This window comes from Pseudomonas sp. S37, assembly GCF_016658545.1.
In the GTDB taxonomy this organism is placed as follows: Bacteria; Pseudomonadota; Gammaproteobacteria; order Pseudomonadales; family Pseudomonadaceae; genus Aquipseudomonas.
The window spans coordinates 1-57671 of the sequence record NZ_JACVZC010000005.1 but is presented as its reverse complement, the minus strand read 5'-3'; the positions used below and the strand labels follow the sequence as shown (position 1 = coordinate 57671).

The 57671-nt window shown below is 64.0% G+C and carries 43 protein-coding genes and 2 pseudogenes (1 of these 45 running past the window's edge); 26 read left to right on the top strand and 19 right to left on the bottom strand.

Going from position 1 to position 57671, the window contains the following annotated elements:
• Positions 1-758, top strand: the 3' portion of a protein-coding gene (locus IAE39_RS03460) for an aldehyde dehydrogenase (RefSeq protein ID WP_003253510.1). The gene continues 736 nt to the left of window position 1, outside the view; the window shows 758 of its 1494 coding nt (coding positions 737-1494); the start codon falls outside the window, past its left edge; the stop codon is at positions 756-758.
• A 131-nt stretch (positions 759-889) separates the two neighbouring features.
• On the top strand, positions 890-2029 hold the full coding sequence (locus tag IAE39_RS03455; protein WP_201199431.1) for an MFS transporter: 1140 nt from the start codon (positions 890-892) through the stop codon (positions 2027-2029).
• A gap of 128 nt (positions 2030-2157) precedes the next feature.
• Here IAE39_RS03455 and IAE39_RS03450 read toward each other — a convergent pair whose 3' ends face one another.
• Entirely contained in the window at positions 2158-3708 is a 1551-nt protein-coding gene (locus IAE39_RS03450; RefSeq protein ID WP_201199429.1) for a phospholipase D family protein, read from the bottom strand.
• 60 nt (positions 3709-3768) lie between these two features.
• Positions 3769-5199: an aminotransferase-like domain-containing protein gene (locus IAE39_RS03445; protein ID WP_201199428.1), complete on the bottom strand. Its 1431-nt coding sequence runs from the start codon at positions 5197-5199 to the stop codon at positions 3769-3771.
• Between the two features lie 178 nt (positions 5200-5377).
• On the opposite strand from IAE39_RS03445, the gene IAE39_RS03440 reads away from it, so the two are divergent.
• Positions 5378-5650, top strand: a complete 273-nt coding sequence (locus IAE39_RS03440) for a DUF1127 domain-containing protein (RefSeq protein WP_201199427.1) — start codon at positions 5378-5380, stop codon at positions 5648-5650.
• Here the strand turns inward: IAE39_RS03440 and IAE39_RS03435 are convergent.
• On the bottom strand, positions 5642-6934 hold the full coding sequence (locus IAE39_RS03435) for an NAD(P)/FAD-dependent oxidoreductase (protein WP_201199425.1): 1293 nt from the start codon (positions 6932-6934) through the stop codon (positions 5642-5644). The genes IAE39_RS03440 and IAE39_RS03435 overlap by 9 nt on opposite strands.
• A gap of 259 nt (positions 6935-7193) precedes the next feature.
• Between IAE39_RS03435 and IAE39_RS03430 the strand changes: the two genes are divergently transcribed.
• Positions 7194-7547, top strand: a complete 354-nt coding sequence (locus tag IAE39_RS03430) for a YkgJ family cysteine cluster protein (protein WP_201199423.1) — start codon at positions 7194-7196, stop codon at positions 7545-7547.
• Positions 7548-7549: 2 nt separating this feature from the next.
• Here the strand turns inward: IAE39_RS03430 and dadR are convergent, their stop codons facing one another.
• Positions 7550-8038, bottom strand: a complete 489-nt coding sequence (gene dadR, locus IAE39_RS03425; RefSeq protein ID WP_003258963.1) for a transcriptional regulator DadR — start codon at positions 8036-8038, stop codon at positions 7550-7552.
• A gap of 156 nt (positions 8039-8194) precedes the next feature.
• Here dadR and dadA point away from each other — a divergent pair, with 156 nt between their 5' ends.
• The 5 genes from dadA (at position 8195) to IAE39_RS03400 (ending at position 14115) form a co-directional block, all read left to right on the top strand.
• On the top strand, positions 8195-9499 hold the full coding sequence (gene dadA / locus IAE39_RS03420) for a D-amino acid dehydrogenase (RefSeq protein WP_201199421.1): 1305 nt from the start codon (positions 8195-8197) through the stop codon (positions 9497-9499).
• Positions 9500-9746: 247 nt separating this feature from the next.
• On the top strand, positions 9747-10820 hold the full coding sequence (gene alr, locus IAE39_RS03415; protein ID WP_201199419.1) for an alanine racemase: 1074 nt from the start codon (positions 9747-9749) through the stop codon (positions 10818-10820).
• A 109-nt stretch (positions 10821-10929) separates the two neighbouring features.
• Positions 10930-11478 carry a cupin domain-containing protein gene (locus IAE39_RS03410; protein WP_201199417.1) on the top strand — a complete coding sequence of 183 codons (549 nt, stop codon included), beginning with the start codon at positions 10930-10932 and terminating at the stop codon, positions 11476-11478.
• A 154-nt stretch (positions 11479-11632) separates the two neighbouring features.
• Complete coding sequence (locus IAE39_RS03405) at positions 11633-12037, top strand: c-type cytochrome (RefSeq protein WP_033692624.1); 405 nt, start codon at positions 11633-11635, stop codon at positions 12035-12037.
• Positions 12038-12255: 218 nt separating this feature from the next.
• Complete coding sequence (locus IAE39_RS03400) at positions 12256-14115, top strand: acetyl-CoA hydrolase/transferase family protein (protein WP_201199415.1); 1860 nt, start codon at positions 12256-12258, stop codon at positions 14113-14115.
• 112 nt (positions 14116-14227) lie between these two features.
• Here IAE39_RS03400 and IAE39_RS03395 read toward each other — a convergent pair whose 3' ends face one another.
• Complete coding sequence (locus IAE39_RS03395) at positions 14228-14800, bottom strand: xanthine phosphoribosyltransferase (RefSeq protein ID WP_003253535.1); 573 nt, start codon at positions 14798-14800, stop codon at positions 14228-14230.
• Positions 14801-14865: 65 nt separating this feature from the next.
• Entirely contained in the window at positions 14866-16875 is a 2010-nt protein-coding gene (rep, locus tag IAE39_RS03390; protein WP_201199413.1) for a DNA helicase Rep, read from the bottom strand.
• Positions 16876-17129: 254 nt separating this feature from the next.
• Here rep and IAE39_RS03385 point away from each other — a divergent pair, with 254 nt between their 5' ends.
• On the top strand, positions 17130-18797 hold the full coding sequence (locus IAE39_RS03385) for a putative bifunctional diguanylate cyclase/phosphodiesterase (protein ID WP_201199411.1): 1668 nt from the start codon (positions 17130-17132) through the stop codon (positions 18795-18797).
• An 81-nt stretch (positions 18798-18878) separates the two neighbouring features.
• On the opposite strand, the gene IAE39_RS03380 is transcribed toward IAE39_RS03385, so the two are convergent.
• A complete protein-coding gene (locus IAE39_RS03380; protein ID WP_201199409.1) occupies positions 18879-20267 on the bottom strand; it encodes a NorM family multidrug efflux MATE transporter in 1389 nt (462 codons plus the stop codon).
• A gap of 155 nt (positions 20268-20422) precedes the next feature.
• Between IAE39_RS03380 and IAE39_RS03375 the strand changes: the two genes are divergently transcribed.
• The 3 genes and pseudogenes from IAE39_RS03375 (at position 20423) to IAE39_RS30055 (ending at position 23524) form a co-directional block, all read left to right on the top strand.
• The gene (locus IAE39_RS03375) at positions 20423-21349 is read left to right on the top strand and encodes a LysR substrate-binding domain-containing protein (protein ID WP_201199407.1); all 927 of its coding nucleotides are present in this window, start codon (positions 20423-20425) and stop codon (positions 21347-21349) included.
• Between the two features lie 276 nt (positions 21350-21625).
• Positions 21626-22669 (top strand): annotated as a pseudogene (locus IAE39_RS30060) (Cache 3/Cache 2 fusion domain-containing protein); the annotation flags it as partial.
• The gene (locus tag IAE39_RS30055) at positions 22664-23524 is read left to right on the top strand and encodes a methyl-accepting chemotaxis protein (RefSeq protein ID WP_442968420.1); all 861 of its coding nucleotides are present in this window, start codon (positions 22664-22666) and stop codon (positions 23522-23524) included. The pseudogene IAE39_RS30060 and the gene IAE39_RS30055, both read left to right, overlap by 6 nt.
• 146 nt (positions 23525-23670) lie before the next feature.
• On the opposite strand, the gene hglS is transcribed toward IAE39_RS30055, so the two are convergent.
• Both hglS and IAE39_RS03360 read right to left on the bottom strand, forming a co-directional pair.
• A complete protein-coding gene (gene hglS / locus IAE39_RS03365) occupies positions 23671-25065 on the bottom strand; it encodes a 2-oxoadipate dioxygenase/decarboxylase HglS (protein WP_201199403.1) in 1395 nt (464 codons plus the stop codon).
• Positions 25066-25251: 186 nt separating this feature from the next.
• Positions 25252-26142, bottom strand: a complete 891-nt coding sequence (locus tag IAE39_RS03360) for a LysR family transcriptional regulator (protein WP_201199401.1) — start codon at positions 26140-26142, stop codon at positions 25252-25254.
• 136 nt (positions 26143-26278) lie between these two features.
• On the opposite strand from IAE39_RS03360, the gene amaB reads away from it, so the two are divergent.
• Both amaB and amaA read left to right on the top strand, forming a co-directional pair.
• A complete protein-coding gene (amaB, locus tag IAE39_RS03355) occupies positions 26279-27769 on the top strand; it encodes an L-piperidine-6-carboxylate dehydrogenase (protein ID WP_016712672.1) in 1491 nt (496 codons plus the stop codon).
• 158 nt (positions 27770-27927) lie between these two features.
• Positions 27928-29214 carry an L-pipecolate oxidase gene (gene amaA, locus IAE39_RS03350; RefSeq protein WP_201199399.1) on the top strand — a complete coding sequence of 429 codons (1287 nt, stop codon included), beginning with the start codon at positions 27928-27930 and terminating at the stop codon, positions 29212-29214.
• 88 nt (positions 29215-29302) lie between these two features.
• On the opposite strand, the gene IAE39_RS03345 is transcribed toward amaA, so the two are convergent.
• Positions 29303-30730 (bottom strand): mechanosensitive ion channel family protein, encoded by a 1428-nt coding sequence (locus IAE39_RS03345; RefSeq protein ID WP_201199397.1) that lies wholly within the window; start codon positions 30728-30730, stop codon positions 29303-29305.
• A gap of 301 nt (positions 30731-31031) precedes the next feature.
• Here IAE39_RS03345 and ycaC (IAE39_RS03340) point away from each other — a divergent pair, with 301 nt between their 5' ends.
• From ycaC (IAE39_RS03340) to IAE39_RS03325, 4 genes are all read left to right on the top strand, one after another.
• Positions 31032-31661 carry an isochorismate family cysteine hydrolase YcaC gene (gene ycaC, locus IAE39_RS03340; RefSeq protein WP_201199394.1) on the top strand — a complete coding sequence of 210 codons (630 nt, stop codon included), beginning with the start codon at positions 31032-31034 and terminating at the stop codon, positions 31659-31661.
• Positions 31662-31778: 117 nt separating this feature from the next.
• A complete protein-coding gene (locus tag IAE39_RS03335) occupies positions 31779-32345 on the top strand; it encodes an antibiotic biosynthesis monooxygenase (RefSeq protein ID WP_201199392.1) in 567 nt (188 codons plus the stop codon).
• Between the two features lie 39 nt (positions 32346-32384).
• Complete coding sequence (locus IAE39_RS03330) at positions 32385-33203, top strand: alpha/beta fold hydrolase (RefSeq protein ID WP_201199390.1); 819 nt, start codon at positions 32385-32387, stop codon at positions 33201-33203.
• A 378-nt stretch (positions 33204-33581) separates the two neighbouring features.
• The gene (locus IAE39_RS03325) at positions 33582-35423 is read left to right on the top strand and encodes an amidohydrolase (RefSeq protein WP_201199570.1); all 1842 of its coding nucleotides are present in this window, start codon (positions 33582-33584) and stop codon (positions 35421-35423) included.
• 147 nt (positions 35424-35570) lie between these two features.
• Here the strand turns inward: IAE39_RS03325 and IAE39_RS03320 are convergent, their stop codons facing one another.
• From IAE39_RS03320 to IAE39_RS03310, 3 genes are all read right to left on the bottom strand, one after another.
• Entirely contained in the window at positions 35571-37169 is a 1599-nt protein-coding gene (locus IAE39_RS03320; protein ID WP_201199389.1) for an MFS transporter, read from the bottom strand.
• A 1-nt stretch (position 37170) separates the two neighbouring features.
• Complete coding sequence (locus tag IAE39_RS03315; protein WP_201199387.1) at positions 37171-38433, bottom strand: OprD family porin; 1263 nt, start codon at positions 38431-38433, stop codon at positions 37171-37173.
• Between the two features lie 206 nt (positions 38434-38639).
• Positions 38640-39551, bottom strand: coding sequence for a LysR substrate-binding domain-containing protein (locus IAE39_RS03310; RefSeq protein WP_201199385.1), 912 nt, complete (start codon positions 39549-39551; stop codon positions 38640-38642).
• Positions 39552-39827: 276 nt separating this feature from the next.
• Here IAE39_RS03310 and ycaC (IAE39_RS03305) point away from each other — a divergent pair, with 276 nt between their 5' ends.
• Positions 39828-40457: an isochorismate family cysteine hydrolase YcaC gene (ycaC, locus tag IAE39_RS03305; RefSeq protein ID WP_201199382.1), complete on the top strand. Its 630-nt coding sequence runs from the start codon at positions 39828-39830 to the stop codon at positions 40455-40457.
• Between the two features lie 195 nt (positions 40458-40652).
• Here ycaC (IAE39_RS03305) and IAE39_RS03300 read toward each other — a convergent pair whose 3' ends face one another.
• The 4 genes and pseudogenes from IAE39_RS03300 to IAE39_RS03285 all read right to left on the bottom strand — a co-directional run bounded on the left by IAE39_RS03300 (position 40653) and on the right by IAE39_RS03285 (position 45110).
• The gene (locus IAE39_RS03300) at positions 40653-41231 is read right to left on the bottom strand and encodes a PBECR2 nuclease fold domain-containing protein (RefSeq protein WP_201199380.1); all 579 of its coding nucleotides are present in this window, start codon (positions 41229-41231) and stop codon (positions 40653-40655) included.
• Between the two features lie 172 nt (positions 41232-41403).
• Positions 41404-41696: pseudogene (locus tag IAE39_RS03295) on the bottom strand (hypothetical protein).
• Between the two features lie 410 nt (positions 41697-42106).
• Positions 42107-43894 carry a monovalent cation:proton antiporter-2 (CPA2) family protein gene (locus IAE39_RS03290; RefSeq protein WP_201199378.1) on the bottom strand — a complete coding sequence of 596 codons (1788 nt, stop codon included), beginning with the start codon at positions 43892-43894 and terminating at the stop codon, positions 42107-42109.
• A gap of 244 nt (positions 43895-44138) precedes the next feature.
• A complete protein-coding gene (locus tag IAE39_RS03285) occupies positions 44139-45110 on the bottom strand; it encodes a GlxA family transcriptional regulator (RefSeq protein ID WP_201199368.1) in 972 nt (323 codons plus the stop codon).
• Positions 45111-45247: 137 nt separating this feature from the next.
• On the opposite strand from IAE39_RS03285, the gene IAE39_RS03280 reads away from it, so the two are divergent.
• Positions 45248-45610, top strand: coding sequence for a helix-turn-helix domain-containing protein (locus IAE39_RS03280; protein ID WP_201199366.1), 363 nt, complete (start codon positions 45248-45250; stop codon positions 45608-45610).
• Positions 45611-45683: 73 nt separating this feature from the next.
• The gene (ycaC, locus tag IAE39_RS03275) at positions 45684-46310 is read left to right on the top strand and encodes an isochorismate family cysteine hydrolase YcaC (RefSeq protein ID WP_060498171.1); all 627 of its coding nucleotides are present in this window, start codon (positions 45684-45686) and stop codon (positions 46308-46310) included.
• A gap of 116 nt (positions 46311-46426) precedes the next feature.
• On the opposite strand, the gene IAE39_RS03270 is transcribed toward ycaC (IAE39_RS03275), so the two are convergent.
• The gene (locus IAE39_RS03270; protein ID WP_201199363.1) at positions 46427-51475 is read right to left on the bottom strand and encodes a trifunctional serine/threonine-protein kinase/ATP-binding protein/sensor histidine kinase; all 5049 of its coding nucleotides are present in this window, start codon (positions 51473-51475) and stop codon (positions 46427-46429) included.
• A 240-nt stretch (positions 51476-51715) separates the two neighbouring features.
• Between IAE39_RS03270 and IAE39_RS03265 the strand changes: the two genes are divergently transcribed.
• The 3 genes from IAE39_RS03265 (at position 51716) to IAE39_RS03255 (ending at position 53708) form a co-directional block, all read left to right on the top strand.
• Positions 51716-52708, top strand: a complete 993-nt coding sequence (locus IAE39_RS03265) for a response regulator (RefSeq protein ID WP_201199362.1) — start codon at positions 51716-51718, stop codon at positions 52706-52708.
• Positions 52705-53073, top strand: coding sequence for a response regulator transcription factor (locus tag IAE39_RS03260; protein ID WP_201199361.1), 369 nt, complete (start codon positions 52705-52707; stop codon positions 53071-53073). Before IAE39_RS03265 ends, IAE39_RS03260 begins: the two co-directional genes overlap by 4 nt.
• A gap of 206 nt (positions 53074-53279) precedes the next feature.
• Complete coding sequence (locus IAE39_RS03255) at positions 53280-53708, top strand: DoxX family protein (protein WP_201199360.1); 429 nt, start codon at positions 53280-53282, stop codon at positions 53706-53708.
• Positions 53709-53823: 115 nt separating this feature from the next.
• Here IAE39_RS03255 and IAE39_RS03250 read toward each other — a convergent pair whose 3' ends face one another.
• Positions 53824-55314 (bottom strand): YifB family Mg chelatase-like AAA ATPase, encoded by a 1491-nt coding sequence (locus IAE39_RS03250; protein WP_201199359.1) that lies wholly within the window; start codon positions 55312-55314, stop codon positions 53824-53826.
• Positions 55315-55570: 256 nt separating this feature from the next.
• Here IAE39_RS03250 and IAE39_RS03245 point away from each other — a divergent pair, with 256 nt between their 5' ends.
• Entirely contained in the window at positions 55571-57550 is a 1980-nt protein-coding gene (locus tag IAE39_RS03245; RefSeq protein WP_201199358.1) for a DUF4034 domain-containing protein, read from the top strand.
• Positions 57551-57671: the final 121 nt, after the last annotated feature.

Sequence of the window (57671 nt, the reverse complement as noted above, 5' to 3'; positions counted from 1 at the left end):
CCAAGATCGCCAAGCAGCTGATGGTTTACGCGGGCGAATCGAACATGAAGCGCATCTGGCTGGAAGCCGGTGGCAAGAGCCCGAACATCGTCTTCGCCGACGCCCCGGACCTGCAAGCTGCTGCTGAAGCCGCTGCCAGCGCCATCGCCTTCAACCAGGGCGAAGTGTGCACAGCCGGTTCGCGCCTGCTGGTCGAGCGTTCGATCAAGGACAAGTTCCTGCCAATGGTGGTCGAGGCCCTGAAAGGCTGGAAGCCCGGTAACCCGCTGGACCCACAGACTACGGTCGGTGCCCTGGTCGACACCCAGCAGATGAACACCGTGTTGTCGTACATCGAAGCTGGCCACAAGGACGGCGCCAAGCTGTTGGCCGGTGGCAAGCGCACCCTGGAAGAGACTGGCGGCACCTATGTCGAGCCGACCATCTTCGACGGCGTGACCAATGCCATGCGCATTGCCCAGGAAGAAATCTTCGGCCCAGTGCTGTCGGTGATCGCCTTCGACACCGCTGAAGAGGCCGTGGCCATTGCCAACGACACGCCTTATGGCCTGGCGGCGGGTATCTGGACTTCGGACATTTCCAAGGCCCACAAAACCGCCCGTGCCGTGCGCGCTGGCAGCGTCTGGGTCAACCAGTACGACGGCGGCGACATGACTGCGCCGTTCGGTGGCTTCAAGCAGTCGGGCAACGGCCGTGACAAGTCGCTGCATGCACTGGAGAAGTACACCGAGCTGAAGGCGACCTGGATCAAGCTGTAATCTGGTAGGGCCTTTTCGCGGGTAAACCCGCTCCCACAGGTACTGCACCGCTCTCAAGGGTGGTGTTTTACCTGTGGGAGCGGGTTTACCCGCGAATGGGCCATGGAAAATTCTTGGCCCGGGAGGCTGCAATGCGTTGGGGTACCTACTTCGCCGTACTGGCGTCAGTGCTCAGTGTCGGCCTGGCGCTCGGCGTGAGCATGCCGCTGGTGTCCCTGCGCCTGGAAGCCTGGGGCTACGGCAGCTTTGCCATCGGCGTGATGGCGGCGATGCCGGCGCTGGGGGTGCTGGCCGGTGCCAGCCTGGCCAGCCGCCTGGCCGGTTGGGTGGGCGTGCCCTCGGCCATGCGCATCTGCCTGTGGGGCGGGGCGCTGTCGATCGGCCTGGTCGCACTGCTGCCCAGCTACCCGTTGTGGCTGCTGCTGCGGCTGATGATCGGCATGTCCCTGACCGTGGTGTTCATCCTCGGCGAAAGCTGGATCAACCAACTGGTGGTCGAACAATGGCGCGGCCGCCTGGTGGCACTGTATGGCAGCAGCTACGCCCTCAGCCAACTGGCCGGGCCACTGGTGCTGGGCTTTCTCGGTTCTGATGACGACTTCGGCTTCTGGGCGGCGACCGGCCTGCTGCTGCTCGCGCCGCTGGTGCTGATGGGGCGTGGCGGGGCACCGAGCACCGAAGCCTGCAGTGTCACCTTCCGCGACTTGTTCGCCTTCTGCCGACGCCTGCCGGTGATCGCCTGGGCCATTGCCCTGTTTGCCTCGTTCGAGGCGATGATCCTTACCCTGCTGCCGGTGTATTGCCTGCAGCAAGGCTTTACCACGGAAATCGCCCTGTTCATGGTCAGTACCGTGGTGGTCGGTGATGCCGTGCTGCAGTTGCCCATTGGTGCGCTGGCCGACCATATGTCGCGCAAGGCACTGTTCACCGGTTGTGCGGTGACCCTGCTGGTGTCCAGCCTGGCGATTCCGCTGTTGCTGCATACGCCGGTGATCTGGCCGTTGTGGGTACTGTTCGGGGCCAGTGCCGGGGGCTTGTTCACCTTGTCGCTGGTGTTGATCGGCGAGCGCTACCGCGATGATGAGCTGGTGCGGGCCAATGCCCATGTGGCGCAGCTGTGGGGCATTGGCTGCCTGCTGGGGCCATTGTTGGCCGGGGCAGGCAGCCAGTGGATCAGCGGGCATGCGCTGCTGTTGCTGATGGCGGCCGGGGCTGCGGGGCTGGTGGTGTTGACCCAGCGGCGTGGGGCCTTTGAGGCTGTGTCTGCCTGAACGATTTTGGGGCCGCTTTGCGGCCCTTTCGCGACACAAGGCCGCTCCCACATTGATCGGTGTACGCCGCACCCTTGTGGGAGCGGCCTTGCGTCGCGATGGGCTGCAAAGCAGCCCCAAAATCGCCGCTACAACATTTTCTCCAGGCCAACCGCCTTGCTGATCCAGGCATTGAACCGCCGCCAAACCCCGCCTGGCTCTGCAGTCAGCACATGCCGCTGCCCATTGTCCTCGGTCGCCCACACCAGCTTGTCGCCCACCAGCTTCACCTGGTAGCTCAACGCCGGCGCCATACCCTGCTGGGTCAGCTCGCGGGTGTATTCAGCCAGCTCCGGGCTGTCCACCAGCACCCCGACCTCGGTGTTCCACAGCACCGAACGCGGGTCGAAGTTGAACGAACCGATAAAGGTCTTGCGCCGGTCGAACACGATCGCCTTGGTGTGCAGGCTGGAGTCCGAACTGCCCCGGAAACTCAGGCGCCCCGCGCTGGGGTCGCCGGGCTGGCGGCGCAGCTCGTACAGCTGCACCCCATGCTCAATCAAGGCCCGGCGGTAGGGCGCATAGCCGCCGTGCACTGCCGGTACATCGGTGGCTTCCAGCGAGTTGGTGAGCAGCTTTACCGAAACGCCAGCGTCGGCGCGGCCGGTCAGGTACAGCAACCCCGGTTCACCTGGCACGAAGTACGCCGATGTCAGCATCAGCTCGCTGTGCACGTTGGCCAGGTCTGGCGCCAGTTGCTGGCTCAGCAGCAATTGCGGGTCCGGCTCGTCATCTGCCAGTACCTTGCTGGGTGCATCCCACAGCGCCTGGGCGTGGGCCCAGATCAGCTCGTTGCGCCACACGTCCAGGCGCGGCTGCGACTGGTAGGCCATCAAGCGGTCGTACAGGGCCTTGCGCTGGGTCCTCGCTTCAGCCAGCGACACCTCCAGGCGGTGGCGGCTGGCACGCAGATCGTCGGCGTCCGGGTCACGCCAGAGGAAGTCGGTGATGGGCCGGCTCAGGGCGCTGTTCCAGTACTGGTCGAAGCTGTGCCCCAACTGCTCGGCAATCGGACCAACGCCTAGCAGGTCGATGTCGGTGAAGTTGAGGTTGGGCTCGGCATCGAAGTACTCGTCACCCAGGTTGCGCCCGCCGACGATGGCCATGCTGTTGTCCACCAGGAACAGCTTGTTGTGCATGCGCCGGTGCTGGCGTGACAGGTTGAACAGCCGGCCGACCGCACGCGTCACGCCAGTGCTGCGGCCCAGGTGCAGCGGGTTGAACACGCGAATCTGAATGTTCGGGTGGGCGTCGAGCGTGCCCATGATGGTGTCCAGGCCATCGCTGGTGGTGTCATCGAGCAGGATGCGCACGCGCACGCCGCGGTCGGCAGCGCGCAGCAGCTCATGCACCAGGGCGCGGGTGCTGAGGCCGTCGTGGACGATGTAGTACTGCAGGTCGATGCTGGCCTGGGCGTTGCGGACCAGCTCGGCACGGGCGCGAAAGGCCTCGTTGCTGTTGGGCAACAGGCGAAAACCCGAACGGCCGCCGTACGGCGCAGCCTGGCGCAGCACCGAGCGGCCGAACGCCGAGTCGTTGGCGGGCAGCGCCTGGCTGGTTTCGCGGGGCGTGCTGACACTGGCACAGCCGGCAAGGCCGAGCAGCACCAGCAGCAGAGGCAAGGCTCGCTGGAGTCTCAAGGGTGGATCGTCCTGTGCAGCAGGGCTTTAGGGTGTTGGACCGTGTCGGGCGGCGCAAAGTTACGCGTCGGCGGTTTCTTCATCCAGTAGACGAAGGGCGGTTTCACCTACCTTGCGCACGGCGCCCTCGATCTGCGGCGTGGGCCGCGCTGCGAAGTTCATGCGCAAGCAGTGGCGGAACTTGCCCGAGGCCGAGAAGATGCTGCCTACCGCAACCTGCACGCCCTGCTCCAGTAAAGCGCGGTTCAGCCGCAGCGTATCGAAATGTTCGGGTAATTCCACCCACAGCATGAAGCCGCCCTGCGGCCGGCTGACCCGGGTACCTGCCGGGAAATAGCGGGTTACCCAGTCGCTCATCAGGTCGCGGCCCCGCTGGTACTGGCTGCGCATGCGCCGCACGTGGGGCTGGTAGTGCCCGCCGGCGATGAAGTCGGCAATGGCCAGTTGCGGCTGGCTGGCGCTGCTGCCGGTGCTGATGTACTTCATGTGCAGCACCCGCTCCAGGTAGCGCCCGGGTGCCACCCAGCCGACCCGCAGGCCAGGGGCGAGGGTCTTGGAGAACGAACTGCAGAGCAGCACGCGGCCATCGTCGTCGAATGATTTGAGGGTACGTGGGCGTGGGTAGGTGTAGGCCAGGTCGCCGTACACATCGTCTTCCAGAATGGCAACGTCATAGCGCTGGGCCAGGCTCAGCAGGGCCTTCTTGCGTGCTTCTGGCATGATGTAGCCCAGTGGGTTGTTGCAGCTGGGGGTGATCTGGATGAGCTTGATCGGCCACTGCTCCAGGGCCAGCTCCAGCGCCTCCAGGCTGATGCCTGTGACCGGGTCGGTGGGAATCTCCAACGCTTTCATGCCCAGGCCCTTCAGGGTTTGCATGGCACCGTGGAAGCTGGGCGAGTCGACCGCGACGATGTCACCTGGTTCGCACACTGCGCGGATGCTGCACGACAGTGCTTCATGGCAGCCGGTGGTGATGACCAGGTCGGCCGGGCCAAGGCGGCAGCCGGAGTCGAGTACCAGTCGGGCTACCTGTTCGCGCAGGGCCAGGTTGCCGTGGATGTTGTCGTAGTAAAGGCCGGGCATGTCCTGGCGCCGGCTCAACTGGGCGAGGCTGCGCAGCAGCGGCTTTAGGGTCGGGCTGTCGATGTCGGGCATGCCGCGGCCGAGCTGGACCACGTCTTTGCGCGGCGTGCTGCGTATCAGTTCCAGTACCTGTTCCCACTGCGAGATATCCACCGGGCGCTGGGCCGGGCGGCTGACGGCGGGCAGGGCAGGCAGTTGGCGGTGGTCGCTGACGAAATAGCCGGACTTGGGCCGCGGCGAGACCATACCGTTGTCTTCCAGCATGCGATAGGCCTGCTGCACGGTGCTCAAGCTGACCCCGTGCTCCACACTCAGGGCGCGCACTGAGGGCAGGCGCTGGCCGGGGTGATAAAGGCCCTGCTCGATGCGGGCACCGATCAGTTCGGCGAGGTTCAGGTAGAGGGTCATGGCATACTCCTGCGCTGCGTTGGCATGGCGACCGGTACAGTTTCCCTGAAAATACAGCATTCAGTCGGCCGGCGGCCAATTCTGTATGGGAATAATAAGGCTTTTTTGAGGCTGTATTGTCAGTACTGCCGACGCGCATGCTTTCTCCACGGTAACAACTGGATGGGAGATAGCAGCGATGAGTGGCATAAGCGATGTGCGCTTGCAACTGATGGCCAAAGAACTGGAAGCCGGGCAGCAGACCAAGGTTTTCAGTGCACCGGCGGGGCTGGGGCGCTGGGGGTTGATGATGCACCGCTGGCATACCCGCAGGGCGCTGCTGGAGTTGACCGATGACCAGTTGCGCGATGTCGGGCTGACCAGGGAGCAGGCCCGGATCGAGGGCAGTAAACCTTTCTGGCGTGACGGGCCTGCCCCGCTCCCACAACAGCGGTGTGTGCTTTCAGGCTAATTCTTTAAGCCTGTGCCACAACATGCCCAACGCCAGTAGTGGCGAGCGCAGGTGCTGGCCACCGGGGAAGGTGATGTGCGGCACCTTGGCGAACAGGTCGAAACGCCCGCTCTCCTGGCCGCTGATGGCCTCGCCCAGCAGGCGTGCGGCCAGGTGGGTGGCGTTAAGCCCGTGGCCGGAATAGGCCTGGGCGTAATACACGTTCGGCTGGCTGGCCAGGCGGCCGACCTGTGGCAGGCGGTTGGCGCCGATGCCGATCATGCCGCCCCACTGATAATCGATACGCACGTCGGCCAGCTCCGGAAATACCTTGAGCATTTTCGGCCGCATGTAGGCAGCGATGTCCTTCGGGTCGCGGCCGGAATAGTGACAGGCACCGCCGAACAGCAGCCGGTTGTCGGCGGACAGCCGGTAGTAATCCAGTGCCACACGCTGGTCGCACACGGCCATGTTCTGCGGCAGCAACCTGCGGGCGCGTTCCCCACCCAGCGGCTCGGTGGCGATGATGTAGCTGCCGGCTGGCAACACCTTGCCGCCCAGTTCGCGGTTGAGGTTGTTGTGGTAGGCGTTGCAGCACAGCACCAAGGTCTTGGCGCGTACCCGCCCTTGGGCGGTGTGCACTTGTACCTCTGAGCCGTAGTCGATACGGGTCACTTCGGACTGCTCGAACAGTTTTACGCCCAGGCGGGCAGCTACGGCGGCTTCGCCCAGGGCCAGGTTGAGCGGGTGCAGGTGCCCCGAGCCCATGTCGACCAGCCCGCCCACATAGCAGCCGGCACCGACCACGCTGTGGATATCGTCCTTGCCGACCAGGCGCAGCTCATGTGCGTAACCCAGGCTGCGCAGTTCTTCGGCGTCCTCGGCGAAGCCCAGCAGCTCGGCGGGTTTGTTGGCCAGGTCGCAGTAGCCCCAGGTCAGGTCGCAGACGATGGCATGCTTTTCCACCCGCTCGCGGACGATCTGCACGGCCTCCAGGCCCATCAGCTTCATGCTGCGCACACCGTCCTCACCAATCACCGGCAGGAACTGCTCCAGGCCATGGCCGACACCGCGGATCAGCTGCCCGCCATTACGCCCACTGGCGCCCCAGCCGAGCTTGCGCGCTTCCAGCAGAATGACCGAGAAGCCGCGTTCGGCCAGTTCGATGGCGGTGTTCAGGCCCGAGTAGCCACCACCGATGATGCATACATCGGCGCTGTGTTCGCCTTGCAGGAAGGAGTGGTCAGGGTGTGGCGCGCTGCTGGCGGCGTAGTAGGAGGCGGCGTGCTGCGCGCTGTGGATCATGGGCTCGGTCCTGAGGCTGATGGGTTAGGGGAGGAGGATAAGCCGGGGCTCTGGGGTGGGCAACCGCTTGGCCTGGTTGACACGGCCCCCTGTAGGAGCGGCCTTGCGTCGCGATTGGGCCGCAGGGCGGCCCCGGCAATACTTGCGGCGAAGCTGGAATCCTGGGGGCGCTACGCACCCCTTTCGCGACACAAGGCCGCTCCTACAAAGAGCGTGTGGGCCTATAATCCGGGCTGGTTTTCAATAGTTGTACCTAGCCATGTCCTGCAACCGCCACAAGATCCACTTCCTGCGCGAACTCATCCCTTCCTTCGAGTGCGAACCCGGCTGCCACGACTGCTGCGGCCCGGTCACCACCTCGGCGGAAGAAATGGCCCGCCTGCCACGCAAGTCACAGGCCGAGCAGGACGCCGCGCTGCAGCGCCTGGACTGCGTGCACCTGGGCCCCAGCGGTTGCACGGTGTACGAAGAGCGGCCGATGATTTGCCGCCTGTTCGGCACCACCCCGCGCATGGCTTGCCCGCGCGGCCGTGGCCCTGAGCCGATGATCGACCCCGGCGCCGAGCAGCTGGTGCACCAGTTCATCGCCACCACCCGGCAGGTACTGGTTTAACGTCAGTCCGGGATCGGCAGGCACAGGCTCTCTTTCACTTCCTCCATCACGATGTAGCTCTTCGACTCACGCACGTGCGGCAGTTTCAGCAAGATGTCGCCAAGCAGCTTGCGGTACGAGGCCATTTCCGAAATGCGCGCTTTCACCAGGTAGTCGAAGTCACCAGAAACCAGGTGGCACTCCAATACGTGCGGCAGCTTCAGCACCGCGCGGCGGAACTCCTCGAAAGTGTCGCCCGACTTGTAGTCCAGGCTGATTTCCACGAACACCAACAGGCTGCCCTTGAGGTGCTGCGGGTTCAGGCGGGCGTTGTAGCCCATGATGATGCCCTCGCGCTCCAGGCGGCGAACCCGCTCGGTGCAAGGGGTGGTGGACAGCCCAACTTTCTCGCCCAGTTCGGTGAAGGAAATACGCCCGTCATTCTGCAGGATACGCAGGATGTTACGGTCGATCTTGTCCAGTTCACGCTTGCTCTGGTGCTGGGTTCTCATAGGGGATGCCCCTCCGTGAAAGGCGATTTTGCCGAGAATTCTCGCCAATAATAGGCTTTTATATAGTGAATTGCACTGGTCTCGAATTCCTATACTGCGCCCATTCATGCCATTTCAATAAAAGTCTGCGGCGTGCCGCGTGTGAGGGATATAACGATGCGAGTTCTGGTACTTGGTAGCGGCGTAATCGGAACCGCCAGTGCCTACTACCTGGCCCGGCAAGGTTTCGAAGTCACGGTGGTCGACCGCCAGCCGGCGGTGGCCATGGAAACCAGTTTTGCCAACGCCGGCCAGATCTCGCCCGGCTATGCCTCGCCCTGGGCCGCCCCAGGTGTGCCGTTGAAGGCCGTGAAGTGGCTGCTGGAGCGCCACGCCCCACTCGCCATCAAGCTCACCGGCGATGTCGACCAGTACCTGTGGATGGCCCAGATGCTGCGCAACTGCACCGCCAGCCGTTACGCGGTGAACAAGGAACGCATGGTGCGCCTGTCCGAGTACAGCCGTGACTGCCTTGACGAGCTGCGCGCCGAAACCGGCATCAACTACGAAAACCGCAGCCTGGGCACTACCCAGCTGTTCCGCACCCAGGCTCAGGTTGATGCAGCGGCCAAGGACATTGCCGTACTCGAACAGTCCGGCGTGCCGTATGAGCTGCTCGACCGCGACGGCATTGCCCGCGTCGAACCGGCCCTGGCTGGCGTGAAGGACATCCTGGCCGGCGCCCTGCGCCTGCCCAACGACCAGACCGGCGACTGCCAACTGTTCACCACCAAGCTGGCCGACATGGCGCTGAAGCTGGGTGTGGAATTCCGCTTCGGCCAGGATATCCAGCGCCTGGACTTTGCGGGTGACCGCATCAATGGCGTGTGGATCGACGGCAAGCTGGAAACCGCCGACCGCTACGTGCTGGCACTGGGCAGCTACTCGCCGCAGATGCTCAAGCCGCTGGGCATCAAGGCCCCGGTGTATCCGTTGAAAGGCTACTCGCTGACCGTGCCGATCACCAACGGCGACATGGCCCCGACCTCGACCATTCTGGATGAAACCTACAAGGTTGCGATCACCCGTTTCGACAACCGCATCCGCGTGGGCGGCATGGCTGAAATCGCCGGTTTTGACCTGTCGCTGAACCCGCGTCGGCGCGAAACGCTGGAGATGATCGTCAACGACCTTTATCCTCAGGGCGGTGACCTGAGCCAGGCCAGCTTCTGGACCGGCCTGCGCCCGGCGACCCCGGACGGTACGCCGATCGTGGGTGCCACGGCGTTCCGCAACCTGTTCCTGAACACCGGTCACGGTACCCTGGGCTGGACCATGGCGTGCGGCTCCGGTCGCCTGCTGGCCGACCTGATTGCGCGCAAGAAGCCGCAGATCAGCGCCGAAGGCCTGGACATTTCCCGTTATGGCAACAGCCCGGAAGTGGCCAAGCACGGGCAGACTGCGCCGGCTCACCAGCAGTAAGTTCGCCTGTTCCGGCCTCTTCGCGGCTAAAGCCGCTCCCACAGGGACCGCACAATACTTGGCATTGTGCGGTCCCTGTGGGAGCGGGTTCACCCGCGAAGAAGCCAACACCGATCTCAACCTGTGAACCAGCGTAACCACAGGGAGTGCATGTTCCCGGACATTGTGCGGTCCCTTGTGGGAGCGGCTTCAGCCGCGAAGAACCCAACACTGTTTTCAACCTGTGAACCACCATAAGGCAGCCGCCATGCGTCCCGCCCGCGCCCTGATCGACCTCCAGGCCCTGCGCCACAACTACCGTCTGGCCCGTGAACTGACCGGTGTCAAAGCCCTCGCCGTGATCAAGGCCGATGCCTACGGCCATGGCGCCGTGCGCTGCGCCCTGGCCCTGGAGGCAGAAGCCGATGGCTTTGCCGTGGCCTGCATCGAAGAGGCGCTGGAACTGCGCGCCGCGGGTATCAAGGCACCGGTGCTGCTGCTGGAGGGCTTCTTCGAAGCCAGCGAGTTGGCGCTGATCGCCGAGCATGACTTGTGGTGCGTGGTGCACTCGCTGTGGCAGCTGGAAGCCATCGAGAAAACCCAGGTACACAAGCCGCTCACCGTATGGCTGAAGCTCGACAGCGGCATGCACCGCGTCGGCCTGCACCCCAAGGATTACCACGACGCCTACCAGCGCCTGCTGGCCACCGGCAAGGTTTCACGCATCGTACTGATGAGCCACTTCGCCCGCGCCGATGAGCTGGGCGCCGACGCCACCGCGCAGCAGATCGCCGTGTTCGAAGCCGCCCGCCAGGGCCTGGCCGCCGAGTGCAGCCTGCGCAACTCGCCTGGCGTACTGGGCTGGCCACAGGCACCCAGCGACTGGGTACGCCCGGGCCTGATGCTGTACGGCGCCACACCATTCGAAGTGGCCCAGGCCGAGGCCGAGCGCCTGCAACCGGTAATGACGTTGCAATCGCGCGTCATCAGCGTGCGCGAGCTGCCTGCCGGCGAGCCGGTGGGCTACGGCGCCAAGTTCGTCAGCCCACGGCCAACCCGTGTTGGCGTGGTTGCCATGGGCTATGCCGATGGTTACCCGCGCCAGGCGCCCAACGGTACCCCGGTGCTGGTGGCCGGCCAGCGCGCCCAGCTGATTGGCCGGGTATCGATGGACATGCTCAGCATCGACCTCACCGACGTGCCGCAAGCCACCGTCGGCAGCCCGGTCGAGCTGTGGGGCAAGCAGGTGCTGGCCAGTGAAGTGGCTGCGCATGCGGGCACCATTCCGTACCAGATCTTCTGCAACCTGAAGCGGGTACCACGGGACTACGTCGGCGAATGACACGCTGAAGCGGACAGGTTGAGGGGCGGTGTGTTGTAAATACTGAACGGCATTGCCATGATATCGTTCACATTCACCCCCCTTTCCACCGTTTCAGGAGGCTCCAGCTTTGGACGTCGGCGAACGACTGCAAGCCATCCGCAAGCTCAAGGGCCTGTCCCAGCGCGAACTCGCCAAGCGGGCCGGGGTGACCAACAGCACCATCTCGATGATCGAGAAAAACAGCGTAAGCCCTTCGATCAGCTCCTTGCGCAAGGTGCTGAGCGGCATTCCCATGTCCATGGTCGAGTTCTTTTCGGTCGAGCTGGAGGCCGAAAGCCCGGCGCAAATCGTCTACAAGGCCCACGAGCTGATCGACATTTCGGATGGCGCGGTGACCATGAAACTGGTCGGCAAGTCGCACCCCAACCGTGCCATCGCCTTCCTCACCGAGGTGTACCCGCCAGGCGCCGATACCGGTGCCGAAATGCTCACCCACGACGGCGAAGAAACCGGCATCCTGCTCGAAGGCCGCCTGGAGCTGGTGGTCGGCAACGAGATCTTCATCCTCGAAGTGGGCGACAGCTACTACTTCGAAAGCACCCGTCCGCACCGTTTTCGCAACCCGTTCGACCAGCCTGCGCGGCTGATCAGCGCGGCGACGCCATCAAACTTTTGATCCAGCGCAGTGCATTGATTCGGCAATACCCCTTTCCCGTGTAGGGTCGTTTCACGGCCTCTGGGTTCCCGCTATACTTTTCAACGCTCGCCGTTCCGTGGCCGCGAGCGTGATTAGCCACCATGAGGGTGTTCGCGTGAACCAAATCAAGAAGATGCTGGCCGTACCAGCAGCCGTATTCGCCCTCTGGGCAATGAGCGCAACCGCTGCGACCAATGACGACATCGCCAAACGCCTGGAACCGGTTGGCCAGGTGTGCGTCCAGGGCCAGGAATGCAAAGGCATGGAAGTGGCTGTTGCAGCAGGGGGCGGGGGTGCGAAAACACCGGACGAGATCATCGCCAAGCACTGCAATGCCTGCCATGGCACCGGGCTGCTTGGTGCGCCTAAAGTGGGCGACACCGCCGCGTGGAAAGAACGCGCCGACCACCAGGGCGGCCTGGATGGCATCCTGGCCAAGGCCATTACCGGCATCAACGCCATGCCGCCGAAAGGCACCTGCGCGGACTGCTCGGATGACGACCTGAAAGGGGCAATCAAGAAAATGTCCGGGCTTTGAGCCGCAGCTGAATTGCATGAGGCCCGCCATTATTGGCGGGCTTTGTTTTTGTGGTGGCTGTGCCGGCCTCTTCGCGGCTAAAGCCGCTCCTACAACGACCCAGGCACCACACGGATAATTGTAGGAGCGGGTTTACCCGCGAAGAGGCCCGCCCAGGCAACCAACCCGCTTGAACCCATGTCCAACCCCTGAACCCATGGATGTCTCAGGAGGCCCCGATGCACCTCTGCTCCATCGACCAGGCTGTCGAGCAAGTCCTGGCGCGCCTGCCAGCCCATATCCACATGGGCCTGCCGCTGGGCCTGGGCAAGCCCAACGCCTTCGTCAATGCGCTTTACGCCCGCATCCGCGAGCTGCCCGAACGGCAGCTGACCATTTACACGGCACTATCCCTCGGCCGCCCGCCACTGGGTGATGGCTTGCAGCGGCGCTTTCTCGAACCCTTTGTCGAACGTGTCTTCGCCGACTACGAAGAGCTCACCTACCTTGCCGAATTGCGCAACGACACGCTGCCACCCAACATCCGCGTCGAGCAGTTCTTCATGCAGCCGGGCAGCCTGTTGCACAGTGAGTCGGCCCAGCAGGATTACGTCAGCAGCAACTACAGCCACGCCGCACGTGACATCAACGCCAAGGGCCTGAACCTGATTGCCCAGCTCGTAGCGGCCACCCCCGAGAAACCGGTGCACTTGAGCCTGGCCTGCAACCCCGATATCACCCTCGACCTGTTGCCGATGATCGCCAAGCGCCGCGCCGCCGGCGAAACCATCCTCATGCTCGGCCAGGTGCATGCCGAGCTGCCCTACATGCCAGGCGATGCCGAGCTGCCCATCGATGCTTTCGACCTGCTGCTCGATGAAGCCGAGCAACGCCGGCTGTTCTCCACGCCGAACATGCCGGTCGGCCTCCAGGACCACTGCATCGGCCTGCACGCCAGCAGCCTGGTGCGTGACGGCGGTACGCTACAGATCGGTATTGGTGCCATGGGCGATGCGGTCGCCGCGGCATTGCTGGCGCGCCAGGGCGACAACGCCGGCTACCGTGCGGTGCTCGATGCACTCGATGTCGGCCCCTGGCAGGCGCTGATCGAGCGGGAAGGGGGGCTGGATACTTTCGCTCAAGGCCTCTACGGCTGCAGCGAGATGTTCGTCAACGGCCTGCTGGTGCTGGCCGAGGCAGGCCTGTTGCGACGCCCGGCGGATGAGCAGGGCGCGTTGTTGCACGGTGGCTTCTTCCTTGGCCCGCAGGCGTTCTACCAGCGCTTGCGCGAGATGCCGCTGGAGCAGCGTGCACAATTCGTCATGACCCGTATCAGCTTCATCAACGAACTCTACGGGCAAGAGGAACTCAAGCGACGCCAGCGTCGCGATGCACGCTTCATCAACACGGCGTTCGGCATGACCCTGCTGGGTGCCGGCGTTGCCGACCAGCTGGAAGATGGCCGGGTGCTCAGTGGCGTGGGTGGGCAATACAACTTCGTTGCTCAGGGCCATGCGCTGGAGGGCGGGCGCTCGATCCTGCTGTTGCGCAGTTGGCGCGAGGCGGGCGGGGAGGTGACGTCGAACATTTTCTGGACGTATGGCCACTGCACCATCCCCCGGCACCTGCGCGATATCGTGGTGACCGAGTACGGCATTGCCGACCTGCGCGGGCAGACTGACAGCGAGGTGATTGCGCGGTTGCTGGCAGTGTGTGATTCGCGGTTCCAGCAGGGGCTGATCGAACAGGCCAAGAGCGCCGGCAAGCTGGCCAGGGATTTTCAGCTGGACGCACGCTTTGCCGATAACACGCCGCAGCGGCTGGAGGCGGTCAGGGCGGGGCATGCGCGGTTGTTCCCGGAGTATCCGCTGGGTACGGACTTTACGGCCGAAGAGCGGGACTTGCTGCGGGCGCTGAACTGGTTGAAGAGCAAGTTCAAGCTGAGCGAGGTGCTGGAGTTGGGCAAGGCCGCACTGGATGCGCCGGGGCCGGAGGGGTATGAGCGGCATCTGGAGCGGATGCAGCTGGATCGTCCGCAGGGGCTGAAGGAAGAGCTGTACCAGCGGTTGTTGCTGGCGGGGTTGGCAGCAACCCAATAAACCCCAGGGCGCATTGGCCCGATGTAGGAGCGGGTTTACCCGCGAATGCGGTGGTACATTCGATATCGCATTCGCGGGTAAACCCGCTCCTACAAGGGACCGCGGAGCGGCCTTATTCGATGAAGGAAACCACACCACCTTCCAGCGATTTCACCCGGGCCAGCGATTCAACGCGGTAGCCCTGGCTGTCCAGCTCGGCACGGCCGCCCTGGAACGACTTCTCGATAACAATGCCCAGGCCCGCCACGGTGGCGCCGGCTTGCTTGATGATCGAGATCAGCGCCTGCGAGGCCTTGCCGTTGGCCAGGAAGTCGTCGATCACCAGCACGCGGTCGCTGCTGTTGAGGTGGCGCGGCGAGATGGCCACGGTGTTCTCGGTCTGCTTGGTGAAGGAATACACCGAGGCAGTCAGCAGGTTCTCGGTCAGGGTCAGCGACTGGTGCTTGCGGGCGAAAATCACCGGCACGCCCAGCTTCAGGCCCGTCATCACCGCCGGGGCAATGCCCGAGGCTTCGATGGTGACGATCTTGGTCACGCCGGCATCGGCGAACAGGCGGGCGAACTCGTCACCGATCAGCTGCATCAGCGCCGGGTCGATCTGGTGGTTGAGAAACGCGTCGACTTTGAGAACCTGGTCGGAAAGCACGATGCCTTCTTCGCGAATCTTCTGATGCAGTGCTTCCACTGTAGTTTCCTCGATGTAACAAAGGTTGCCGCTAGCTAGCGGCAAAGTTTAAGAGTAATGGTTGATCAGCGTTTGAGCATTGCCCGGATATCGGCCAGGGCGTTGTTGCCGCGTGCGGCCTTCACCTCGACCGGCGCATCGTCCAGGCCCTCCCAGGCCAGGTCGTCCGGTGGCAGTTCGTCGAGGAACCGGCTGGGCGTGCAGTCGATGATTTCACCGTACTGCTTGCGCTTGGCAGCGAAGGTGAAGGCCAGGGTCTGGCGCGCGCGGGTGATGCCCACGTAGGCCAGGCGGCGTTCTTCTTCGATGGTGTCGGCCTCGATGCTGGAGCGGTGCGGGAGGATTTCCTCTTCCATGCCCATGATGAACACGTAAGGGAATTCCAGGCCCTTGGAGGCGTGCAGGGTCATCATCTGCACACCTTCGGCGTTCTCTTCTTCTTCCTGCTGGCGCTCGAGCATGTCGCGCAGCACCAGCTTGCCGATGGCGTCCTCGATGGTCATTTCACCCTCTTCATCCTTCTCGAGGGTGTTCTTCAGCGCTTCGACCAGGAACCAGACGTTGCTGATGCGGAACTCGGCAGCCTTGTCGCTGGCGGTCTGCTGGCGGATCCAGTTCTCGTAGTCGATGTCGCGAATCATCTCTTGCAGCGCGGCAATCGGGTCTTCCAGGGCAACCTTGTGGCGCACCCCGTCCAGCCAGTGCTTGAAGCGCTGCAAACGCTCGGTGTAGCGCGCGTCCAGGTGCTCGCCCAGGCCCAGCTCCTCGCTGGCGGCGTACATCGAAATGCCGCGCTCGGTGGAGTAGTTGCCGAGCTTTTCCAGGGTGGTGGAGCCGATTTCGCGGCGCGGCACGTTGATTACCCGCAGGTAGGCGTTGTCATCGTCCGGGTTTACCAGCAAGCGCAGGTAGGCCATCAGGTCCTTGACCTCCTGGCGGCCGAAGAAGCTGTTGCCGCCCGACAGGCGATACGGCACCTGGTGGTGCTGCAGCTTCAGTTCGATCAGCTTGGCCTGGTAGTTGCCGCGGTAGAGGATGGCGAAGTCGCTGTACGGCCGGTTGGTGCGCAGGTGCAAGGTGAGGATTTCCATGGCCACGCGTTCGGCCTCGGCTTCCTCGTTCTTGCAGCGGATCACGCGGATCTCGTCGCCCACGCCCATCTCGCTCCACAGCTGCTTTTCGAACGCATGCGGGTTGTTGGCGATCAGTACGTTGGCGCAGCGCAGGATGCGGCTGGTGGAGCGGTAGTTCTGCTCCAGCATGACGATCTTCAGGGAGGGGTAGTCCTCCTTGAGCAGCATCAGGTTCTCGGGGCGGGCACCGCGCCAGGCGTAGATCGACTGGTCGTCGTCGCCCACCACGGTGAACTGGTTGCGCATGCCGATCAGCATCTTCACCAGCAGGTACTGGCTGGCGTTGGTGTCCTGGTATTCGTCCACCAGCAGGTAGCGCACGCGGTTCTGCCAGCGCTCCAGCACCTCGGGGTGCTCCTGGAACAGCTTGACCGGCTGCAGGATGAGGTCGTCGAAGTCCACCGCGTTGAACGCCTTGAGCGTGCGCTGGTAGTGGGTGTAGACGATGGCGGCGGTCTGCTCGCGCGGGTTGCGCGCCTTTTCCAGGGCTTCGGGCGGCAGGATCAGGTCGTTTTTCCAGGCACCGATCATGTTCTTGATCTCGTCGATGCCGTCGTCGCCGGAGTATTCCTTCTGCATGATGTCCGACAGCAACGCCTTGATGTCGGACTCGTCGAAGATCGAGAAGCCCGGCTTGTAGCCCAGGCGCTCGTGCTCCTTGCGGATGATGTTCAGGCCCAGGTTGTGGAACGTGCACACCGTCAGGCCGCGGCCTTCCCCCGGGCGCAGCAAGGTGCCGACCCGCTCCTTCATCTCGCGTGCGGCCTTGTTGGTAAAGGTCATCGCCACGATGTACTGGGCACGGATGCCGCAGTTCTGGATCAGGTGGGCAATCTTGCGCGTGATCACGCTGGTCTTGCCCGAGCCTGCACCGGCGAGCACCAAAAGAGGGCCGCCGACGTAGTCACGGGCTTCCTGCTGCCGGGGATTGAGTCGGGACATGCTAGAAACCGGGGGTCGCCAGAAAATAGCCGCGCATTCTAACAGGCATGGGGCGGTTGTGGCGCGACCGTCTGACGTCTGAGTCAAATATGCAATGGGTATTTGCCGGCTGGCGCAGTTTCGCGCAGGATGCACGACAAAATACGTCGGGACGCTACACGCTGAAAAACATGTATAAAAGTGAAAATCATTTTCATTAAATACAGTAGCATACCCGTCAGATCCCGTTGCACCGTGAAGCCTAAGGAGCCCGCTTGTCCACGCCTGTCGAACCTTTGCGTTTGCTGCTGTTGGCCGATGAGCCGCAATGGGCCGCCTTGCTGCACACATGCCTGCCTGCCCTGGGGGGCAGCGCCGTGCTGCTGACTGCGCCAAACTGGGAGGCGGTCGACAGCCTGTTCAGCCATGACCGCCAGGCGGTCATCCTGGCAACACCGGCACTGCAGCCGGCACCCGGGCGTTGTGAGCTGCCAACCATCCTGCTGCTGGACGACGAGCCCGAGTTGGCACCCAGCGGCGTCAGCGACTGGCTGGTACGCGAACAGCTCAATGCCGATACCCTGCGCCGCTCGCTGCGCCATGTGCGCGAACGCGGCGTGCTGGTGGCTACCTTGCAGCGCCTGGCCGAGCAAGACCCACTGACCGGTATCGCCAACCGCCAGGGCTTTCAGGCCCTGCTCACCGCACGCTTGGCCGAAAACGAAGGCCGTGGCGTTGCCCTTGGCCACCTCGACCTGGACAACTTCCGCCACGTCAACGACGCCCTTGGCCACCAGAGCGGCGACCGCCTGATCCTGCAGGTGGTGGCACGCCTGAAGCACCAGCTGGAAGCGGGCGACCAGCTGGCGCGCCTGGGCAGCGACGAGTTCGCCCTGTTGATCGACACCCGCCGCGATGCCAACCGCGCCGAGTGGATTGCCGAGCGCATTGTCGAGGCGCTGGCCGAACCCTACTGGATCGATGGCGAAAGCCTGCTGCTGGGTTGCAGCCTGGGCTTGGCCCATGCCCGTGCCCACAGCGGCGCCGACCCGCTGATGTGGCACGCGCACATCGCCATGCGCCAGGCCAAGGGCAGCCAGGGCTGCACCTTCCATGTGTTCAACGAGCGCATCAACCGCAACGCCCGTAGCCTCGCCGACCTTGAAAGCGAACTGCGCCGCGCCCTGCGCCGTGACGAGCTGGAACTGCACTACCAGCCTCGGCTGAACCTGGCCGACGGGCGCATCGTCGGCCTGGAGGCGCTGGTGCGCTGGCGGCATGCCGAACGTGGCCTGCTGCCGCCCAGCGAGTTCGTGCCGCTGGCCGAGCAGAGCGGCCTGATCGTACCGTTGGGCTACTGGGTGATTTCCCGTGCCCTGCGCGACATGCAGGCGCTGTGCGAACGCGGCCTGGAGCCGCTGCACATGGCGGTCAACCTGAGCTTCCGCCAGTTCCAGGACAGCCAGTTGCTGGCCACCTTGAGCCGGCTGATCCTTGAACACGGCGTGGATGCCCGCTGGCTGGAGTTCGAACTGACCGAAACGGCCGTGATGCGCCGCAACGAGCTGGTGCGCCAGACCATGGATGCGCTGGGCCGCCTTGGCGTGCGTTTCTCGCTGGATGACTTCGGTACCGGTTTTTCTTCGTTCGTGCACCTCAACAGCCTGCCCATCACCTTGCTCAAGGTAGACCGCAGCTTTGTTGCCGAAATGGAAATGCGCGAAGAGAACCGCAAGCTGGTGCACGCCATGATCAACCTGGCGCACAACCTCAACCTCGAGGTGGTGGCCGAAGGGGTCGAGAGTGAAGAGCAGTTGGAACTGCTACGCGGGTTTGGTTGCGACCAGGTGCAAGGGTTCCTGGTCAGCAAGCCGTTGCCGGTAGGGGAATTGATCGAATTTCTGCTGCGGGTGCCCGGCCGTCAGCTGGATGCTGTCCTCTAGGGCCCTTTCGCGGGTGAACCCGCTCCCACAGGGTTGCGCGGTCCCTGTGGGAGCGGGTTCACCCGCGAAGAGGCCCTGACGTCAGGCCGAAGCAGCAGCCCCTGCACGGCCCCCGGCCTTCCTCATCAACCGCTTCATCCGCCATTCAAAACCAAAGGTCAGCGCCACCGCCGCACACGCCAGCCCCAGCGCCAACCCCCACCAGATCCCGACCGCGCCACCACCCAGGTTGAACGCGAACAGCCAGGCACTCGGCGCCCCCACCAGCCAGTAGCAGCACAGCCCGATCAGGAAGGTGGTCTTGGCATCCTTCAGCCCGCGAATAGAACCCATGGCAATGGTCTGCATGCCATCGAACAGCTCGAACCAGGCCGCCACCATCAGCAATTGCACCGCCAGTTGGTAGATGGCTGCAAAGCCTGGGTCATTACGGTCGATGAACAGGCTCACCAAGGCTTCCGGCAACAGCAGGAACAGCGCCGCAAAGGCAAACATGATCGTCGCCCCAAAGCCGATACCCACCCGCCCTGCGCTGCGCGCGGCCAGCAGGTTGCCAGCGCCGTAATACAGCCCCACGCGCATGGTCACCGCATACGACAGGCCCGTCGGCACCATGAACGCCGTGGACACGATCTGCAGGGCAATCTGGTGCGCCGCCAGCTCGGTGCTGCCGAGCACGCCCATGCACAGCGCGGCAAAGGCGAACAGGCCGACTTCGACCATGTAGGTGCCGCCAATCGGCAGGCCCAGCCGCCACAGTTCGCGCAGGGCCGGCAGCGACGGGCGCGACAGGCCCTTGCGCAGCGGGTAGGCGACATAGGCCGGGTGCCAGCGGATGTACAGCGCCAGCGCAATGGCCATGCCCATCGATACCACCGCCGTAACCAGGCCGATGCCCATCAGGCCCAGCTTGGGCAAGCCGAACATACCCTCGATCAGCGCCACGTTGAACAGGTAGTTGAGCACGGTGCCGACCAGGCTGATGACCATCACCGGGGTCGAGCGGCCCAGCGCGCTGGTGAAGCCGCGCAGGGCCATGAAGGTCAGGTAGCCGGGCAGGGCCAGCGGCAGCAGGGTCAGGAACTGCGCCGCCGAGGCCACGTTCTCGGGCTTTTGCCCGAACAGCAGCAGTACCGGCTCAAGGTTCCACAGCACCAGCGCGGCGAACAGCGCCAGGCCCCAGGCCAGCCACAGGCCGCTCTGTGCCAGGCGCGTGGCGCCTTCGATATCGTTGGCGCCCTTGCGTATTGCCACCAGGGTACCGACTGCGGCAATCACGCCCAGGCAGAAGATCGACACGAACGAATAGCTCGCCGCACCCAGGCCGCCACCGGCCAGTGCCTGCGGGCTGATGCGGGCCATCATCAGGGTGTCGGTCAGCACCATCAGCATGTGCGCCAACTGCGAGGCGATCAGCGGCCCGGCCAGGCGCAGCAAAGCCTTGAGTTCTGTGGTGGGCGCGACATGCATGGGCAGTCCTTCTTCCTGGGGTGATGAACGAAGGGCGATTCTGAGGCTTCGGTCAGCTTTGCACAAAAGGATAAAAGCGATAGTTGGCATGAGTTGAACTCATGCCAATATGCTCCTTGGTAATTCGCCTCTCACGCCCATATTGCAGGTGCCTCATGCCACGCCAGCTACCCCCGCTGTATGCCCTGCGCGCATTCGAAGCGGCTGCGCGACTCAGCTCGTTCACCCGTGCCGGCGAAGAGCTGTCGATCACCCAAAGCGCGGTCAGCCGGCATATCCGCACCCTTGAAGAACATTTCGCCTGCCGCCTGTTCGTGCGCAGCGGGCGCAACCTGCAACTGACTGAAGCGGGGCGGGTACTGCTGCCGGGCGTGCGTGAAGGCTTTGCGGCGTTCGAGCGGGCCTGTGAAACTTTGTGTGGCGAAGATGACATCCTGCGCATGAAGGCCCCGTCGACCCTGACCATGCGCTGGTTGCTGGCGTGCCTGAGCCGCTTTCGCCACTTGCAGCCGGGCAACGAGGTGCAACTGACCAGCGCCTGGATGGACGTCGACCATGTGGACTTCAACCAGGAACCGTTCGATTGTGCGGTGTTGCTCAGCGACGGGGTGTTCCCGGCAGACTGGGAGGTGCGCAAGCTCTTCCCGGAGTTGCTGATCCCGGTCGGCGCGCCAGACCTGCTCGACGAAGAGCCCTGGGATGTTTGCCGGTTGGCCGGCATCGAGCTGCTGCACCCCACCGTGGATAAACGCGACTGGCGCGAATGGCTGGAGCGCATGGGCCTCAGCGACAAGGTGTCGCTCAAGGGCGGGCAGGTGTTCGACACCCTGGAGCTGGGCATGATCGCGGCGGCGCGTGGCTACGGGATTTCCATGGGTGATTTGCTGATGGTGGCTGAGGATGTGGCGCAGAAGCGCCTTAGCCTGCCCTGGCCGACAGCGGTGCCCAGCGGCATGGATTATTACCTGGTGTGGCCGCGCACCCGGCGCGGAGGGGAGCGGTTGCGGCGCCTGAGCGTGTTTCTTGAACAGGAAGTGGCTGCCATGGACCTTCCGGATGTGGAAATCCTGCCGACCCTTTGATCACCAGTTCCGGCCCTTTCGCGGGTAAACCCGCTCCCACAAGTATGGCGCAGGATTCAGGTTTTGCGCGGTACTTGTGGGAGCGGGTTCACCCGCGAAAGGGCCGGAACAGGCGATAGAAAACGTTTGCGAATACCCCGGCCCGACACTCAAGTATTCGCCAGCGACGCCGATCCACTGGCACCAGCGTCCCGAAAGAGGACGCGCTTCCCGTCGATAAAAAGCGGGCGGTCAGCGTGATCAGGACGATCCCGGCCTCTTGCCTGGAGCTTCCCCATGTCTCAACCGCGTGCCCGCATCGCCTCGCAGCTCGGTGTCGCCCTCGCCATCGTGCTGGCGCTGGTGATTACTGGCAGTACCCTGTTTGCCCTGCGTTCGCTGGACGATGCCAACCTCGCCACACGCCAGGCCCACCTGGCCAGTGAAGCGCGGCTGCTGGCCGACCAGCTCGACACCTTCCACGGCTCGCTCAAGGACAACACCCAGCGCCTGAGCGGCCTGTTCGAGCGCCGCTTCGCCTCGGGCCTGTCGCTGCATGCCGGTGAAACCGTGCAGGTCGCCGGCCAGGCCACGCCGGCCTTGTACCTGGGCGAACACTTGCTCAACAACGATTTCCAGCTGGTTGACGAATTCCAGCAGATGACCGCCGGCATCGCCACGTTGTTCGTGCGCAGCGGCGACGACTTCGTGCGCATCAGCACCAACCTGAAGAAGCAGGACGGCAGCCGTGCCATCGGTACCCAGCTCGATCGCCAGCACCCGGCTTATCTCAAGCTGCTGGCCGGGCAGATGTACGTTGGCCGCGCCGTTTTGTTCGAGCGCAACTACATGACCCGTTACGTGCCAGTGAGTGACAGCAATGGCCGGGTGATCGCCGTGTTGTTCGTTGGCTTCGACTACACCGACGCGCAGAACGCCCAGTTTGCCAACCTCAAGCGCTTTCGCATCGGCCAGACCGGGTCGTTGGCCCTGCAAGATGAAAAGGGCCAATGGCTGGTGCCGCCGGCCAATGCCGAGCAGCCGCTGTACAGCGTTACAGCGCCCTTTACCGAAGGCCCGTGGACGGTGGTGGCGAGCATGCCGACGGCGGAAATCCGCGAGGTGACCTGGAGCGTCGGCCTGCGCCTGGCCATCGGCAGCTTGCTGGCCATGGTCCTGGCCGTGGCTGCCACACTGTGGCTGTTGAGGCGCAAGTTGCGCCCGCTGGACGCGCTGGTGCGCCAGGCCGAAGCGCTCGGTGCCGGTGACCTGAACGCGCGGCTGAGCGTGACCAGCCATGATGAAATCGGCCAGTTGGCCCGCAGCTTCAACACAATGGGCGAGGCACTGTCGACCATGGTCGAGCACATCCGCAGTGCCTCCGAACAGGTCAGCACCCGCGCCCGCTCGCTGTCCGGGCTGTCTACGGGGGCGTGCGAGGGCATGGACCAGCAATCCGGCGAAATCACCAGCATGGCCGGAGCGGTGGAAGAGTTCAGCGCCACCTCGATGAACATTGCCGACAACATGGCGGGCACCGAGCGCATGGCCCGTGACAATGCCCAGCAGACCCGTATAGGCCGCAGCGCCATGGATGAAGCATCGCGCTCACTGAAGCAGATTGCCGATGCCCTCGGCGGCACTGCCACGGTGATGGACAGCCTGGGCGCTCGCTCGCAAGAAATCGGCGGCATCATCAGCGTGATCACAGCGATCGCTGAGCAGACCAACCTGCTGGCATTGAATGCGGCCATCGAGGCTGCTCGCGCCGGTGAGCAAGGGCGCGGCTTTGCAGTGGTGGCGGATGAGGTGCGTGGGTTGGCTGCGCGAACCCGCCAGGCCACGGATGAAATTTCCGGGATGATCACCAGCATTCAGCAGCAGACCGGCCACGCCATCACCACCCTGGAGCAGGGTAACCAACTGATGCAGGAGGGCCTGGCGCGTAATGACAAGGTGGCAGAAGCGTTGGCGCGTATCGACGAGCAGAGCCGTGCGGCGGGTGAGCAGTTTGCGGTGATCAGTACGGCGACTCAGGAGCAGAGCAGCATGGCAACGGTGCTGAGCCGCAACCTGCAGAGCATTGCCCAGGCCAACGGCGAGCAGCGCGAGGTGGCCAATGAACTGGCCTTCACCGCGCGGGAGCTGGAAGGGCTGGCGGCGCAGCTACGGCAGGAAGTGGACCGGTTCCGCTGATACTAAAGCCTGCGCGGTACCTGTGGGAGCGGGTTTACCCGCGAAGCAGGCGATGCGGTGGATGGCACCGGCTTTGCCGGTGTTCGCGGCTAAAGCCGCCCACAGGTACGCGATAGGGCGCAAAGCGCCCCCGGCGATATCCAGCCTTACATCGAGCCCAGGTTCAACGCCTGCGCACATGCCTGCAACGAGCGGCGCTCGCTTTGCGCATACAGCGCCAGCTCATCCTGCACCTGCAGCCCCAACGCCGCCTCAAAGGCATCGCGGTTGGCATTGCTGCCGTACTCCGCCTGCGCATCGTCACCCAGGTTGGACTGGAAGATCCCCGCCGCACTCACCGGCAGGAAGTCCTCGTACACCAGCGCCTCGAAGTGCACATGGCCTGCCTCGATCAAGCCTTCCAGGGTAGTCGGGCGGCCGTCCTGATCCCGCGCAGCCAGGCCTTTCTCGGTAGCGAAGTAGCGGAAATACGCCAAGCCCTGCTCACGCATCTGCGCGAGGTCGTCCGGGAATTCGGCAAAGCTGTCCTTCAGCAGCGCCATGTAGCGCTCGGCGTTGGCCTCGGCCGGCGCACCGCCCAAGGCAGCACGGGTGGCGTCGAGCAGTTTGTCGTACAGCTGGCGGCCTTTGGGCGTCAGCGCCGCACCCCGCTGTTCAATCTCGCCAAAGCGCGCAGTGTGGCTGCCTTCGCTGCCTTGCTGGTCGCTGAACGCGACTTTTTCCTGCAAGGCCTTGAAGCTGGTCTGACGCAGCAGTATCGGGTGGCGGCGGGTGGGTGGGCCTTCGACCACGGCTTTCGGCGGGATGCCCTTGGCCGGCATGCCGACCTGGATCGCATCGATGTCCAGGGTACGCGGCGTCAGATGGTTGATGTGCGGACCCTTGAAGGCCACCACATCGGCAATCAGGCGGTGCTGGTCGTGCAACTGCTGGTACTGCTCGGCCGTGACGGTAGCGTCATGGTGCCAGCGGAAGGTGTGCAGCGCCTCCTGCACGAACGCTTCGGCATCTGCGGCGTTCAGGCCGCCATCGCGCTCGCACTGGGCGATCAGTTCGAGGGCGCGGGCGGTGAAGATCTGGCGCTTGGCCAGAATGCCTTGGGCCAGCTCGCGCAGTTGCAGGTTGTCGATCAGTTCCAGGCGCAGCAGCGAGGTGAACACCCGGAACGGGCTGATGTGCAGCGATTGCTCGTGCACCGCGCGGAAAGCGGTGGAGTGCACCGGCACCCCGGCAGAGCTGAGGTCGTAGTAGCCGACCGGCTGCATGCCCATCACTGCGAACAGGCGGGCGATGGTGGCCAGTTCCTCGGCAGTGCCGACGCGGATCGCACCGTGGCGCTCGTGGTCCAGGCGCTCGATTTCGCCGGTCCAGCGCAGGGCCTCGGCAACCTTGGGTTGCTGGGCCATGACCTGCTGGTTGATTTCGCTCACCAGCTCCAGCAGCGTGCCGTACAGCGGCACTTCCTGTTTGTACATGAGCGACATGGCGGCAGAGAACTGCGCGCGGATGCTGTCTGGGCTGACGAAATCATGGGCGGGCATCGCTAGCTTCCTGGTTAGGTTCGGACGCTTACATGAAAGCTGGGAATGCACTTGGCTCACAAGCGAAAAAAAGTGAGTGTGTCATTCCTTTTTTGATCGACCTGTAGGGCCCTTTCGCGGGTGAACCCGCTCCCACAGTGGCCGCGCAACGCCTTTGTGGGAGCGGGTTCACCCGCGAAGAGGCCCTCAAACCTGCAACTGCTCGCGAATCCATTCCACCAACGCCCTCACCTTGGGCACCTCCGCCGCATGTTCGGCATACGCCAGGTAATGCGCCCCGGTACTGCGCATCGCATGGTTCCACGGCACCACCAGGCTACCCTCGGCCAGTTCCTTCGCTGCCAGGTAACGCGGCACCAATGCCACCCCGCACCCGGCCTGCGCCGCGCTCAACGCCATATAGAACGTATCGAAGCGCGGCCCGTGGTAGGCGCTGACGCTCTGCAGGTCCTGCTCCAGGAACCACTCATGCCAGGCCTCCGGCCGCGACGTACTCTGCAGCAGCACCAGCTCGGCCAGCTCCTCGGCCCCGCCCAGCTCACGCCCGCCCAGCAGCTCCGGCGCGCACACCGGTACCACCTCTTCGCGGAACAGCTCCACGCAGGTAGCCCCCGGCCAGGTGCCCTGGCCATAGAAGAACACCACGTCGGCCGAACCCTGCAGCAGGGCGAACGGTTCCATCTCGTTGCGGATATCCAGGTGGATATTGCTGTGCCGTTTGCCAAAGCCCTTGAGGTGCGGGATCAACCAGCGCACACCAAAACTCGGTTGAGTGGCTACTTTCAATATCTCGGTCTGCTCGCCGTAGGTGAGTACGTAGCGGCTGGACATGTCCACCTGGGTAAGGATCTTGTTCACCTCGGCCAGGTACAGGCTGCCGGCCGGGGTTAGCTGCAGGCGCCGGCGAATGCGCAGGAACAGGTGGTGGCGCAGCATGTCTTCCAGCTGCGCTACCTGTTTGCTGACCGCGCTCTGGGTCAGGTGCAGTTCTTCGGCGGCACGGGTAAAGCTCAAATGGCGGGCTGCAGCTTCAAAGCACTGCAGGGCGGTCATGGAAGGCACCAGGCGTTTGGACATAGCGGTCTCTGCGGCTCGAATCATTACCTGACGGAATGATATGCGGAATAAAGGTCGTTTGTTGTACCTATGTGATCGGATTAATACTGATCCACATCATTTTTCCACCCCATCACCCGATGTAGGAGATGCACAAATGGTTGCTGGATTGCTCGAGCGCCTTGGCGTTGCCGCCGAGGCTTACACCCAGGGCGACTACCCTGTTCACACGCCGATCGACGGCAGCCAGATCGCCTCGGTGAAACTGCTCGGCAAAGCCGAGACCATCGCCCGCATCGATCAGGCCCAGAGCGCCTTCGAAGCCTGGCGCACTGTGCCAGCCCCACGCCGTGGCGAGCTGGTGCGCCTGTTCGGCGAAGTGCTGCGTGAGCACAAGGCCGACCTCGGCGAGCTGGTTTCGATCGAAGCCGGCAAGATCACCCAAGAAGGCCTGGGCGAAGTGCAGGAAATGATCGACATCTGCGACTTCGCCGTTGGCCTGTCGCGTCAGCTGTACGGCCTGACCATTGCCTCCGAACGCCCTGGCCACCACATGCGTGAAACCTGGCACCCGCTGGGTGTGGTCGGCGTGATCAGCGCCTTCAACTTCCCGGTTGCCGTGTGGGCCTGGAACACCGCCCTGGCCCTGGTGGCCGGTAACTCGGTGGTGTGGAAGCCGTCCGAGAAAACCCCGCTGACCGCCCTGGCTTGCCAGGCGCTGTTCGAAAAAGCCCTGAAAGCCTTCGGCGACGCCCCGGCTGGCCTGGCACAACTGGTCATCGGCGGCCGTGAAGCCGGCGAAGCCATGGTCGACGACCCGCGCGTACCACTGGTCAGCGCCACCGGCAGCACCCGCATGGGTCGCGAAGTCGGCCCACGTGTGGCTGCCCGCTTCGGCCGCAGCATCCTGGAACTTGGCGGCAACAACGCCATGATCCTGGCACCGAGCGCAGACCTGGACCTGGCCGTGCGCGGCATCCTGTTCTCCGCTGTCGGCACCGCCGGCCAGCGTTGCACCACCCTGCGCCGCCTGATCGTGCACCGTTCGATCAAGGACGAAGTGGTTGCCCGCGTCAAAGCTGCCTACGGCAAAGTGCGCATCGGCGACCCGCGCAAGGACAACCTGGTTGGCCCGCTGATCGACAAGCTGTCGTTCGACGCCATGCAGGGTGCGCTGGCCAAGGCCCGCGACGAAGGTGGCCAGGTGTTTGGTGGCGAGCGTCAGCTGGCCGACCAGTACCCGAACGCCTACTACGTGTCGCCAGCCATTGCCGAAATGCCGGCGCAAAGCGACGTGGTGCGCCACGAAACCTTCGCCCCGATCCTGTACGTGCTGGCCTACGACGACTTCGAAGAGGCCCTGCGCCTGAACAACGAAGTGCCACAAGGCCTGTCGTCGTGCATCTTCACCACCGACATCCGTGAAGCCGAGCGCTTCCAGAGCGCCTCGGGTAGCGACTGCGGCATCGCCAACGTCAACATCGGCACCAGCGGCGCCGAGATTGGTGGTGCGTTTGGTGGCGAGAAAGAAACGGGCGGTGGCCGTGAGTCCGGTTCGGATGCCTGGAAAGGCTACATGCGTCGCCAGACCAACACCGTGAACTACTCGCGTGAGCTGCCGCTGGCGCAGGGTATCGTGTTTGACTGATAAGTAGGTGCTGCATGGCCGGGGGCGTGGCCCCCGGTTCGCGGGTGAACCCGCTCCTACAGGGATCTCCATCGCCTGCGCGGTCCTTGTAGGAGCGGGTTCACCCGCGAATGGGCTGCAACGCAGCCCCAACAAGAACAAATAGCTGGAGCCGGGCCATGTCCGAACTGCGTCAAGAATGCTTGTGGGAATTCGTCAGCAAACCGAGCGTGGCCGCCCAGGCCCTGGCCGGTGAGCACAAGGCCGATGTCTGCGTGATCGGTGGCGGCATTACTGGCCTGTCGGCGGCCATCCACCTGCTCGAACAGGGCAAGTCGGTGATCCTGCTGGAGGCCTGGAAGATCGGCCACGGTGGCTCCGGGCGCAACGTCGGCCTGGTCAACGCCGGCACCTGGATCCGCCCCGACGATGTCGAGGCCACCCTCGGCCAGAAGCAGGGCAGCCGCCTGAACAAGGTACTCGGCGAAGCCCCGGGCGAAGTGTTCGCCATGATCGAGCGCCTGGGCATCGACTGCCAGGCTCAGCACAAAGGTACGCTGCACATGGCGCACAACGCCACCGGCATCGCCGACCTCGAGGCCCGCCACGAACAATGGCGCCGCCGCGGTGCCGACGTGGAGCTGCTGACCGGCGCGCAGTGCCAGGAATACTGCGGTACCAACAAGATTTCCGCCGCGCTGCTCGACCGCCGCGCCGGCACCATCAACCCGATGGGCTACACCCAGGGCCTGGCAGCTGCCGTGGTACGCCTGGGTGGCAAGCTGTTCCAGCAGTCTTCGGTCGAAGGCCTGGAACGTGATGGCGACGCCTGGCGTGTGAAAACAGCACGGGGCTCGGTGCGCGCCGACAAGGTGGTGATTTCCACGGGTGCCTACACCGAAGGCGACTGGAGCAACCTGCAGAAGCAGTTCTTCCGTGGTTACTACTACCAGGTGGCGTCCAAGCCGCTGCAGGGCGCTGCGGCGGACAAGGTGTTGCCACATGGCCAAGGTTCGTGGGACACCCGCACCGTGCTCAGCAGCATCCGCCGCGACGACCAGGGCCGCCTGCTGCTTGGCAGCTTGGGCCGGGTCGACAACAAGCCCGCCTGGTTCGTGCGCAGCTGGGCCGACCGCATCCAGAGCCATTACTACCCGGAGCTGGGCAAGGTCGAGTGGGAAATGCACTGGACCGGCTGCATCGACTTCACCCCTGACCACCTGATGCGCCTGTTCGAGCCGGCACCGGGGCTGGTGGCGGTGACCGGGTATAACGGGCGGGGCAATACCACCGGTACCGTGATTGGCCGGGCGTTTGCCGAGTTCCTGCTGAAGGGCGAGGCTGATAGCCTGCCGATACCGTTCTCGCCGATGAACGGCGTGAGTGCGCCTTCGTTGCGTACCGCGTTCTACGAGTCCGGGTTCTCGCTTTACCACGCGGGGCAGTGCTTGCGGGTTGTGTTGTAGCAACTGGCCTCTTCGCGGGTGAACCCGCTCCTACAACGATCGCGGTCCTTGTAGGAGCGGGTTTACCCGCGAAAGGGCCGGCACAGGCTTACTTGTGCAACCAGCTAAGGAAGCCACCCTTCTTGATCAGGGTCGGTTTCTGCAGCAACAACGACTCCCGGCTCTGGCGCCGGAACCGCTGCAACTTGCTCAGCGCCGTCTGCACATCGCCACGCTGCACCAGGCAACTTTTCACCTGCTCCTTGTCGATCCGGTACAGCACGCAACTGGTCAGCGTGCGGAACTCGGCAAACGAATCGTCTTCATCAATGATCCCCTCGATCCCCAGCACCTCACCCGGCCCCATGCGCCCGGCTTCCAGCAGCTTGTCGCCATCACGCACCGACGCCGACACCACACCGCTGCCAATCACCAGCAGATGGTCGGAATGCTCGCCCACCTCCAGAATCACCTGATCCGCCAGGTACTCCACGGTGGTCATGCGCTGGCTGAGCGCATCGCGCTCCTCGGCGCTCAACGAGCGGAACACCCGCACTTCGTCCAGCACCTCGCGCTGGCGGCTGCGTGGCGGCATGGCCAGGTCGATGTTCCACATTACCCCGCTGGCCTCCAGGTGCCGGTGCGCCAGGTCGAACAACTGGTTGCGCGCGGCAGTCTTGCCGCCCATGTCGGCAATGAAGCCGCTGGCCTCGTACTCCACCGAATCCAGCGTCGAGGCCTTCACCGAAACCTTGGGCCCAGGTGAGGCAAGGATCGCGCTGGTGCCCTGCAAGGCCTTTTCCAGCGCATCGAACACCCGCTTGGGGCGCACCTTGGCCGGTACCACCACGCTGATCGACACCCCGTGTACATCGGCCGGGCGGCTGTGGTTGAGCAGCCGCGCCTTGGCCGCCACCGAGTTGGGGATCACCGCCAGGCTACCCGTACCCGTGAGCAGGCGGGTGGCGCGCCAGTCGATTTCCAGCACCTTGCCTTCGGTGCCGTCGATCGAGATCGAATCGCCAATCTGGTACGGCCGCGTGGTGTTCAGGATGATGCCGCTGAACACGTCGGCCAGCGTGCTCTGCAACGCCAGGCCGATGACGATGGCCATCACCCCGGAGGTGGCCAGCAAGCCCTTCACCGGCAGTTGCAGCACATAGCCTGCGGCAGCGACCACGGCGACCAGGAATATCAGCGCGCCCAGCACATCTTGCAGCAGGCGCCCGCCATGGCTGCCCCGGGCCACCAGCAACAGGCCGAACACCACGGTGACCGTGCGCGCGCCGAACAGCCACCAACCGATGGCCAGCACCGTGGCCATCAGGTTGCGCGAAACATCGTCGGGCCAGGGTGGCGGTTGCAGCGGGCTCATGCCGGCGGCCACCAGTACCGAGCTGAACAACAGGAAAAGCACCAGCCGGGTACCGATGCGCCAGGCCCGGTGCTGGAGGGGGATCAACTGCCAGATTACGAGGTCGAGCAGGATCAGGGTGGTACCGAGCAACAACGGGGACGACTGGATGAACGCCAGCATGATGGTCTCGGGTGTGAGGGGAGGGCTGTGGGTAGTAATAGAGCAGGTTGCCGTTGCAGGCAATGGGGCCTGTACTGGCCCTTTCGCGGGCTCGCCCGCTCCCACAGCGTTACGCGGTCGTTGTAGGAGCGGCTTTAGCCGCGAAAGGGCCGGTACAGCCCACATAAAACCATCGTTCCTAAAACAGAACGCTAAAGCCAAAAACCACTATCTACCGCTCCAAAGGTGATGGTTTTAATCTTCTCCCATCAACGCGAAACACCCAAATTACTGAAAATCAAAACCCTTAGGAGCTACCCCCATGACCAATTTCAAATACAACCGCCTGAACAAAGACGACGCCGCCGTACTGCTGGTCGACCACCAGGCTGGCCTGCTGTCGCTGGTCCGCGACATCGAGCCTGACGCCTTCAAGAACAACGTGCTGGCCCTGGCCGACCTGGCCAAGTTCTTCAACCTGCCAACCATCCTCACCACCAGCTTCGAACAAGGCCCCAACGGCCCGCTGGTACCCGAGCTGAAGGAACTGTTCCCGGACGCCCCCTACATCGCCCGCCCAGGCCAGATCAACGCCTGGGACAACGAAGACTTCGTCAAGGCCGTAAAGGCCACCGGCAAGAAGCAACTGATCATCGCCGGCGTGGTCACCGAAGTGTGCGTAGCCTTCCCGGCGCTGGCCGCCCTAGAAGAAGAGTTCGACGTGTTCGTGGTCACCGATGCCTCCGGCACCTTCAACGCCATGACCCGCGACGCCGCCCATGACCGTATGAGCCGTGCCGGCGCACAGCTGATGACCTGGTTCGGCGTGGCCTGTGAGCTGCACCGCGACTGGCGCAACGACATCGAAGGCCTGGCCGCGCTGTGCTCCAACCACATCCCGGACTACCGCAACCTGATGACCAGCTACAACGCCTTCAACGCCAACAAGTAAGCCCAACCGCCGCGGGCACCGCCAGTCGGTGCTCGCCCAGGGCAGCACACCTATCCAATCCTCCGCCCGTTCGCCGTTGCACAGTGGATGCGGGCAAGCTCATCCCAAGGAACGCCGATGAACACCGCACTCCAAGACAACCGCAACGTGGTGACCCTGGTCATCCAGCACAAGGTTCGCGCCGCGTCGCTGGCCGCGTACGAAGCATGGCTCAAGCGCACGGTCAGCACCGCGCGCCGCCAGCCGGGGCATCTGGACGTCAACGTCATTCGCCCCGACGACGGCGGGCTGCACTTCACCACCGTGGTGCGCTTCGCCGATGCCAGCCTGCTGCAGGCCTGGGTCAACTCGGCCGAACGCCAGGCGCTGGTCAATGAAGTACTGCCGCTACTGGAAGGCGGTGACCACACCCAGGTGCACGACGACCCGGAGTTCTGGTTCACCCCGCCAAGCACCAACGCCGCGCAACCGCCACGCTGGAAGCAGGCGCTGCTGACCTACCTGGTGATCTGCCCGATGACCATGGTCATTCCGCAACTGCTGGCGCCGCTGTTCGCACGCTTCCCGCAGCTGGGCGGCCCGATCACCGGCAACCTGATCGTCAACCTGTTCGTCATCCTGCCCGTGGTGTTCTACATCATGCCTTGGGTAACCCGCCGCTGCGCCAACTGGCTACGCGGTTGAGCCACGCCTTCACCTGGACACTTTCAAGGAGATACCGTTATGAGCACGTTCGTTACCCGCGATGGCACTTCGATCTATTTCAAGGACTGGGGCAGCGGCAAGCCCGTGCTGTTCAGCCACGGCTGGCCGCTGGATGCCGACATGTGGGACTCGCAGATGGAGTTCCTGGCCAGCCGCGGCTACCGCACCATCGCCTTCGACCGCCGTGGCTTCGGCCGGTCGAGCCAGCCGTGGAGCGGCTACGACTACGACACCTTCGCCGATGACATCGCCCAGCTGATCGAGCACCTCGACCTGCGCGACGTGACCCTGGTGGGCTTCTCGATGGGCGGCGGCGATGTCAGCCGCTACATCGCCCGCCACGGCAGCGAGCGGGTCGCCAGGCTGGTGCTGCTGGGCGCAGTGACGCCGGTGTTCGGCAAGCGTGACGACAACCCTGAGGGTGTCGACCCGTCGGTGTTCGAAGGTATCCGCGAAGGCTTGCGTGCCGACCGTGCGCAGTTCATCGCCGATTTCGCCGCGCCGTTCTATGGCATCAACCATGGGCAGCAGGTGTCCCAGGGCGTGCAGACGCAGACCTTGAACATTGCGCTGATGGCGTCGATCAAGGGCACCCTGGATTGTGTGACGGCGTTCTCCGAAACCGACTTCCGTCCGGACATGGCCAGGATCGTTGTGCCGACGTTGGTGATTCATGGCGATGACGACCAGATCGTGCCCTTCGAGACCACCGGCAAACAGGCGGCGGAGCTGATTCGTGGGGCTGAGCTGAAGGTGTATGCCGGGGCGCCGCATGGGTTTGCAGTGACCCATGCGCAGCAGCTGAATCAGGACTTGCTGGCGTTCCTTCAGCAGTAACTGTGCTGGCCTCTTCGCGGGTAAACCCGCTCCCACAGGGATACCACGATCTTCCAGGCCTGTGGTGTCCCTGTGGGAGCGGGTTCACCCGCGAAGAGGCCAGCCCAGGCAACACAAAACCCGATCAGGGCTAACCTTCTTCAACCCACCGCACATCCATCCAAGCCCTGACCCCATGTCAACCGGCATGCTCCGCAGTCGCGCCTGCCGCCGCCGCACCCAGAGACGGAGAACCCTATGTCCCAGGACCGCAACGACAAGACCCGTCGCCAGTTCCTCGCCACCAGCACCGTCCTCGGTGCCGCCGGCGCGCTCTGGTCCGCATTGCCTTTCACCGGCCAGGCCGGTTCCGCTCACGCATCCACCCAAGGAGGTTCCATGACCGCCGATCTGATTCTGTTCAACGGCAAGCTGCACACCGTTGACCGCGAAAAGCCCACCGCGACCGCCGTCGCCATCAAGGACGGCCGCTTCCTCGCCGTGGGCAGCGACGCCGAGGCCATGGCCCTCAAGGGCGCCACCACGCAAATCATCGACCTCAAACAGCGCACGGTTATCCCGGGCCTGAACGACTCGCACCTGCACCTGATCCGTGGTGGCCTGAACTACAACCTGGAGCTGCGCTGGGAAGGCGTGCCGTCGGTGGCCGATGCCCTGCGCATGCTCAAGGACCAGGCCGCACGCACGCCAACCCCACAGTGGGTGCGCGTAGTGGGTGGCTGGAACGAATTCCAGTTCGCCGAAAAACGCATGCCCACCCTGGAAGAAATCAACCAGGCCGCACCGGATACCCCGGTATTCCTGCTGCACCTCTACGACCGCGCGCTGCTCAACCGCGCTGCGCTCAAGGCCGTGGGCTACGACAAGAGCACGCCGAACCCGCCAGGTGGCGAGATCCAGCGTGACAAGTTCGGCAACCCGACCGGCATGCTGATCGCCCGCCCCAATGCGATGATCCTCTACGCCACCCTGGCCAAGGGGCCGAAGCTGCCGCTGGAATACCAGGTCAACTCCACCCGCCAGTTCATGCGCGAGCTGAACCGCCTGGGCCTGACCAGCGCCATCGACGCCGGCGGCGGCTACCAGAACTTCCCCGATGACTACTCGGTGATCCAGGAGCTGGCCGACAACAACCAGCTGACCGTGCGCATTGCCTACAACCTGTTCACCCAGAAGCCCAAGGAAGAGCTGGACGACTTCAAGAAGTGGACGTCCAGCGTCAAACTGCACAGCGGCACCGACTTCCTGCGGCATAACGGCGCCGGCGAAATGCTGGTGTTCTCCGCCGCCGACTTCGAGGACTTCCTCGAGCCGCGCCCGGACCTGCCGCAGACCATGGAAGAAGAACTCGAGCCGGTGGTCCGTCACCTGGTCGAACAACGCTGGCCGTTCCGCCTGCACGCCACGTACAACGAATCGATCACGCGTATGCTCGACGTGTTCGAGAAGGTCAATCGCGACATCCCGTTCAATGGCCTGCCGTGGTTCTTCGACCACGCCGAAACCATCACCCCGGAAAACATCGAGCGCGTGCGCGCCTTGGGCGGCGGTATCGCCATTCAGGACCGCATGGCCTTCCAGGGTGAATACTTCGTCGACCGCTACGGCGCCAAGGCCGCCGAGCAGACCCCGCCGATCAAGCGCATGCTCGACATGGGCGTGCCGGTAGGTGCCGGTACCGACGCCACCCGCGTGTCCAGCTACAACCCGTGGACCTCGCTGTACTGGCTGGTCAGCGGCAAGACCGTTGGCGGCATGGAGCTGTACAAGGAAGGCCTGGACCGCGAGACCGCGCTGCAGCTGTTCACCCAGGGCAGCGCCTGGTTCTCCAGCGAGCAGGGCAAGAAGGGCCAGATCAAGGTCGGCCAGCTGGCAGACCTGGCTGCGTTGTCGCTGGACTTCTTCAGTGTTGATGAAGAGGCGATCAAGGGCATCGAGTCGGTGCTGACCATTGTCGATGGCAAGGTTGTGTACGGTGCCGGCGAGTTCGATCGCCTCGGCCCACCGCAGGTGCCAGTGCTGCCGGAGTGGTCGCCTGTGGCCAAAGTGCCTGGGCACTGGCGCGTGGGCACACCGTCGCTGGCAGCAGCCGTGCACCAGTGCTCGGGGCCGTGCGGGGTGCATGCGCACAGCCATGACAAAGCGCGCAAATCGAGTGTGCCGGTCAATGACTTCCAGGGCTTCTGGGGGGCACTGGGTTGCTCGTGCTTTGCTTTCTAAGCTGAGCTGATGTGAAGAAGGGGCCATTTTTTGGCCCCTTTTTTTGTTCTTTCAGTGCTGGCCCTTTCGCGGGTAAACCCGCTCCTACATCGGAACACGATACATGTAGGAGCGGGTTTACCCGCGAAAGGGCCGGAGAGGCCAACATCAATGGTGAGCCTTATGCTCCCCACCCGCCAACAAATGCCGAATCCGCACCTCGACGCCCTCGGTCTGCAGCATCCTGACTCGCGCCTCGATCTTCAGCTCCCCGCGGGTCACCCGATGGTGATGCCGCAAATGCTCCAGCCACGACTCTTCAAAGAAGAACTCCAGCCACACCGCCGGGTCTGCACTGTCGCGCATCAGCCCCCACGACAACGCACCATTGCGCTTGCGCATGGCCTCCAGCTCCCGTGCCGCCAGCTGGAATGCCTCGGCCCTGGCCGGGTCGACGTGGTACTCCACGGTCACCATCACCGGCCCGCTTTCCTTGTCCATGTCATCGCTCAGCACCGGCACCGGCCAGTGCAGTGACGGCGTCAGCTCTTCAGCCTCGGTTTCCGGCAGCGTCACCTTGCAGGTCAGCAAGGTGCCTAATGCCAGCCCACCTGCGGCAAACAACAGGCTGACGGTAATCGATACATGGCTTGCAACCGTACCCCACAGCAAGCCGCCACAGGCCATGGCGCCGAAGAAGATCAGGATGTATACCGACAGCGCCCGCGCCCTTACCCAGGCCGGTACCGAGGTCTGCGCTGCCACCTGCAAATTGGACAGCACGGCAATCCACGCCGCACCGCTGAGCAACATCGCTGGCAACAGCACATAGAAGTTGCGTACCAGTGCCAGGGCCAGCAGGAACAGGGCATACAGCAGGCTCGCTAGCATCACCAACCGATCGCGGCTGATGTGTTCACGCAGGCGCGGCAGCAAGGTAGCCCCGGCCACCGCGCCGATACCGATCGCCGCCAGCAGCAAGCCGAAATCGGCGGCAGTGCCATGCATTTCGCCCCGCACAATCAACGGCAGCAACGACGTACCGGCGCTGGCGCAGAAGAAGAACGCCAAGGCCCGCAACAGCACAGCCTGCAAGGGTTTGGCACTGCGCGCAAAGCGCAGGCCGGTGCGCATGGCCGCGACAAAGCGTTCTGCCGGCAACAGTGGCTCCTTCACCTCGCGTTTCCATAGGAGCAACACCAGGATCACCCCGGCAAATGACACGGCGTTCAACGCAAAGGTCAGCCACGGGCCGACCAGGCTCACCACCACGCCGGCCAAAGCCGGGCCGATAGCGCGCGACACGTTGATACCGACGCTGGAAATGGCCACCGCGTTGGCCAGGTCTTGCTTGCCCACCAGCTCCGGCGTCAATGCACTCCAGGCCGGCATCATCAGTGCGGTGCCAATGCCCAGCGCCAGGGTCAGCACCAGCAGCAGGGTCACGTTCATCAACCCGAGCAGGGTCAGCGCCGCCAGCACCACGGCCACCGTCGACATCCACAGCTGCACCAGCAACAGGTAGCGGCGCTTGTCGACGATGTCCGCTGCCGCGCCTGCCGGCAGGGCCAGGAAGAACATCGGCAGCGAACCGGCCACCTGGATCAGCGCCACATGCAGCGGGCTGGCCGACAGCGTGGTCATCAGCCAGCCGGCGCCCACCTCGTGCATCCAGGTGCCGATATTCGAGGCGATGGTGGCGATCCACAGCATGCGGAACGTGGTGTTGCGCAACGGGCTCCAGGCGCCTGAAGGGGATGTGCTCATGTCAGAAGCTGCCTTTGAGTGGGTATTCGATGATCAGGTAGATGCGGTCGATGTCATCGCCGGCCTGGGCCTGGTTGGCACGGTGGCTGACGTGGGAGAACGACAGGCTCAGGTCTTTGGCGGCACCGGACTGCACCACGTACTTCAGGTCGATGTCGCGCTCCCAGTGCTTGCCGCCGTTGCCGTACTGGTTCACATAAGCGCCGCCTGCCGGGGCATGGCTGCCATCGATGCCGCGGCCACTGACGTAACGGCCCATCAGGCTAAGGCCGGGTACGCCGAGGGTGGCGAAGTTGAGGTCGTAGCGCAGTTGCCACGAGCGCTCGCCTGGGCCGTTGAAGTCGGCGTACTTGATCGAGTTGGCCAGGTAGATGGAATCGCCACCGACGAAGTCGAACGGGGTGTCGCCCTCCACCTTCTGGTAGGCCAGGCTCAGCGCCTGGGCGCCGAAGCTGTATTTTCCCAGCAGGCTGTAGGCGAGGGTGTCGATTGCCCCGGCGCTGGCGTTGCCAGTGTCGCGGGTGCTGTACAGGTTGCCGTCCAGGCGCCAGTTGCCTTCGGCCAGGTTCAGGTTGAGGTAGGCCTGGCGCCAGGTGTCCTGCAGTTGCCCGGCATACAGCGCACCGCCTAACGGGCCAGCGGGCGCGAACGTGGCGCCGGCCAGGCTGATGGCGCGGTTGTGGGTGGTGGCGCCGTAGCCGCTGAAGTCGTCGTGGGTCGAGCTGTTGTCCTGGTTGTTGAAGGCGGTGAAGCGCCCGGCCTGCAGGCGCCAGTCGGGCAGGTCGGTGTTTTCGACAAGCCAGCCGGTGGCGTATTCCGGGTGCAGGCGTTTGTCGCCGGTGTCGAACACCGGGGTTTCCACCATCATCTCGCCGTAGTGCAGTTGGGTGTTGCCCAGGCGCAGCTTTAGCGCGGCGCCGGCGCTGGAGTAGTCGGACTCGGCGCGGCCATCGCTGTCGCGTGGCAGCAGGCCGGTGCCGGCATGGCCGCGGCCGCCGTCGAGCTTGAGGCCGAGAAAGCCATGGGCGTCGATGCCGACCCCGACAGTGCCCTCGGTGAAGCCCGAGCGGACCTCGCCGATGAAACCCTGGGCCCATTCCTGGCGGTAGTTCTGGGCGCTTCCGGAGGGCGAGCGGAAGTCGCTGTGCAGGAAGTAGTTGCGGCTGAGCAGCGACCAGCCGGGTTCGTCGGCCTGGCTGAGGGCCGGGCACAGGGCAAGGGTGGCGAGCAGGGCGCGGCCTGGTCCGTGAGTGGCGCGGATCATGGGGGGCTCCGGGGGATGATCCGGGAGTGTGGGTGAAGGATAGGCCAGGGGTCTTGTAAGGGTGTGCTGGATGAAATTTGCATTTCCTGGACCGGCCCTTTCGCGGCTAAAGCCGCTCCCACAGGCACTACACAGTATTCTGCCCTGTGGTGAACACTGTGGGAGCGGGTTCACCCGCGAAAGGGCCGGTACAGGCGGCAACCAAATCAAGCCATATCGCTGATCGCAAACTCCTCAGCCAGATGATCGATCAATGCCCGCACCGAAGGCAGCAACCCACGCCGCGACGGGAAAATCGCATGCACGATGCCACACCGCGGGTGCCAGTCCGGGATCAGCTCCACCAGCCGCCCCGCGGCCAGGTCCTCGCGTACCGCCACCCGCGGCAAATGCGCAATCCCCACCCCGGCCACCACGAAATGGCGCAAGGCAAACAGGTCGTCGGTGACCATGCGCGGGGTATGCGGGATGACAATGCTGCGACTGGTGTCCTCGCCCTGAAACAGCTCCCACTGGTACTCCCGCTGGGCACTTCCCCAGTGCACGCTCGGCAGGGTGCCGAGCAACTGCGGGTCAAAACCCTTGGGCAGTTGCTCCAGGTACTGCGGCTGGCCAACCAGGCACTGGGTGCTGTTGCTCAGCACCTTCATCACCATGTCGGTGTTTTCCAACGGTGGAAAGCGCACCCGCAGGGCGATGTCGAAGCCCTCGTGCAGCAGGTCGACGCGGCGGTTGGTACTTTCGATGAACAGCTCCACCTGCGGGTACTTGAGCATGTAGCGGGTCAGCATCGGCCCGACCCAGGAGTTGAGCAGGGTGGTCGGGCAACTGATGCGCACCAGCCCGCGCGGTTCGCTGCGGTTGCGTTCGATGATCTCCGCCGCGCCTTCGGCCTCCACGCGCATGGCCAGGCAGCGGTTGTAGTAGGCCTGGCCAATCTCGGTGAGTGAGCAGTGGCGGCTGGTGCGGTGCAACAGGCGCACGCCCAGGCGGTCCTCCAGGTCGGCGATGCGCCGACTGAGCTTCGACTTGGGCATGTCCAGCGCCCGCCCGGCCGGGGCGAAGCCGCCGTGTTCGACTACCTGGGTGAAGTAGTAGAGGGAGTTGAGGTCTTCCAATGATCGGTCTCCGGGTATTCGGTTGCCTGTGCCGGCCTCTTCGCGGGTAAACCCGCTCCCACAGGATCACCACAGGTCCTGAGACTTGTGCACCTGTGGGAGCGGCTTTAGCCGCGAAGAGGCCGGCACAACCCTACAAATCCATCGTTCACAAAACGGAACGCTAAAGCCAGATTCTGCTAACTACCGCCGCAAAGGTGATGATTTTAATCTGTGCCCATCAACGCGAAACACCCCGAATTGCTGAAAAATTCATAACCCTTAGGAGCACAGACCATGAGCAAATTCACCTACAACCGCCTGAACAAAGACGACGCCGCCGTACTGCTGGTCGACCACCAGGCTGGCCTGCTGTCGCTGGTGCGTGACATCGAGCCGGACAAGTTCAAGAACAACGTGCTGGCCCTGGCTGACCTGGCCAAGTTCTTCAACCTGCCGACCATCCTCACCACCAGCTTCGAACAAGGCCCCAACGGTCCGCTGGTACCCGAGCTGAAGGAACTGTTCCCGGACGCGCCGTACATCGCCCGCCCAGGCCAGATCAATGCCTGGGACAACGAAGACTTCGTCAAGGCGGTGAAGGCAACTGGCAAGAAGCAGCTGATCATTGCGGGTGTGGTGACTGAGGTTTGTGTGGCGTTTCCGGCGCTGTCGGCTTTGGAAGAAGAATTTGAAGTGTTCGTGGTGACCGATGCTTCTGGCACTTTCAATGAAATGACCCGTGATGCAGCGCATGACCGCATGAGCCAGGCAGGGGCGCAGATGATGACCTGGTTTGGTGTGGCCTGTGAGCTGCACCGCGACTGGCGCAATGATGTGGAAGGGCTGGCGGCGCTGTGCTCCAACCATATTCCGGATTATCGGAACTTGATGACCAGCTATAACGCGTTGACTGCGGGGAAGTAACAGCCAGTAACCTGATGGCTGGACTCCACTGAGCGCCATCGTTGACTTGATGCAAGAGTGTTGTTAGCGTTTCAGTTGAGCGCGAAACCAACTGCCATTCAGCGGCAACAGTTGGCGTAGGAACCCCGTCGATGGCTGAATCATCAGCGTTGGGTGAGACCTCCACACCCCGGCTTGAGGGTGTGTATATGAATATCAAGCATGTTTACAGGGCCACTGGTGACAGTGGCCCTTTTCTTTGCTCGGCAGGCATGTGTATCGCTTGTAGAGCAGCTTCCCGTGGCGATGCTTGTTCAGAGCCTTCGCATCGCACTGCATGAAATTCCACAGCATTTTGCCTTTGTCGAGTGTTACGACCACCAGCATCTGCCGCTTGGTCTCGTAGACGCCTATGAAGGCAAGCCTGTTGGTGTCATTGGTGTATGCCACCTGCCACACTTCAAATGGTCCGATCAGTGTATCCAGAGCGACTTTTACATAGCGTTCCCGGGCGTCCTGTCGCTTTTCGACGATGTGATGGATGCAGCGACGCTGAATCAGGATGTCGCCCATTGGGCTTTTGACGATTACCCGGCTGGCATCTTCTCTGCTCAAGCCCAAGTGCTGTGCAGCAAGTTCAATTGCGGCGTCATGCGAGTCGGCAGCTGCTAGTTCTTCGATAGCCTGGGCGCGCAGTTCACGCGCAAGCGTTTTGAGGTCGGGCAGTTTTTCGTCCACCCAATTGTTCTGGCCCTTGCTCTCGGCGACTTTCGCGGTTGGGTGGTTGGGGCTCAATGAGATACCTGGCTGCGATGGGTGTCGCTGATGCGGTGGTGGCCAAGTGAGCCTAGAGAGAAGGGTTTTGTTGAACAATCAGACGCGGGGTGACGCGTTTTGTAGGGCGTTTCCTATATTGAGGCTGAGCAGGCCAGTCACCGCAGCCTGCTCATGGCGGATGTAATGCGCTTCAACTTACAGGCTGCGACTCAATCCCCTCCAACAATGCTTCAACCAACCCTTCTGCCATTTCAACTGCATTCAGGTTGCTCCAGAACAGGCTCTTGCCGGTTTCGTCCAGATGTTCCAGGGCTTTGTAGCCACAGTCGTATGCTCCGCGCAGGTACTGGGCGACATGCACCAAGGCGTCATGGGCGGAAACGCCCGGGTTTACTGTGAACAAGGGGGGTGGCCGGCATCGCAGCGGTTGAAGGCGCGTTGGGCTGTGTCGGGGAGGGGTGGATTGGGGACAATCTTTTTCATGGCAATTCCTTCTCTCGGGCTGAACTGCAACCACCCGTTTCCACGCAGAAGGCGGCAGTTGTACGCGGGGTGGAAAACCGGTGAGAAGGCAAGCCGGTTGGCCAAACGGCCACACGCGCACAACTGCCATTACGGCAGCCCTTCATCACATCCGGGTTTCCACACCCGATCGCTGAACCGACAGCGACCTGGTCAGCCTAGAGAGCAGGCTTCCCCCGGACAATCAGACGGGCGTCGACACGGTGCGTAGGATAAATCCTCGGGATTGGCGTGAGCGTAGGAAATGGTTCGCGGGGAAGTAGGACCTGGCTGAGAATCGGTCGATTTTTTGATGGGTTCTTCTGTGTTCGCGTAATGGCGGCGCTCGATCTCATAGGCGCTGCAACCCTCAAGCCATGCACTCAAAGGCCTCAATCCGCATCCGAATCAAACAACCGCTCCAGCTCCACCCGCGCCTCCTTGGCTGTTTGCATCACCTTGGCCCGGTCATCGCGCACCTGCCCCTGGGCCACCAGCACCTCTTCGTCATGCTGGGTAAATCGTGCAATCCGGTCCGCCGCCTGCGCATCACTCAAACCCAACCCCACCAGCGCGCGGCGGGTCATTTCCAGGCTGGAATAGAACGTCTCGCGAATCGGCTCTGCCCCCACATCCGCCAACTTGTGCACATGCTGGCGGTTACGCGCACGGGCCAGCACTTTCAGGTGCGGGTACAGGCGCTTCACCCGTTCTGCGGTATGAATGGCGGCTTCCGGGTCGTCGATGGTGATGATGAAGTACTCTGCCTCGCCCACCTTGGCCGCATGCAGCACTTCCGGGCGCAGCGGGTCGCCGTAGAACACCGGCACCTGTTCGAACATCCGTGTCATCTCGATGGTGTCCACCGAGGTTTCCAGGGCAATGAACGGGATCTTCTGTGCCCGCAGGATGCGCGCGACGATCTGGCCCATGCGGCCCATGCCGACGATCACCACCCGTGGCGTATCGGTCTGGATCTGCTTGTATTGCTCCGGCACTTCACGCACCGCTTGCGGGCGCTTGAGGGCGTGGGCGCAGCCAATCATCAGCAGCGGGGTAATGGCCATCGACAGAGTGATGGTCATCAGCAGCAGGTCGTAGGTCTGGGTGTCGAACAGGCCTTGGTCCTTGCCCAGCTTGAACACCACGAAGGCGAACTCGCCACCGGCCGCCAGCACCATGCCCAGGCGTAGCGCGCTGGCGCCGCTCAGGCCACCGGCCAGGCGGCCGACGCCGACCAGCAGCACCAGCTTCACCGCCACCAGCAGCAGGGTCAGGCCCAGCACTACCAGCGGCATTTCCAGCAGCAGGCGCAGGTTGGCGCCCATGCCGACGCTGATGAAGAACAGCCCCAGCAGCAAGCCTTTGAACGGTTCGATCTGCGATTCCAGCTCGTGGCGGTACTCCGAGTCGGCCAGCAGCAGGCCGGCGAGGAAGGCGCCCAGGGCCATGGAGATGCCGGCTTCTTCCATCAGCCAGGCGGTGCCGATCACCACCAGCAGCGCGGTGGCGGTAGACACTTCTGGCAGGCCGGTACGGGCCACGGTGCGGAACACCGGGCGCAGCAGGTAGCGGCCGCCAATGATCACCACGGCGATGCTGGCAAATACCTTCAGGCCGTGTTGCAGGCTGTCACCGTGGCTGGTGTCCGGGCCACTGGCGGCCAGCAGCGGGACCAAAGCAATCAGCGGGATCGCGGCGATGTCCTGGAACAGCAGGATGGCAAACGCCAGGCGCCCGTGCGGGGCATTCAGCTGCTTGCTCTCGGCCAGGCTTTGCAGGCCAAGGGCGGTGGACGATAGCGCCAGGCCCAGGCCGAGCACGATTGCGGCCGGTAGTGTCTGGCTGAAGCCGAACAGGGCAATGGCGCCGATCAGTGCACCGGTCAGCAGCACCTGGGCAGTGCCGACACCGAACACCGATTTACGCATCAGCCACAGGCGTTTGGGGGATAATTCCAGGCCGATGATGAACAGCAGCAGGACTACGCCCAGCTCGGAGATGTGCGCCACGCTCTCGGTGTCGCGTATCAGGCCCAGCGCTTGCGGGCCAATGACCACGCCGGCCAGCAGGTAACCGAGCACGGCCCCCAGTTGCAGGCGCTTGGCCAAAGGGACGGCGAGGACGGCGGCGAGCAGGAAGATCACCGCGGTTTGCAGAAGGCTGCCTTCGTGTGGCATTGGCTCGTACTCCATGAGCTGCCGGGGCAGCGTTTGAACAGTTTGGCGGACAATTCTGGGGGGCGGGGTGGCGTTAGACAATCCGCCATTGGGGAGAAAGATTGTCCTGAAAAATGAGACAGCCTGTGCAGGCCTCTTCGCGGGTAAACCCGCTCCTACAGGTACAGCGGAGCTTGCCAGACCTGTGCAATCCCTGTGGGAGCGGGTTTACCCGCGAAGAGGCCTGCACAGGAAAAACACTGGCTCAGGCCCCACCAAACTGCGCCCGATATTGCGCCGGCGTCATGCCAATCCGCTCGCAGAACACCTTGCGCATATGCCGGTCACTGCCAAACCCGCACTGCGCCGCCACCACCTTCAACGGCAGGTCGCCGCATTCAAGCAGCTTGCGCGCCCGGTCGATGCGCGCGTTCTGCAAGTACTGCAGCGGCGTAATCCCCACTTCACGCTGAAACGTGCGGGCAAAGTTGCGCGCGCTCATGGCCACCAGGTCGGCCATCTTCTGCACGGTGAATGCCTGCTCGATATGGTCGACGATGTACGCCTGCACGCGGGCAACCGGCGAATCATCCCGTGGCACCGCCGCCAGCAGCGGCCCGTACGGGGTCTGCCCGCCCTGGCGGTGGCGGGCCACCAGCAGCACCTTGGCCACTTCCAGTGCCAACGCCTTGCCGTGGTCTTCGGCCACTACCGCCAACGCCAGGTCGATGCCCGCCGTGATGCCGCCCGAGGTAATCAGGCAGCGGTCGATCACGTAGATCTGTTCGGTTTCCACCTTGGCCTCGGGAAACGCCCGCGCCAGCCGCTCGACGTAGTTCCAGTGGGTGGTGCAACGATAGCCAGCCAGCAGCCCGGCCCGGCCCAGCAGGAACACCCCGGTGCAGATGGCGCCGAAGCGCTTGGCACCCCGCACGGCCTGCGGTAGCCAGCGCTCGATCGCCGGCAGGGCGACGTCGTAGGCGCCCGGGCCGCCAGGCACCAGCAACAGGTCGACAGCATCTGGCAGATCCTCCAGGCGCAGGTCAGCCACCACTTTCAGCCCGCACGAGCCGCGCACCGCAGCTTGCCCTTCGGCCAGGGTGAGCAGCCGGTATTGCCGCTCGGCAGGTAAAAACCGGTTGGCGATGGCGAATGCGTCCATGGGGCCAGTGACGTCCAGCAACAGCACATCGTTGAACAGCACCATGGCCACGGTGCGGTGAGCGTTTACCTGCATGCTTGTTCGCTCGGTAGCTGAGTACAGCGAGCATCTTACGGTATACCGCTGCGCACAATTAAGAACAATTCAGCTTTGGCTCAGGACTTTGTCATGTGCCAGCGGCCAGACTTTCCCCACTGAACAGGAGAGTCGCCATGCACCCTGGGACGCCCCAAGCGCCGCTGCAAGCCCCCGGCGCACTGACGCCGGCGCGCTTGCGCCAAGCCAAGGAACTGATGCTGCGCAGCTCGCTGTCGATCATCGAGATCGCTGGCGTGTGCAACCTCACCCGCAGCCATTTTTCCCGCGCATTCAAGGTCAATACCGGCCTCTCGCCCCAGGCCTGGCGCCTGCTGGCGCGCATGGAAAAGGCCAAGCGCCTGCTCGCCACCGAGGCGCCGATCACCCACGTGAGCCTGGAGTGCGGCTTTTGCGACCAGGCCCATTTCACCCGCGCCTTCAGCCGCCTGGTCGGCCAGCCGCCGAATGCCTGGCGCCAGGCGCAAGCCATTTCTTAAGCCGAAGCTATCCGCCGGTATAGCCACTTGCGGGCAGTGCCGGGCCGTTTTCCCAACCCAAGGAGTCACCCCGATGAGCCAACCCGATTACAAGCGCCTGAACAAAGACGACGCCGTGGTCCTGCTGGTCGACCACCAGACTGGCCTGATCTCGCTGGTGCAGGACTTCTCGCCCAACGAGTTCAAGAACAACGTGCTGGCCCTGGGTGACCTGGCCAAGTTCTTTGGCCTGCCGACCATCCTCACCACCAGCTTCGAGCAAGGCCCGAACGGCCCGCTGGTACCGGAACTGAAAGAAATGTTCCCGGACGCGCCCTACATCGCCCGCCCAGGGCAGATCAACGCCTGGGACAACGAAGACTTCGTCAAGGCGATCAAGGCCACCGGCCGCAAGCAGCTGATCATCGCGGGTGTGGTCACCGACGTGTGCGTGGCGTTCCCGACCCTGTCGGCGCTGGCGGAAGGTTTTGAAGTGTTCGTGGTCACCGATGCCTCCGGCACCTTCAACGAAACCGTGCAGCAGGCTGCATGGGTGCGCATGACCCAGGCGGGCGCGCAGATGATGAACTGGTTCTCGGTGGCTTGTGAGCTGCACCGCGACTGGCGCAACGACATTGAAGGGCTGGGTAACCTGCTGTCGCAGCGTATTCCCAACTACCGCAACCTGATGAACAGCTACGCGGCGTTGACGTCGCGTTGATGTAAACCTGTGCCGGCCTCTTCGCGGGTGAACCCGCTCCCACAGATACATCACAGCATTTGAATTTTGTGTGGTGTCTGTGGGAGCGGCTTTAGCCGCGAAGAGGCCGGCACAGGCTATGAATGACTCACAGCCAGACTGAAACGAATCCGGCAGCCCCCCAGCTCCGACACCAGCGCCTGCAACTGCCCACCATGGGCCTGCACCACCGAGTTGCAGATCGCCAGGCCCATGCCCATGCCACTGCTCTTGGTGGTATAGAACGCCCCGAATACCCGCTCCCGTTCCTCAGGCGCAATCCCCGGCCCGTTGTCGTCCACGCAAATCTCCACCCGCTCACCCACCACTGCCGAGGCAATCCGCAGCTCGCCATCACTGCGATACCCCGCCAGCGCCTCCAGGCCATTGGTGATCAGGTTGAACACCAGCTGTTGCAGTTGCACCGGGTCGCCCATCACGCTCACGCCCGCCTGCAACCGCGTCTGCACGTTCACCGCGCCCTTGGCGGCATCGGCCGAGGTCAGGCGCACCACCTCGCGGATCAGTTCGTCCAGCTTCACTGCCTTGAGTTGCACCGGCGACTGTTTGGCCAGTGAGCGCAGCGCCCGCACGATGTTGGCGGCACGCTCGCTGTCGTTGCGGATGTCCTCCAGGCCGGCAATCGCTTCCTCCAGGTCGGGTTTGGCACGTTTCAGCCAGCGCAGGCTGGCGGCGGCGTTGGAGGTGATGCCCAGCAGTGGCTGGCTGATCTCGTGGGCGATGGACGCCGACAGCTCGTTCATGACTTGCAGGTGCGCAGTGCGCGCAAGCTCTGCGCGCGAATGGCGCAGTTCCGCCTCTATCTGCGCGCGGCTCTGGTTGTCTTCTGCCAGGCGCGTATAGAACTTGGCCGTCTGCAGCGACACGGCGGCCTGCGATGCAAGGATTTCCAGCATGGCCAGGCGCTGGCTGCCGAACAGGTTGGGCACCAGGCGGTTTTCCAGGTACACCAGGCCGATCAGTACGCCCTGGAGTACCAGCGGCAGGCACAGCACCGAGCGGGCGTTGCGTGCCTTGAGCTCCTGGCGGAGGGCCTCGGGGCACTCACTTTGGGCATCGTTGAGTACCAGCGGCTTGCGCGTGCGCATGGTGGTGTTGATCACCGACAGCGGCGCCTGGGTCATGAACTTCTGGCAGTTGTCCATGCTCACGTGCAGCCCGGCATCGTCGATGTAGGCAAGGGCGGCCATCTGGAATTCGGCGCCACTGACGATCAGCAAGGCACCGTGGTCGGCGCCGGAATGCTGGGTCAGGTGGCCCATCAGGGTTTCGATCAGGCCTTCGAGCAGCACTTCTTCGGACAACGCCCGCGCGGCTTCGATACCGGCCTCAAGGTCCAGCCTGGCCTGGTGGGTGGCGCGTTGGGTTTCCTGGATCGGCTGGGTACGCAAGAACGGGTGCAGCGTCTCCAGCTGGTGCACCTTGCCGGTGGCGCCCCAGATATGGAAGCAGTCACGGGCGATGCGCAGGTGCAGGTTGGCACCGGAGATCAGGCCGCTGGGGATGCACACCTCGGCCAGTTGTTCGTGGGCCAGTGCCTGTTCGTGGATGAACCCGGCGGCGGTGGCGGCGATCTGCGCCTGGTCGAAGCAGCGGATGGCGGCCAGCCCGTCACCCTCCAGCTTGGCGATCACCCCTTCGATCAGCAGCAGTTTGTTGCGGAAGGTGGCGGGGTTGAAGCCGGCCCAGTGGCCAAACCGCTCACGCAGGGCCTGCAACTCACCCAGCTTGTCGGCAAGGTTGCCGGGGGCCTCCGGGCTGCCCAGGGCCAGGCCACGGAACAGGTGGTAGTCGGCCAGGTTGATGTGCACCGGCGCGGCCCAGGCGTAGTCACCGGCCTGGGCCAGGTTGCGCATGGCCGTCGGGTGGTTGCCCAGGTAGAAGGCGCACATGCCGTCGAACAGATGCTGGAAGAACCGCGTGGTGGGCGAATGCGAGGGCGCGACCGCGGCCGGGCAGGGCGTGCCGCTGAGGTGGGCGACGAACGCCTGCTGGGCCAGCAGGATCTGTTCGACATCGCGGTAGCCATGGCGGCGCACGGTGGCCAGGCCTTGTGCTATTTCCTCGGCCACCTCCGGTAGGTAGCGGCCCATGATCAGCGAGTCGGAAACCAGGTGGTTGCAGGCGTGGCAGCTCATCGCCAGGTCACCACTCAGGTGCGCCGACTCAACGGCCTCAAGCGCTGTGCGGCGGGCGAATTCCATGGGCGAGGTCCACGCGCTGACCTGGTCAAGGGCCAGTAGCGCGCTGCTCAGGTCCGCCTCGAAACCGTGGCGCTCGATGAGCTTGAGCGCAGCCAGGCAGTAGGCGTGGCCATCGTGGTAAGCGCCGAAGCGTTCGGCGCGCATCACCCCGTACCAGGCCAGGCCGTAGGTGCTGCCCGGGGCCACGCCATGCAACAGCGACAGTTCCATGAGCTTGGCCAGGTGCAGGAAGCACAGGTCGTCCTGCACCAGGAATGATGACGACAGGGTGGCCAGCAAGCCGATTGCCAGTGCCACGTGTTCCGAATCGGTGCGCGGTAGCGATTCCAGGCAGTGGCGGCCTTGCTGCTCGATCAAGGCCTGCACGCGGGCATGGCTGGCGTCCACCTGTTGCGGGTCAAGGCCCAGAGCCAGGTGGATGCCCAGCATCTCCAGGCCGGACAGCGCGCTGCCAATGGCTGCCTGATGGTCGCCCTGCAAGGTATCAAGGCGTGCCTGCAGCTGACACACCCTGGCCCGGTCCAGGGTCGAGCGTGCGCGCTGGCGGCACTCGCTGAGCTGGACCTCGGCGGCGGCCACGCGCGCTAGCTGCAAGTCGCACTCCGCGGCCATGCTGCAAATGGCAAAGCCAAGCGTGATGCGGCTTTGCAGCGTGCTGCCGTGGTTTAGCAGCTGTTCGGCCGTGTGCAGGTAGCCGGCGGCCTGTTCATAGGCGCCGCTGTCGCGCGCGCGCAATGCCGCTTCGTGCAACAGCTGCAGGAACACTGCGCGGTCATCCGTGGCAAACCCGCAGGGGCTGGCGCGTTGCAACTGATGGGTGATCTCGAACAGCAGCTCATGCAAACGCTCTGGCCAGGCCCGGAGCATGGCCAGGGCAATGTGTGCATGCAGCGATTCGCGCGCTTGCACCGGCGTCAGCTCGTAAGCCGCCTCCAGCACCCGGTCATGAACAAAGCCCAGGCCGTTCGGGCCCGAAAGCAGAAAGCCCGCGCCAATCAAGGCCTGCAACGGATCACCCGGTGCATGCCCAAGGGCCAGGCGCAGTACGGCTTCATCACATCGGTTACCCGCTGCACTGGCAATGCGCAGCACATCGCGCTGTGGCGCGGGCAGGCGCGCCAGGCGGTGGATCATCAGGTCGGCAACATTGTCGGAGTAGCGGTGCCGGGCTACAGCCTGCGGGCACCATGACCAGCGCATGGCCTGGGTGTCGAAGGTGAACAGCTGGTCCTCGACCATGGCCCTGAGAATCTGGTTGATGAAGAACGGGTTGCCAGCCGTCTTCTCGTGTACCTGCTCGGCCAGTTGCAACGCCGCGCCGGGGTCGACGTGGTAGCGTTCGCCGATCAGCTCGGCCACTGCCCCAACGGCCAGCGGGCGCAAGTTCAGGGTGGTGCTGTGCACCGTGGCGGGGACGGCAAGTGGCGCATGGTTGGCGTGGGTGTCATTACGCCGGGCTACGATCAACAGCAGGTTGCCGGGCGTGTTTGCCAGCAGTTGTGCCAGTAGCTGCCGGGAGGCGTCATCGACCCACTGCGTGTCGTCAAGGAACAGCACCAGGGGGAGGCCAGGGCGGCTGAATACCTGAAGAAACTCGACGACCGCCTGCTGTTCTTTCTGCAGTGCCAGGCGCGTAGGTTTGGCTGGCAGCTCAGGCAGGGGGCCGAGGATCAGTTGCAGGTCTGGCGCCAGCTTGCCGAGCAGGCGGCCGTGGCCTTTGATGCGGCGCAGGATTTCACGCCGCAAGGTGTCGAGGTCTTGGCTGTTCTTGGCCAGCAACTGGTTGGTCAGCGCGCCGAGGATCTCGACCCAGGGGGCGTAGGGCACCGCCTGGGCCAGGCTGTTGCACTTGCCGACGGCCCAGTAACCTTCGGCGTTGGCCTTCAGTGCCGCCTCGACCAGGCTCGACTTGCCCATGCCGGCGGCGCCGTTGATATGCAGCGTTTGTGGCTTGCTGTTGCGGCGCAAGCCCTTGAGCAACAGGGCGATGGCCTTCTGCTCAGCGTTGCGGCCATACAGGCGGGTGCTATTGGCCGCGACCGGGTCGGCGCAGCCTGGCTCGAAGGCGACCAAGTGCTTGTTGGCGGCCCATTGCCGCTGGCAGTGGCCCAGGTCCACCGCCAGCGCGTGGGCGCTCTGGTAGCGGGCGTCCGGCTCTTTGGCCAGCGCCTTGCTCAGTACCCTGCTCAGTGGCAGCGGCACGTTGCTATCCACTTCGCAGGCCGCCCTTGGCTGCACACCGGCATGCAGCTGCCGCCAGTGCTGGGTATCGCGCCCGACCAGCGGCAGCTCGCCGAGCAGCAGTTGGTAGAGGATCGCGCCCAGGGCATAGATGTCGCTTCGCTGGTCGCTGTTGCTGCCGTGCGGGCAGACTTGCTCGGGCGCCAGGTAGGCCCAGTTGCCCAGGGGCGTGCCCTGTTCGCTGATCAGTTGGGCGGGGGTGGCACGAAAGCAACCCAGTCGTACTCGCTGGTTTCCCTGCAGGTACACGTGCGCTGGCTGCAGTGCACCGTGCAGTACATTGCGTTGGTGGGCCAGGGCCAGGGCCGTCGCGGCGTTCAGCGCAATGTCGAGAAATGGCTCCAAAGCCAGCGGGCCGTCGTCAAGCAGGTCGGCGACCGAGTGGCCAGCCGGATACACCAGCAGCGGGCCTTCGGCAGAACGCACGAACGCGGAGGGTATTACCGCCCACTGCGGGTCCAGCGCCAGCCGGTAATCGCGTTCCAGGCGCTGGCAGGCGGCGGGGGCTTCAAGCGGCGCGCGCACAGCGACCCAGGCGTGCTGGGTAGCGGGATCGTGCAGGCGAAAGTAGCTGAGCTCGCCTTCCTGCCCCAATGCAGTGATCTGGCAGCGGTTCAGCCAGCCCTCGTCGACCGACTGATCGAAATCGATGGGCCTGTGGGCAAGGCGTTCATCGAGCATAAAGCACCCCCTGCTAGCGACATCCAGAGGCGCGAGTATACGCAGCGGGCCCAGTGCGGATGCGGGTTGCAGCCGGCTTGGCAGGAACGGGCACGCTGTTGTCCGTTATCGTACCCTGGCTGTTGCCGGGCGCTTGTATAGTCGTTGGGCCAACCTATCCCTCGGGATAATTGTCTGAACGCGTACGCAGGCCTAGGCTGCCCGGGGCTGCGCAAACGCCCGTGCCCGTGTGAGGAAGCCATGATCCGAGTAGGCAATGCCCAGGTGTCGCTGGAGCGGCGAGAAGTGTTTCTCGACGGCAAGCCGATCCTGTTGGGCGGCCGTGCGTTCGAGGTGCTGGCCACGCTGATCAAGGCCAAGGGCCGGGTGGTCGGCAAGGACGAGTTGTTCAGCCAGGTGTGGGCCGGCACGGTGGTCGAGGACAACAACCTGCAGGTGCAGGTGTCGTTGCTGCGCAAGGCTTTTGCCGACCGCGGCCTGATCCAGACGGTGCCACGACGTGGCTACCGCCTGGCCGCCGAGATCAGCTTCGATGCCCCTGGCCGGGCACTGGGGCACTTGCCGTTGCGCGCGGGGGCCGACAACCTTGAACCGTCGGGCGACAGCGCGGACGTGCCGGTACTGGTGGTGGACGATGACCCGTCGGTACGCACGGCGCTGGGCCGCCTGCTGCGCTCGCAGGATATTGCGCATCATCTGTTTGCCAGTGCCGAGGCGTTGTTCGAAGCCCGCCTGGAAACCCCCTATGCCTGCCTGCTGCTGGACATGCACCTGCCTGATACCACCGGCCTGGACGTGCAGGACACGCTGCGCCGGCTGGCGCTGCCCTGGCCAATCGTGTTCATGACTGGCTTCGGCACCATTCCGATGACCGTGCAGGCCATGCGTGCCGGTGCCGTGGAGTTCCTGACCAAGCCTTTTGACGAAGACCAGTTGCTGGCGCTGCTGCAGGTGGTGCGCCAGCGGGCCGTGGTCGATGGGCGCAAATGGCGCCATGCGCGGCAGGTCGAAGAAAAGTACCAGCGCCTGACCCCGCGTGAGCGCCAGGTGTTCTCGCTGGTGGTGGATGGCTTGTCGCACAAGCAGATTGCCCGGCAGATTGGCACCAGCGAGGTGACCACCAAGGTGCACAAGAAGAACATCATGAACAAGATGCAGTCCCGCTCGCTGGTGGAGTTGGTGGCCATGCACAACGTGATTGGTACACCGCCCGAGGGCTTGGCTGGCGCATGATCAGATGGGTGTGCATCGTCGACGACGATGCTTCGGTGCGCAAAAGCCTGGCCAACCTGTTGCGTTCGGCCGGGTTCGAGACCTTGTCGTTTGCTGCCGGCGATGTGTTTCTGGCCTCCGAGCTGCTCCACCAGGCCGGTTGCGTGTTGCTCGACCTGAAGATGTCGGGGATGAATGGGTTGGCGGTGCAGCGTGAGCTGGCGCGGCTGCAGTGCTCGGTACCGGTGATCTGCATGTCGGCGCATTGGGATGAGGGTGCGGTGCAGGCGGCGATGGGGCAAGGGGCGCTGGCCTGTCTGGCCAAGCCGTTTTCTGAAGAGGTGTTGTTGAGGGTGGTTGAAGAGGCGTTGGCTGGCAGTTGGTAAGGTGCTGCCTGGACTGGCCTCTTCGCGGGTAAACCCGCTCCTACAGGGGTATCGATAATCTCTGAAGCTGTGCTGGCCCCATGTAGGAGCGGGTTCACCCGCGAAGAGGCCGTCAGCTTTATTACTTGCCTCAGCACACCCGCGCAATCAATCAATGGGCAAACGCGCCATGCTCCACCGGTTGATCGATTAGCGAGCCCCTAGCCATGCCACGCCTGAAAGCCTTCCTCGACCCTCAATCCCCAACCCTGACCGCCCTCGGCCTACTGTTCATGCGGATAACGGCCGCCTTCCTGCTGCTCTTCATTCACGGCCTACCCAAGCTGCTGGACTGGAGCGGGGAGTTGCAGCGCATTGAAGACCCCTTCGGCTTGGGAGCGCCGCTGACCTTGGGCCTGGCGATTTTTGCCGAAGTGCTTTGCCCGCTGTTGCTGCTGCTGGGGATCGCCGCCCGCCTGGCTTGCCTGCCGGTGCTGGCGGTCTTGCTGGTGGCGCTGGTGGTGGTGCACCCGGACTGGACGCTGGAGCAGGGGCAATTTGCCTGGTTGCTGGTGGCGCTTTATGGCGGGCTGGCCTTGACCGGGCCGGGGGCGTATTCACTGTCTGCACTTATCTGGCAGAGCAAGATTGCCTGATGAATTCTGGGGCCGCTTTGCGGCCCATCGCGACGCAAGGCCGCTCCTACAGGCTATCGCGTTCCTTGTAGGAGCGGCCTTGCGTCGCGATGGGCTGCAGAGCAGCCCCGGCAATCTAACTGCTCCCCGGTCGGTACTGCAGAGCCTCGGCCAGATGCGCCCGGCCAATTGCCTCGCATCCCTCCAGATCTGCCAGCGTCCGCGCCACCTTCAACAACCGGTGCGCCGCTCGCAATGACAGGGTAAGCCGTTCACAGGCACCTTCCAGCCAGACCTGGTCCGCTGCCGCCAATCTGCAATGTCGGCGTAGCCCTTCCAGGTTTAAAAACGCATTCGCACACCCTTGCCGTTTGTGCTGCAGCTCCCGCGCCGCGGCCACCCTGACGGCAACATCGGCACTGGTTTCACCGCAAGGCTGGTTGTTCAACGTCGTGCTTTCGCGGGCCACGGTCAGGTGCAGGTCAATGCGGTCCAGCAGTGGCCCGGACAGTTTGTTGCGATAGCGCGCGATCTGCTCGGTGCTGCAGCGGCAGCGCCCGGTAGGGTCGCCCAGGTAGCCACAGGGGCAGGGATTCATCGCTGCCACCAGCTGGAAGCGAGCGGGGAAACGCACCTTGTCGCGGGCCCGGGCAATCACGATCTCACCTGACTCCAGCGGCTCGCGCAATACTTCCAGCACGCGCCGCTCGAACTCCGGCAATTCATCGAGAAACAGCACGCCATGGTGGGCGAGGGTGATCTCACCGGGTTGCGGCCGGCTGCTGCCACCGACCAGCGCCGGGCCGGAGGCGGAGTGGTGGGGGTGGCGAAACGGTCGCTGTGGCCAGCTATTCAGCGGCGCATGCCCGCTGACCGACTGGATCGCCGCCACTTCCAGCGCCTCGTGCTCGTCCAGCGGTGGCAACAGCCCAGGCAGACGGCTGGCGAGCAAGGTCTTGCCGGTGCCGGGTGGCCCGGTGAATAGCAGGTTGTGCGCCCCCGCCGCCGCCAGCAACAAAGCACGCTTGGCCGCCAGCTGGCCCTGCACTTCGCTCAGGTCCGGGTAGGGCCGTTGTTGCAGGATCAAGCCGTTGGCCGCATAGGGCGGCAGTGGCACCTGGCCGTTAAGGTGGGCGACCAGCTCCAGCAGGTGGCCCACCGCATACACCACCAGGCCGCCGGCCAGGCTGGCTTCTTCGGCATTTTCCCGGGGCACCACCAGCGCCCGGCCTGCTTCGCGTGCTGCCAGTGCTGCCGGCAGCACGCCCTGCACCGGGCGCAACTTGCCAGACAGTGCCAGTTCGCCCAGGCACTCGACGTCGGCCAGTATGGCGCTTGGCACCTGGCCGTCGGCGGCGAGGATGCCCAGGGCGATGGCCAGGTCGTAACGCCCGCCATCCTTGGGCAGGTCGGCAGGGGCGAGGTTCTGGGTGATGCGCCGTTGCGGGTACTTCAACCCGGAATTGACGATGGCGCTGCGTACCCGGTCCTTGCTTTCCTTGACCGTGGTTTCTGGCAGGCCGACCAGGGTGAGATGGGGCAGGCCATTGGTGAGGTGGGTTTCGACGCTGACGGCGGGTGCCTGCACGCCCACCTGGGCGCGGCTATGGACGAGGGCTAGGGACATGGACGCTCCGTTGTCGCTGACAGGGGCCGCTTCCTGCGGCTGTGCATAGAATAGCCAGCGCGGCCACGGCAGGCGCAACAAGTGTGCGTCGTGGTTTTTCAAGGCAGGGTTTTTTCCTGTCTTTTCAGGTTGCCCGGCAAAAATGGATCCAATAGCCTTTGCGCAGGTGCCGGGTATGGCTTAGTGTTATCAGGCAACTGCAGTTGCCATGGAATGGCACCGCGTCTTCTTTCAAATGGATTTGGGGTATTGCTCCGTGCAAACGCTTACCCGCACTCGCCAGGTAATCCGCGAACTGGTGCAGGCCAGTGCATTCGTTGAACTCAACCGCTTTTTCGACAGCCTCCAGGCGCAATGGCATCAGGCCCCGCCTGGCGAGTTTCCCGCCTATCTGGCGGCCATCGAAGGGCACCTGTTGGCCGACGTGGATAACCACGGCGACAAAGCCCTGAGCCTGGTGCTCAAAGCCTGGATCGACGCCTGCCCCAAGGCCTACCACCCGCAGGTGGTAATGGGTATGCACTGTTTCCACCGGGCTTGCCAGGTACAGGGCAATGGCCCGCGCAGCGCAGCACGCACGCTGGCCGTCGAGCAAATAGGTGAAACCGCGGCTGCGCACTTGTTGCGTGCCATGGACCGTTCTGCGCAACCGGTGGCAGCGGCCATTGGCATGCTGCGTATCAGTGCGCAGCTGCGCGAGCCTGGCTGGTTGGTCGAACTGTTTCAGGGGCAGCCTGCGCGCTCCAGGCCCAGCGCCCATGCTGATGTGGAGGTGCAGGAAGCCGCAGCGCCGATGCTGGTGAAACATGGGGTGATGCCCTTGGCCGAGCTGCCACAGGGGTTGCCAGCATGCTTGGCCAGGCGGGTCGAGCATGAAAACCAGGACGCCCGCTATTACTGGCTACGCCATGCACTGGTCGCGCGCCCTGCTTGCTTCGAAGCCATTCAGGCCCTTGCTGTCTACCTGCTGCCGCGCTGGGGGGCCAGCGCTGACGCGCTTGAACTATTGGCCAATGGCCCATTGTGCGCAACCTGGGACGAAAGCCTGCGTAACGCATTGCGCTGGATGGCGGTCGAAGAGCGGCTGGTGTTGCCCCATGCCGACCAGCTGCAAGCTGTCGCCGATTGGCAGCAGTTGTTCGATGCCTGGTCACAACGCCAGCTGAGGCCCAGGGAGCGCGCGTTGCTGCTGGCCTGGCGAGGCGCGCTGCACAGCAGTGCATTACACGATCAGGCCGGCGCCATGCGCGACTTTGCGGCGAGCCTGGCGTGCAATGCCGATCACGGTGCGATCCAGGCCATGGGTGAGCCCTTCCATTGCCTGGCCAAGCTGATACTGCGCGATGGCAGGGCAGATGAACAGCAGTTGTTGCGTCGTGCCATCGAGCGCCTGTGCGATGGCCGTTCGCATGCGGGCGCCTGTGCATTGCGTGCCGCCGGTCACCGCTTTGGCTTGTGGGGGCTGCCGCGCTCGGCCGAGCAGGCCCGGGTATGGTCGCAGCGGGCGGTGAAGCGCCAGCAAGCGGGCCAGGCGCCGGGCTTCGAGGTGCTGGCAGTGGCGCGCCTGCTGTGGGTTGCCAACCGGCATGAGGTGGCGTGTTACCTGTATGAACGCTGTGCCGAACTGAACCTGCCGGGGGCGGCCCTCGGTTTGTACGAGTTGCACCATGGCGGTCTGGGCAATACTCCGGAGCATTACCTGGACGACGAGGCCGCCGAATATTGGCTGTTGCGCGCCGTAGAGGCGGGCAGCCGCCGGGCCAAATACAACCTGGCTTGCCTGCGCATGGAGGGGGACGAAGACCTGAGCGAGCGCAGTGCAATGCTGGCCGTAAGGCGCCTGTTGGTTGATGCACTGGACAATGCGCAGACCAATGCCCGTGCGCGTTTGCATCTGGGCATGCTGCTGCGCCAGTTTGGCGAACCGCAGGAGCGGGCCGAGGCGGTGGCCTACCTGTTGAGCCTGGTCGAGCACCCGGACCCGGGTATTGCCGCGCGTGCCAGTGCCGAGCTGGGGTTAGCCTGGATGCAGGGGCATGGTACCCGCAAGCAAAGCCGCTTTGCTGCCATCGAATGGGTTAACCGTGCGGCGAACTTGCAGCCGGGGGACACGGCTATCGAGGACATACAGGCCGAGATCCTCAATTCGCATAACCGGGTGAAAACCTTGTTTACCCAGTGTGGTGCAGCGCTTTTCCGCGGCACCTTGCATGCCAGTGAGCTGCCGCCTGCGTGAACTCGCGCAGGCTTTGTAGGAGCGGCCTTGTGTCGCGATCGGGCTGCAAAGCAGCCCCCGGGTTCCAGCGACACTGCACACATTGCCGGGGCCGCTTTGCGGCCCGATCGCGACACAAGGC

Excerpts from the sequence above, each read along its gene's own strand:
- IAE39_RS03455 (WP_201199431.1), top strand. The coding sequence starts at position 890 with ATGCGTTGGGGTACCTACTTCGCCGTACTGGCGTCAGTGCTCAGTGTC.
- IAE39_RS03445 (WP_201199428.1), bottom strand. The coding sequence starts at position 5,199 with ATGACCCTCTACCTGAACCTCGCCGAACTGATCGGTGCCCGCATCGAG.
- IAE39_RS03440 (WP_201199427.1), top strand. The coding sequence starts at position 5,378 with ATGAGTGGCATAAGCGATGTGCGCTTGCAACTGATGGCCAAAGAACTG.
- IAE39_RS03435 (WP_201199425.1), bottom strand. The coding sequence starts at position 6,934 with ATGATCCACAGCGCGCAGCACGCCGCCTCCTACTACGCCGCCAGCAGC.
- IAE39_RS03430 (WP_201199423.1), top strand. The coding sequence starts at position 7,194 with ATGTCCTGCAACCGCCACAAGATCCACTTCCTGCGCGAACTCATCCCT.
- dadR (WP_003258963.1), bottom strand. The coding sequence starts at position 8,038 with ATGAGAACCCAGCACCAGAGCAAGCGTGAACTGGACAAGATCGACCGT.
- dadA (WP_201199421.1), top strand. The coding sequence starts at position 8,195 with ATGCGAGTTCTGGTACTTGGTAGCGGCGTAATCGGAACCGCCAGTGCC.
- alr (WP_201199419.1), top strand. The coding sequence starts at position 9,747 with ATGCGTCCCGCCCGCGCCCTGATCGACCTCCAGGCCCTGCGCCACAAC.
- IAE39_RS03405 (WP_033692624.1), top strand. The coding sequence starts at position 11,633 with ATGCTGGCCGTACCAGCAGCCGTATTCGCCCTCTGGGCAATGAGCGCA.
- IAE39_RS03400 (WP_201199415.1), top strand. The coding sequence starts at position 12,256 with ATGCACCTCTGCTCCATCGACCAGGCTGTCGAGCAAGTCCTGGCGCGC.
- rep (WP_201199413.1), bottom strand. The coding sequence starts at position 16,875 with ATGTCCCGACTCAATCCCCGGCAGCAGGAAGCCCGTGACTACGTCGGC.
- IAE39_RS03380 (WP_201199409.1), bottom strand. The coding sequence starts at position 20,267 with ATGCATGTCGCGCCCACCACAGAACTCAAGGCTTTGCTGCGCCTGGCC.
- IAE39_RS03375 (WP_201199407.1), top strand. The coding sequence starts at position 20,423 with ATGCCACGCCAGCTACCCCCGCTGTATGCCCTGCGCGCATTCGAAGCG.
- IAE39_RS30055 (WP_442968420.1), top strand. The coding sequence starts at position 22,664 with ATGGGCGAGGCACTGTCGACCATGGTCGAGCACATCCGCAGTGCCTCC.
- hglS (WP_201199403.1), bottom strand. The coding sequence starts at position 25,065 with ATGCCCGCCCATGATTTCGTCAGCCCAGACAGCATCCGCGCGCAGTTC.
- IAE39_RS03360 (WP_201199401.1), bottom strand. The coding sequence starts at position 26,142 with ATGTCCAAACGCCTGGTGCCTTCCATGACCGCCCTGCAGTGCTTTGAA.
- amaB (WP_016712672.1), top strand. The coding sequence starts at position 26,279 with ATGGTTGCTGGATTGCTCGAGCGCCTTGGCGTTGCCGCCGAGGCTTAC.
- amaA (WP_201199399.1), top strand. The coding sequence starts at position 27,928 with ATGTCCGAACTGCGTCAAGAATGCTTGTGGGAATTCGTCAGCAAACCG.
- IAE39_RS03345 (WP_201199397.1), bottom strand. The coding sequence starts at position 30,730 with ATGCTGGCGTTCATCCAGTCGTCCCCGTTGTTGCTCGGTACCACCCTG.
- ycaC (WP_201199394.1), top strand. The coding sequence starts at position 31,032 with ATGACCAATTTCAAATACAACCGCCTGAACAAAGACGACGCCGCCGTA.
- IAE39_RS03335 (WP_201199392.1), top strand. The coding sequence starts at position 31,779 with ATGAACACCGCACTCCAAGACAACCGCAACGTGGTGACCCTGGTCATC.
- IAE39_RS03330 (WP_201199390.1), top strand. The coding sequence starts at position 32,385 with ATGAGCACGTTCGTTACCCGCGATGGCACTTCGATCTATTTCAAGGAC.
- IAE39_RS03325 (WP_201199570.1), top strand. The coding sequence starts at position 33,582 with ATGACCGCCGATCTGATTCTGTTCAACGGCAAGCTGCACACCGTTGAC.
- IAE39_RS03320 (WP_201199389.1), bottom strand. The coding sequence starts at position 37,169 with ATGAGCACATCCCCTTCAGGCGCCTGGAGCCCGTTGCGCAACACCACG.
- IAE39_RS03315 (WP_201199387.1), bottom strand. The coding sequence starts at position 38,433 with ATGATCCGCGCCACTCACGGACCAGGCCGCGCCCTGCTCGCCACCCTT.
- ycaC (WP_201199382.1), top strand. The coding sequence starts at position 39,828 with ATGAGCAAATTCACCTACAACCGCCTGAACAAAGACGACGCCGCCGTA.
- IAE39_RS03290 (WP_201199378.1), bottom strand. The coding sequence starts at position 43,894 with ATGCCACACGAAGGCAGCCTTCTGCAAACCGCGGTGATCTTCCTGCTC.
- IAE39_RS03285 (WP_201199368.1), bottom strand. The coding sequence starts at position 45,110 with ATGCAGGTAAACGCTCACCGCACCGTGGCCATGGTGCTGTTCAACGAT.
- IAE39_RS03280 (WP_201199366.1), top strand. The coding sequence starts at position 45,248 with ATGCACCCTGGGACGCCCCAAGCGCCGCTGCAAGCCCCCGGCGCACTG.
- ycaC (WP_060498171.1), top strand. The coding sequence starts at position 45,684 with ATGAGCCAACCCGATTACAAGCGCCTGAACAAAGACGACGCCGTGGTC.
- IAE39_RS03270 (WP_201199363.1), bottom strand. The coding sequence starts at position 51,475 with ATGCTCGATGAACGCCTTGCCCACAGGCCCATCGATTTCGATCAGTCG.
- IAE39_RS03265 (WP_201199362.1), top strand. The coding sequence starts at position 51,716 with ATGATCCGAGTAGGCAATGCCCAGGTGTCGCTGGAGCGGCGAGAAGTG.
- IAE39_RS03260 (WP_201199361.1), top strand. The coding sequence starts at position 52,705 with ATGATCAGATGGGTGTGCATCGTCGACGACGATGCTTCGGTGCGCAAA.
- IAE39_RS03255 (WP_201199360.1), top strand. The coding sequence starts at position 53,280 with ATGCCACGCCTGAAAGCCTTCCTCGACCCTCAATCCCCAACCCTGACC.
- IAE39_RS03250 (WP_201199359.1), bottom strand. The coding sequence starts at position 55,314 with ATGTCCCTAGCCCTCGTCCATAGCCGCGCCCAGGTGGGCGTGCAGGCA.